This window comes from Spiroplasma poulsonii (assembly GCF_009866525.1).
GTDB lineage: Bacteria > Bacillota_I > Bacilli_A > Mycoplasmatales > Mycoplasmataceae > Spiroplasma > Spiroplasma poulsonii.
Genome location: NZ_CM020866.1, coordinates 1,482,174 through 1,530,450, shown reverse-complemented (window position 1 = coordinate 1,530,450; position 48,277 = coordinate 1,482,174). Strand labels below are relative to the sequence as shown.

The window sequence follows — 48,277 nt, the reverse complement described above, 5'->3', positions numbered from 1 at the left end:
ACGTATGGAATTCAGGGCATATTTGTTGCTAGTAGTAAACCAAAAGTAGATATGAAAATTGATATACCAAGATTAAAAATATCTAAAATGGGATTAGTATTTACAATATTACCTTTAATTACTTTAATAATTTCTTTAATTATCATTTGAATTGATAAATCAAAATGAAAAAAAGACCATTTAAGACATTGTTTAGATTGTCGGATTAATCCGCGTGTTATTCAACCAAGATTAGCAAAACAATGAAATAATTTAGATGGCATAACAGAAGAAATATTTAAAAATATACAAAATGAAAATATTAAAAAACAAAAACAAGAAGAAAATAACAAAGAATTAAATTTAAAATAGACTATATATAGGGGCGGTTGATATTTTTGGGTGGTTATATAGTTTAATTTATAAATTATTTTGTTCTGAAAGGATAGATGGCCACTGTTTGAGTAAGAATAAGAAAGGAATTAAATAAAATGAATGAAACATTAATGATTGCTTTACTTGTGTTAGCGGGTGCGGGTGGAATGGGTAGTCTTGGTATTCTAGGATTATCTGCTAAAAAAATTAAAAAATATAAAGCAGAAATCAGAGAATTAAGAACTGCTGTTATTGCCCACGAAAAACATTTACGAGGACCTGATTATGCAACAGAATTAGCATTAAAAACAGGTCAAATTAAAAATGTTAAAAAACAAGTTAAAGTTAATGATAAAAAACAAGCACAAAAAGATGCCATTAGACAATTAACAAATAATATTTAAAAAAATAACCTTAATTGGTTATTTTTTATTTTTCTTTATTGTGTGTTATATAAAAGTTTATAAGATATTCAATTCGTTGCGAATAAGTATTAAAATTTAATTCATTTCAAACTTGTTCTTCATTTTCATTTAAGTAAACATTTATATTCCGAATTTTACAAGAATAATATTTTCCTGTTTTTTGATTATATGAATGTTTCATAAATTAACTTTCATAATTAGCAATAATAATTGCATCTCGTAAATGATTACTTATTTTTTCATTATTATATTTTCAACTTTTACCATATTGATAAGTTAAATTAACATCTTTTTCATATTTTCATATATAACCATCATTATATTTACTTAAATTTTCCATATTTTTAACAACTGATTTTGTATGTTTTGGTGAAATAGTAGCAATATATCCTTGCGTTTCTAATGAACCTAATAATTTCAATAAATCATCTCTATCTTTTGAGCCATTGGCATTTGTATATAAACAATTTTCTATAAAAATTAAATATTCTAGTTTATGATTATTTGATAATATTTTCCCAAATAGTTTTTCATTTTTCAAATAATTTATAATAAATTCATAATGTTCTTTTCAGCCTTTATTTGTAAATTCTTGTTTATCTATTAATTTATTATTTTTATAAACAACAATAGCCGTAGTACCAGTTCCTGATGGGTCAATACCTATTTTTATCAATTGGCTCATTCTTCATCATTGTTATTATTAACTACTGGTACTACATTTGATATATCTTCTTCTTTAACTACATTATCGTTTATGTACACTATTTCATCATTAGGTGGGGTATTATAATTTAAATTTATATTATTTGATAAAGTTTCATCGTTAATATGCCCATTATTTTGGATGAAAGTAGCATCATTATCAATATAAATCTTTTCATCATTAGTTGTAATAACTGCTTGATCTGATTTATATGCTTGTTGTAATTCAACTGACATAATACCTCATTTTCTTAATAATGATGTTAATACTGTTTTAAGGGCCATTTCATCAAAACTAGCAATATAAAATGATTTATTTTTAGCATAAGTTTTAGAATATTTCATAAAATGATTTTCCATTTGCTCTTTTGTCATATATAAAGTTTTTTCAAAACCATTAACCATTTTAAAATATGCTACATAACCTATAATTGATAATTTTTCTCGTTCATCTTCATTTTGATTTCAATTAAAAGCAGTACCTTTTAAACGATCATAATTTATTAATTCATTTGCTCTAACATCTGATACTGACATATCTAAATATTGGCCACTTCTTTGGGCTAATTGAATATAACCTTTATAACCCATTTGAAATTGGGCTTGATTAATTCATTCTTGGATTTCACGACCATTAATAATTCTTGTTATTTTTGTATTATATGGTACTACATAAGCATAACCGAATTGTTTTTCCATTGGTAAATTTAATAAAACACCTTGATAACAAGCAGTCATAATTGTTTTTGGATCTGCTTTTTGTAATAATTCATTACTATTTGATATTGCAATTATATTACTTTTAAATCTTGCAATTTCATTTTCATTAGAAAATTTACTTTTTATTCAATCAGTTACCTTATCTGTTCTTAAAAATTCTACAATATTTGTCATGTTATTTTTCTCCTTTATTTATTTTAAAATTAATACCTTTAACCCCAATTAAATTAATATCTTTATTACTATCTCATTGATCTTTAATTTCATTTTTAACAATTTGTTCATCAACAGTTAAATAATTTTTAATAAGATTAATAAGTTCTAATTTATCAGCATTTTGTAAAAAATCATCATTAATACCAATAACCTCAATATCTTTAATTAATAATTTTTCTTTCCGAAAATTACTAGTAATAATTTTTAATTCTTGTTCTTGTTTTGCTATACTTTTAATTTCTAAAAATTGCTCTTTTTTATGAGTTTCAATAATTTTATTTTGTTTTTGAAATTGAATATTAATGACACTATTTTTTAAAGAATCATGATTATTCTTAATATTATTTTCTAAATTTAAAATATCTTTTCTAATAAAATTTAATTCATCTTTAAAAGATTTTATTATTTCTAATGGTTCTCTAAAAATATAATCAATTTTTGAAACTACTAATTTTAAATCTTTTAGTGATTGTGATTTATATTCTCCATTTATTAATCAAGCTTGTTGTCGATATATAAATTCTGCTAATTCTTGTCCATTTTCATCAATTCACTTTTTAATTGTTAATGCTTTTAAGCTTAATTCTTTAAAATTATTTCCTTTTAAATAAAACGGATAAGTAATATTTTTAACTTCATTATTTAATTTTAAATCTTCCATAATTAAATTTCCTCTAATTCCATTTCATTAATTAAATTATCAATATATTCATAAGCACTTTCTTCTGAATAACATTCATCTAATGCTAAATTAAATAAATCTTCTTCTGTATAAACATAACCATTTTCATCTTTTCACATAATTATTTATCTCCTTGTCATTTAATATTGCTATCTTCTAAATCAATAATAGTTGTTAATCAATGATTTTCATTTTCAACATTAGCAGTAATCCTCGCTTCTTCTAATGTATAAAAAAAATCTGTTTTAAAAATAGTTGTTTTATCAAACAAATTATTATATTTCATTATTAATACGTATCTTTTATTCATAATTTAATTCCTCCTAATTTTGTTTCCCCAATGCTCAATGTTCATCAGTCATATCTTAAAATGATACTGAATAACTTTTAAACATTAATTCTTGTAATTTGTTTTCTTGATTGCATTTTGAGCAATATCCTCAATATTTTTGTTTAAGACAAATTTTATTTAAATTTTTCATATTTACCTCCTAAATTATTTTTCCTATTTTTTAACTCGCTGGCACTCACTACCAAGTGAAAGTGCCAAAGCGAGAATTAGTTATATAAGTATTGTATTTATCTATTTTATTTACTACGCCATCCGCTTCGCTGTGGGTGAGCGGTGGCGGTATGTTGTTAGTTAAATAATCGACAGTTGTTTTTTGTTTTTGTAGCCAGAGAGTTTTCTCTCTCTTCACCCGCACCATTTCAGGTCAAAGCGTTCAGTTTTTAAAATAAATCTACTTGCACCTTGAAGAGCCTAATGCTGACTTTGTGGTTTTTAAACCGCTGTCACTTCTAAGAAGTAATATCTATCGCAAATTTATTTATAAAGTGACCATCTCTTTTGTTTATTGTGGTTCGATGTTGACCGCGCACTTATCACCACTATCGCTTGTTAAAGCGTCTATTATTTCCGGACTGATTACCGCTGTGCTAGACCGCCTCCTGTGGAATAAAAACACTTAGTTATTTAAAATAACCGTTCCACTCTGCATTAAGTTGTTTTATAAAATCAAAGTTTTAAAAAACCAGTTTTATAATCAAAGATAATTTTTGAATTTTCTAAACGTTTATAAAACCACTCTTGGTTTTTATCTTTTGTATGATTTAATAAATTTTTATGTTTTTCACAAGTTCATAAAACTTTATTTGATAAAAATTCTTTGGTAATGAATGATATTGATTTATAGCAATCAATAACATCACATATTTTTTGTTGTTTATTAATTTCCATTACTTACTCCTTCTTTTATTAAGTTTTTTTATTTATTAACAAACTAATTAACTGAAACAAAGAAAAGACAACACCTTAAATTAGGAGAAAAAACAGGTACACTTTGTAAAAATTTCTAAGATATTTATAAATGTGTAAACAACTTAAAGAGGGTATCAGAAAGTTGTGTAAAAAGTTTCTATTTTAAGAATTTAAGATGCTGTCCTTTCTCTGAATCAATTAATAATTTTGGTTTTACAAATAAAAAAACCATTTTAGTAAATGGTTTAATTTATTATTCTTATTCAATTTCCGAGTTTTTTTCCAAAACCCCAATATTTTTTATACGACCAATTTTTTATTCTTTTTTTATGGAAGTTTTCGTATTATAATTAAGAGGAAAGATTTTGTTATAAAAAATAAAGGAGAATTAGTAATGATTGGAGATTTTTTAGCAAACCGATTAAAAAAATCAATTGAAAAAAATATGAAAAAATCAACCCTAACTAGTGATGCTATTAGTGAAACAATGCGTGAAATTAGGTTAGCATTATTAGAAGCGGATGTTAATAATGAAGTGGTAAAAGATTTTATTAAATCAGTAGAAGCAAAAGCCCGTGGCGAATACATTTTAGATGGTTTGAATTCATCACAAATGATGGTTAAAATCGTTCATGAAGAATTAGTTAATATTTTTGGGAAAACAGCAAAGGAATTATCTTTTGCTTCAAAACCAACAATTGTGATGATGGTCGGATTACAAGGGAGTGGGAAGACAACAACAACTGGTAAAATTGCTAAGTTTGTGGAAAAGAAATATCAAAAAAACCATTGTTGGTGGCTTGTGATATTTATCGTCCCGCTGCAATTGATCAGTTAAAAACAATTGGAAAAAATTTAAATATTGAAGTATTTGAACGGGGAACACAAAACCCTGTTAAAACAGCCCAAGAAGCAATTAAATATGCGAAAGAAAATAAAAATGATGTTATTTTAATTGATACGGCGGGACGTTTACATATTGATGCAGAATTAATGCAAGAATTAAAAGAAATTAAAAATAATATTACCCCTGATGAAATCTTACTTGTCGTTGATGGGATGACGGGACAAGATATTATTAATGTTACAACAGAATTTAATCAGTTGTTAAAATTAACTGGCGTTGTTGTTACTAAGTTAGATGGTGATGCTCGTGGGGGAGCGGCATTATCAATTACGCACCTAACCAAATTACCAATTACCTTTATCGGAACTGGAGAAGGAATGAGTAATTTACAAATTTTCTATCCTGACCGAATGGCAGATCGAATTTTGGGGATGGGAGATGTTCAAACCTTAGTTGAAAAAGCAAAAGATGTTTTAGATGAACGTGATATTAAAAAAACAATGAATCGAATGATGATGGGACAGTTTGATTTACAAGACTTGCTAAATCAAATGCGACAAATCTCAAAAATGGGGAAAATGGGGGGAATTATGAAATTACTACCCGAGATGCCAAAAATGAGTGATGAAAAAATTGCTGATGCAGAACGTAAATTAAAAGCAACAGAAGTCTTGTTATCTTCAATGACAGTTAAAGAACGTCGTGAACCACGGTTGTTGAAACACTTATCACGAAAAAACCGTATTTTAAAAGGTTCAGGACGAACAGAAAAAGAATATAATGAGTTAATTAATCAATTTGAAAAAACAAAAAAACAAGTAGATGAAATTGCCCGTCAAATTAAATCTGGTCGTATGCCAAACATTCCTGGTATGGGTGGTTTAAGTGGAATGGGCTTTAATTAAAATAATATTTCAAAGATTTATTATAAAAAATTGGAACCCAAATGAAAAAAAGTTTAAGTTACAATCTTTAATTGTTCTTAAACTTTTTTTCATTATTTAGTTTTTATTTTGTTTTTTAATTTCTTGGATGGGTTAAGATAAATTGGACAACAATAATGTGGAGTAAGGATTATAATTAAATTAATAAATGGAGGTGTAATTATGGCAAAGAATCATTATACCGATGAATTTAAACAACAAATTGTTAGTCTTTATAAAACAGGTAAAACAGCAAAACAATTGTCCAGTGACTATCAGGTCGGTAAATCAACAGTTTGAAAATGAATTTATGAATTCAATAATTCTGGTTCATTTAAAGCAAAAGATAATCGAAGCCCAGAAGAAAATGAACTAATTCATCTAAGAAAAGAAATTAAACAATTACGAATGGAAAATGATATTTTAAAGCAAGCCACACTGATAATAGGCAAAAAATAGTAATTATTAAAAACAACAAAGAAAAATATGCAATTACTAATTTATGCAAAACACTAAAAGTTCCTAGATCAACGTTTTATTATCAATTGAAATCAAATAATCCTAAATCAAACCATACTATTGATAATGCTGTTATCAGTATTTTCTTAAAAAGTCGTAAAAATTATGGCACAAGAAAAATTAAAGTTATGTTAGCACAACAAAATATTTTATTATCACGAATAAAAATTAGTAAAATAATGCAAAGATATAACTTAATTTCCAATTATACAAAACTTAAATATAAACATCAAAGTAACAAAAACGCTATATACAAATATCATAATTTGTTAAATCAAGAATTTAATAATTATAAACTACATGAAGTTGTTGTCAGTGATTTAACACAAGTTGCTATCAATAGCAAATGATATTATGTGTGCTTTCTAATTGATTTATTTAATCGTGAAGTTATTGGTTATGATGTTAGTTCTCATAAAGATGCCAAATTAGTTGAAAATACTTTTAAAAAGCTTAGTTTTTCTTTAGATAATATTAAAATATTTCATACTGATCAAGGAAGCGAATTTAATAACAATATCATTTACAATCTTTTAGCTAAAAACAATGTTGCAAAATCTTATAGTAAACCAGGCTGTCCTTATGATAATGCTGTTTCTGAATCAACCTATAAAATTTTAAAAACAGAATTAATTAAAAACAGAAAATTTAAAAATATTGAACAATTTAAATTAGAATTATTTGACTATGTTAATTGATACAATAATGTACGAATTCACAGCAAATTAAATTATTTAACACCAATTGAATATAAAAATCTTTACTCTACATAAAATTTGTCCAAAAAACCCTTGCCATTCCATCTTGGTGATATATAGAGATCAACATCATTTCTATAATCGCCAACAACTTGTTTTGATGCAAATGAATAGTATAAACCATTATCAAAACTTTCGCCAAACGTAAACATCACTGCTCATTTTGTCCAAACTTCAGCAGTCCAAGTTAGATCATTATTTCAATTTTGTTCTCCTTTAGGGTTCCCTAATGCTGAATGTAATTTAATGTTAAATAAATCAAGGTCTTCCAAATCATTGGCTTCTTCAGAAACTTTAAAATCCTTTACTAAGAAAGCAATAACACTTTTAAGACCATCTTTGCGGTTTTGTTCTAATACTTTTTTAAATATTTTATTAGGAACTCTTAATTCAACTATTTTCCCAGAAAAAGTACCACCGCGGGCATATTTAATAAATTGAATAATAATTTTTCCTCAACTTGCTAATTTTTTATTAATTGCTCCTTGTGATAAATTCACAGTAATTGTGGCATCTTCGTTATCTTTATTTGTGATATTACCAGATAATCTTAATCCATAGATGTTAAAATAATTTAGACTAATTTTAAATGCCCCTAGATTTAGACCAAGAGTCTCATCAACATTAAAAATGGGACCAACATTTTTTTTGTAAAAATCAACAAAATCATTAGGTTGGACGCTGTCAATGTCATCTCAACCAACACCATTATTCATTTTATCCCCAATTCATTTTTGTAATAAGACATTAACTGGTTTTGTTCTTTCTGTTAAACCATCATAACCTTTATTTTCTAATGTTAATACTCCATTTTGTTCTTTTTCAATTAACGCAGTATCATTGTAAGTAATATTAATATCTTGAAATTTCTTTTGACTTGTAATATAAGTTTTAACAGTAGTTTTGAAAATATCATCTAATGGTTTAGAATCTTTTGTAAAATCTCATATCATTTTATCATATAATGAGGGAGTGTTGCAAATAAACGGTTATTATTTAATTTATTTAAAAACAAGAAACTTTTTTCTTTTATAAAAAAATAATAACACAAAAAAAATAAAAATACAAATAATAATTTCATATTTTTACACACTAAAAAATATTTTAAAAACTAAGATTATATTATTTTAAATTAACTAAAATTAAATTTCATAATTTTTAAATCTAAAATTTTTTTAAATGTTGAAAACGAAAATGTTTTATTCCCATATCCTAAACAAGATTTTACAACTCTTGAAACATCGCTTTCAGCAGATACGCCAATATTTCACTCTTTATTTTGATTTAAAATACCATTTTTTAAATTAATAAAATACCTTAATTTAATTCTTTCATTAGACTTCTTGCGATACCCTTTTTTATTAAAAATATTATTATAAAATATAATTTATGAGGACATAAAAATATGAACAATAATAAATTTAATACTCTTAATGATAGAGAATGGTTAAGATTAACAGGAATAAAAAAATCCACTTTTAATAAAATGTTAGATATTTTAAAAGTTGCTGAAATAGAAAAATTTAAAAAAGGTGGTAAAACTAATAAATTATCATTAGAAAATAGATTATTGATGACTTTATTATATTGACGAGAATATCAGACTTATTTTCATCTTGGTAAAAGTTTTGATATTAGTGAGGCTAATTGTTATCGTAATATTAAGTGAATTGAAGATATTTTAATTAAAAACTCTGATTTTCAACAACTTGCTGGTAAAAAAGCACTAATAAATGATTATTTTAATGATAAAACTATTATTATTGATGCTACCCAAACTCCAATCCAACGCCCAAAAAAAGACAAAAACAATCTTATTCTGGTAAAAAGAAAAAACACACGATCAAAACACAAGTAATTATCGAACAAGAAACCAAAAAAATTATTGCAACAAGTTTTTCGCTCGGAAAAAAACATGATTATGCTTTATTTAAAGAATCAAAAATCCCAATTTTAAAAAATACCAAATTAATAGTTGATAGTGGTTATCAAGGAATACAAAAAAATCACAATAATGTTCTAATACCTACAAAGAAAACAAAGAAAAACCCTTTAAACAAAGAACAAAAGCAATATAATAGACTAGTTTCAAAAATGAGAATTATTATTGAAAATATTTTTGCTATTCTTAAAAAATTTAAAATTATTACAGAAAAATATCGTAATCGAAGAAAAAGATTTGGTTTAAGATTTAATTTAATTGCCTCAATTTATAATTTACAATTATTATATTTAACATAAAATATTTATTTAAAATTAAATAATTTAAATAATAAATTAATTTTTCGTTGTGGAAAAATATTAAATTTTTAAATAAAAAACATAATTAATTAAAATTATATTTTTCTATTAGTATCTTTTTTACAAATATTTGCAATTTTTTAACAAGTAATGCAAGAAGTCTAATGATTTTAAATCAATTTATGATGATTTTAATGTTAATTATACAACTAATTTTACGGACTTAGATAATATTATTTTTACAAAATTAAAAAAAGTTCTGACAGATGATGCGACTTTAAAAGATTTTGTTGATAATATTAAATATAATTCAGCAATTCCATTATTAACTTTATTAACTAGTGCAATTAATGATAAAACAAATGGCGAAGCTGTTGTCAGAGCAGATACAGCGACGTATAATTGAACTGGTGAAGGTTATCAACCAGAGCAAATTACCCCAGAACATTTTGTTCAATTTTATCGTTCATTTGTTAATGTTTTTAATACTGGTCATAATAATTTAAACTTAGCAACTTTTAATATTGATTTAGGAAAAATAATTGTTGCTGGTTTACCATTATCAGGCGCTATTATTAGTGGTGACCATCCGTTAAAAGTCCAAGTTGAAATTACAGAGGAAGGTTTAACAAATAAATTAACCCAATTTGGAAATTTAATAGCTGTTTTTTTTAAATATTTTCAAATTGAATCAAATAAAAATTCAGCGGTGCTTCATCTTAACGATACAACGTTTGCTAAAATTTTAGCTTTATCACAGTATGATTATATAAAGATTTTACACATTTTATCTAATGATTTTAAAGCATCGGATGAAGCAAAGGATTTACCAGGTTTGAATATTTTTTCTTTAGGAGATTTAAGTCAAAATCATAATTTAGAATTGAATGCTGCTAAAACTCGTTTTACTTTAGGGCGATATTGGATTTGAAATTTTGATTTTCATTTTGTAACAAATAATGCAATTTTTATACTGGTTGAACTTCATGAAATTTTGAACTTCAGTTTGAGAAATTTAATATATAATTTTAAGATAATAAAAATAAAGCGAAATTCGCTTTATTTTTTAGATGTTTTCTAAAAAACGAATTACTTCTAATTGAATAATACTTGGTGTTGAAGCACCAGCAGTAACAGCAACAGCGCTTTTGTTTGTTAATCAATCACGGTTAATATCATTTTTATCATTAATACGATATGATTTAATGCCAATTTGTTCTCCCATTTCAACTAATTTTAAAGTGTTACTACTGCGTTCATCACCAACCACTAATAAAAGATCAATATTGGTTGGATCTAAACTTAAAACTGCATTTTGGCGCTCCAATGTCGCGTTACATAAATCATTTTTAAAAGTAATTTCATTCGGAACTAACCTTTTAATTTTTTCAACAATTGCTTCAATATCAATTTTTGATAAGGTGGTTTGGTTAGTAATTAAGATTTTTTTATTTGGATCAAGGTCAAGCAGAATTGCATCAACTTCTTCTTCGGTTGTGACAAGTTTAATGGTGGGACTAATTGCTAACATTGCATTTGTTTCTGGATGAAAGTGTTTTCCGATAAAGATAATTTGATAATCGTCTTTTTGTAAATATTCTTTAATTAAATCTTTCGTTACTGTCACTCATTCACATTCGGTATCAACAAGCGTAATGTTTTTCACTGCCGCAATATCTTTAATTCGATCATCACTGCCATGAGCACTTAAAATGACAACAGCATTATCTGGTAGTGTTTTAATTAATTCTAAGCGGTTGAGTTTAAAGTCATTAACGGGGATGACACCTAAGTTAACAATTTCTTCAATAATATGGCGGTTATGGACTAAGTAACCTAACATATAAATTTCCCGTCCGGCATACTTTACTGCCGCTTCTTTTGCTCATTTAATTGATTTAACAACACCAAGGCAGTATCCGCGTGGTGTTACTTTGACAACTTTCATTTTTTCACCATCCATTTTATCTATTTATATGATAACACAACTAAAAAATGTTAGTCTCATCATTTTAAAATAATCTGTTAAAGGTATTTATTAATTAACTTAAATTTGATATAATTATATAGTCTATTTTAAGGTAAAGAGTATGATTTTCCTTAAAATATTACATTTATCTTAAAATAGTAATACTTTAGGATAAAAATAATTTAATTAAATATATAGCGCTAAAAGCATTATATGAAAGGAGATTGAGTATGACAACTTCAAAAACTGTGAAAACTACTAGCAAGGCATCAACGCCTAAAAAGCTTGTATTAAAAAATGGTGTGGAAGAAAAATGAATATTTATTAAAGAACAAGCAGTAGTAGATTCAACTCCAGCGATGAAAAGATCAATCTATCGTTCAGTTGGAGATGTTTATACTAAAACTGCTGCAGATTATCGTGCCAAAGATGGTTCGGCAATTACAACCGCAATTACTGCAGAAAGATTAATTGCAGAGAGATTAGGAAAATCAACAGCACAGCGAAAAGCGATTGAAGCAAAAAATCATAAAGTGGCAAATGAAAAATTAGAAGCAATTGGAAATGGGAATCCCGCAAAAAAAGCAGCAGCAAAAAGCAAGGGTGCTAAAAAAACAAGTGCAAAAAAAACAACAGGGGGAAAAATGGCATTAAAAAAATAAGAGAAAATAAAGAGAGATAGGAACAATAACTAGTTTTACTAGTTATTGTTTTATTTAAAGTTTTTATTAATATTTTTACTGTTTTATTAAAAAATAGAAAAATAAAATTAAGAATTTTAGATAATTAGGACTATAATAAACTTAAATAAGGGGAAAGAGGTTGAATTATGAAAACATTTGCAAAATGAAGTATTGCTTTAATTTGAACTATTGTTTTACTTATTTTAGTTCTAGCATTAGCTTTTTTAGCTGTTCATTATAATGGTTATTATTGAGAAGGGAAAGAACTACCTATTAATATTAATGATATTAAATCATTTGATGGGAATGGTTATCAATTAATTACTGAATTAGGTCTTGGGGAAGTAATGCGATTAGCATCAAGTGGGACTTTTACTTGAGGGTATTCTAATTATGTTACTGTTAATGGTCAAGCGATAGACTTAATGGAATGATTAAAACAACCAGGAAGTGTTGTAAATGGTATTATTCAGTGACCAGCAGATTATGAACTTGAAATTGAAACAAATTTTGCAACAGTAACGGGAAGTATTGTTGTTGTCTTATTAGTTGCCATTCCAGTTTTAAGTCTTGTTGGTTTTTATGTAACTGCAAAAATGACTAAAGCAATGACTCGCCCTTATTCACTTGAATATTTAGATGTTCGAAAAAATCTTAAAAAAACAAAAACTCATGCTAAAAAAGCATTAACAAAAATGGGGAAAGCTGTTAAAAAAGGAAAAGAACAAGCAACCACGTTAGCGAAAACAAAAGAATATTGAACTAATTCATTAGATCAAGCGCAAGCTGCTTTTAATAAAGAAAAAGAACTTTTTAAAACCAAATATAATAAAAAACCTCCAGCCAAAAAATTAAATATTGCTGTTGGAAAATAGCAGATTAAATAATGAAATTAGCAATAATTTCATTTTTTATTTATGTTATAATTTTGATATTAAGAGGGTGCTGACAATGAGTAATTTTAATAAACTAGGTTTAAAACGCTTTTTAAATTTAGGGTTAGAACAATTAAATTTTACAGAACCAACAATGGTCCAAGAAAAAGTTATTCCATTGTTATTAAAACATCAAAATGTTATTTGTAAAGCCCATACGGGGACGGGTAAAACTTTTGCTTTTTGTTTACCAATTTTAAATAATTTAAATTATGACCAACCAAGCATTCAAGCAATCATTGTGACACCAACGCGGGAGTTAGCAAAACAAATTTATGATAACATTCGTTTTTTTAAAACGTTTCAACCAGCATTACAAGTTAATTGTTTTGTTGGTGGAGAAGATATTAACCGCCAAGTAGAACAGTTAACGCGAAGTCAACCACACATTATGGTTGTGACACCAACACGGTTAAAGGATTTGTTTGATCAGCAAAGTTTAAAATTAGGAAAGTTAACAACATTTATTGTTGATGAATGTGATATGATTTTTAATTTAGGTTTTATTGAAAATGTTGATTATTTGTTAAGCAAGGTTAATTCTAATGTTCAAGTTTCTGTTTTTTCAGCAACAATTCCAGAAGAACTAAAACCATTTTTAATTAAATATTTAAATAATCCGCATTACTTAGATTTAAATGCAAATCAAACAACAAACCAAAATATTACGCATATTTTAATTCCAACGAAGCACCAAGAACGAAGCACTGTTTTATTAAAACTTTTGAATACGTTTGATCCCTATTTATGTTTAATTTTTGTTAATAAAAAAGAAGAAATTAATAAATATTATGATTTATTATTAGAACATAATTATTCGGTAACTCAATTGCATGCTGGGTTAGAACCACGTTTGCGAACTCAAATTGTAAAACGAATTCGGAATTTAGAATATAAATATATTATTGCAAGTGATATTGCTGCGCGTGGAATTGATTTTGTTGGCGTAAGCCATGTTATTTCAATCGACTTACCAACTGACCTCGAATATTATATTCATCGTAGTGGTCGAACCGGACGGGCGAATTATACTGGTTATAGTTATACTTTGTATGATACAAAAAATTTAACGCTAGTTCAACAACTAATTGCAAAGGGAATTACTTTCAAGTATCAAAAATGAAATCAGCAGAACGAATTAGTCGATGTTGATTTAGCAATTAGTAAACCAAAAAAACAAAATTCAGAACAAGTCAATAATGAAATTAACAAAATTATTCATCGTTATAAAACAAAAGAGAATAATAAAAAGGTTAAACCTGGTTATAAAAAGAAACGAAAAGAAGAGATTGCTGCGTTAAAAAAACAAATTCGTCGTGATCATATAAAAGCATCAATTAAAAAAATTAAAAAAGAAAAAGCAAAAGAACGGGGAATGAAATTATTTGATAAAGAATAACAAAGCAAGATTGAAAAATTTAATATAAAAAAGAAACAAAAACCTTTTTTTATTATAATTATTCTATAATTTCTAAAATTAGAAATTATTTATAAAAACAAATAGGAGGAAAAATATGACTCATAATGAGGCAACAAAAACAACAAGCATTAAGAAAAAAACAGATCTAAATAAAAAAATTAGTTCATTTTTTTCAATAAAAATGTTTCGTTATACTTTAATTAAAATGTTAAAATCACCATCAACATATGTTATGTTTGTGTTGGCATTTGTTGTAGGATTAATTATTACTATTTCAATGTCGACAACAATGATGGATAATCCTAGTGGTGAAATATAGTGAGACAGCAAAATCAGTATTTAGTATTTATTCATGAATTTGATATATGTTGTATTTTGGTTTAACATCAATGTTTATTGGATTTAAAGCTGTACAATTGGTGCGTGATGAAATTGATGATGGAACATTATTAATTTTTTCATCAATTCCAATTTTACGAACAAGAATGATTATTGAAAAATGATTAGCACTACAATTTTTGTGTTTAGTATATTCAGTAATAATTTTATTAGTACCACCTTTAATTTCATTAGTAATGGGTCCAAAAGGAGCGGCACTAGGAAAAGTAATTTTAAGTAAAATTAATTTTATGATTTTAACAAGTTTTATTTTACAATTATTTTTGACAACAATTGGAATTTTAATCTCATTAGGATTAAATTCAAAAGGAGTTATTGGAATCTTATTTACAGTTGGTTTTTTAACTGTAATTGGGGCGATGATTCCCTTCATTTATAATTCAACAAAATTTTCTGATAAGTCTTCAGCATATTTAATGCAAACAACGGACTTAGCAAAAAGTCCCGTCAAGTTTAATAATTCTGAACTTATTAAAACATATCATAATATGGTCGTATAAATTATTTTGGGGTCTTAAATTAATATCTTAGAAATTGTGGAATAATATACCACTTACTTATTTAGATTGTATTACTTTTAATTTTATTGTCAATATATTTTTCTATTTTTTTAAATTTTTCCACAAAAAAATACATTTTTATTAAAGTTATTTAATTTCTTAGATAAAACTAATAAAAATATAAGTTTTTTTGTAAATTATTATTTACAAAATTATTAACTGAATAATTAAATTTATTTTCTTCTAACAATTGTTCATTAGTATTAAATAAATTAATTTTATTTTTTAATCCCATCATACTAGCATTTAATTTATTTCTAATAGTTTTTTCACTATAAATAGCTTTTTTAATTATAGTGCCTTTTCAATAATGAGAAATATCACCTTCAATATCACAACCAATATTATTCCATAGTGTTTGGTTTTCAATTCCTTCTTTATTATTTTTAATTAATCTAATAGTTTTATTCAAAAAAATTAATTTAGCATCGCTTATAAAAGATTTACTATCTTCTAAACACTGTAATAATCCCTCATATTTACCATTATAAAAATTATCAACTGCTTTATGATATATTTCTCTATTTTCTTTGTTTTTACTTTGATATGGATATAGTTTTTTAAATCTACTTGTAAGATGAAATTTATCTATTGTATAGTGAATTTTATTTTTAGGAAAATATTGACGCATAAAATTTTTAGTATTTTTAATCCATAATGCACCATCACCTAAAATCATAATTTCAATATTAGGTGTCAATTTGAAATGAGTTTCAATTAAAGTAAATAATTTTATAAGAACTGGTTTTAAATTTGCTTCTTTTTTAAGATAATCTGGAATATTATCCATTTCAAAAACACCTAATTTATTTGCGATTACAGGTCTTTTTACAGTATATTTTTCTTCATCATACCCAGTATGTACAGTACATGCTATCGTATGTTTTTTTATCTTTTTTCTTCCTTGCTTTGTTGAATCTAACATTTTCAAATAAGTACCATCCATTTGAATATATAAAGTGTGTGGAATATCTATTTTTTTATTACTTTTATTAAAGTAATATTCTTCGTCAGTTTTTGCATTTTTCATAATATTAGATACTGTCATTAAACTAATTTTTACATGCTCCATAGTATCTAAAATATCTTTATATCTTTTGTTCTCAGTAATAAATGATAATATTTTTTCTTTAACAGAATTATCTATTCTTTGTCATTTTTCAATTCCTAAAAGTTTATCCAAAGGAAAAATATATTCTTCTTTACCTGTTTCTGGATTAATTTTATAATATCTTCTTCTTTTAAAAGTTATTTTTCCATTTAAAATTACTAATGTTCTTTCAATTTTATCTTTTACTTTATAATCTTTAAATTCTTTTAAAGTTTTATCAATTTTGTAATTTTTAAAAATTCATTCATCATAATCTTCTGAACTTTGTTGAATAATTTCAATACTATGTATATATAATAAATTAATAAAATTATTAAAAAAATTGTTATCAACATTCATCATTTTTTACCCTCTTTCCTTAGTTCTACACATTAACACAAAAATAATAAAAATGCAAAAAAAGATATTATTTTTTATTTATTATGTTATAATTTAAGTGTTAATTATTAGCAAATTAATTTAACTGAAAAAAGTAAAGTAATTTACTTTTTTTTATTTTGATGTAAAATATAGATAATAAAAAAAAGAACCCTGTCAAGTTCTTCTGTACATGTTTTTCTCTACTTATATTTAACCATATAAAAGGAGTAAAAATGAAAGAATTTAATCCAAAAACAGCAAGTTTGGCGACTTTTTATCGTAAAATAGAGCAATTTTGAGAAAATAAATCACCTAATAAACCATATACTTTGAATGATTTAACCAATGAATTCAATCTTTCTCGCAAGTGAAGATATGATACTTATGCGAGCGAAAAGATAGTTCCTTTGCTTGAAAAACAAGTTGATAGAATTGAAAGTGAAATAATTAATTTTATGATGAAATCACCTGATGGTGCTAAATTATATTGACAACGAGCATTTAATTATAAATATTCACTGCAAGAAAAACAGTTAGAACAAGAATTAAACTTAAATAATCAACAGCCAATAATTGTTAATTTACAAACGGATATTAGAGATATTAAAAAAGAAAGTGATAATAATGCTTAATCATTTTACTTATTTGTTAGAAACACCTTATTGGTTATTACAAAATAGTAATGTTGGTAATAAATATCCCTTTGCTAAGAAATATGAGTTAGTTAATGAAATTAATCAAATTGGAACACGATATAGTGGTAAAACTATTTCAAATATTAAAATGTTTGGTGAATTATTAAAAATTAGTTTATTGATTAAAGAACCAATTTGTATCATTGCTAGTATGTATTGGAGTAAAGATTTAAAAGATAGTGTATTTCAAAATATATGAAATATGTTAGATGAAAATAATATTCCTTATACTATTAATTTATCTAATTTTACTTTTACTTTATCAAATGGGAGCAAAATATATTGTAAAGGTTTACATTCACCAAGTCGGAAAGAAAAATTAAAAGCTTTTGCTGATTTGAATAAATATAAATTAGTTATTGATTGAAGAGAAGAATGTGACCAATTTCAACAAAAAGATTTAAGTGATTTAGAGTTTGCTATTCGTGGTTATAAAAATAAAATAACAATTAATACATGTAATCCTGAGAGTTTAAAAAGATATATTGTTGGTTATTGTAATGAATTAATGCCTTTTGATGAACAAATAATGCGTAGTAAATATGAACAAATTAAATATATTGAAAAATGAAATATGAAGATTATTATTCATTATTCTAGTTGAAGACTTAATTATGAATTACCACAAGATAAAGTTAATGAACAATTAAGATTAGAACAATTAGATATTGAAAGAGCAAGAGTATGAAGTTGAGGATTGCCCGGTAATACTAGTGGTTCAATCTTTGCAAGATATATTGATATTATGCAAGCAACAGATATTATTCAACCAACGAAATTATTAGGTGGTGTTGATTTAGCAAACTCTACTAGTCCCAAAGGACATACAACAGCAGCGAGTTTTTGAATATATAATTCATTTGATAAAAAAGCATATAAAGTAGCAGAATATACACACTCAAATGCTACTCAACAATTTAAAGGACCATTAGAACAAGTAAAAGATATTTTAGAATTTTACAACAATCAATTAAATCAATATTTTCATTTAATTCAGCAAGGTATATCAATTAATGTTGATGATAGTGCCTATGCAACATTAGAAAGTTTAAATAGAGAAAAATATAATTATACTTTTGGTCAATACATGAATTTTAAACAAGCACAAAAGCAGAAGTTTAAAATAAAGCATCGTATTGAGGCAATTACAATGTTAATTAATACTAATCAATTAAAATGATTATGAGAAAAATGTCCTGTAAGTAAAACCCAATATGAATTAATTCAATGAGAAGATAAACCAGATGCCAGAGAAGAACGAATGTTAGATTTATATGATGATACATTTGATAGTGATTTTTATGCTTTACACTTTGAATTAGTACCAATGGTTAAACATAATAGTTCAGCAGATTATAAATTATGACAACAAAGGGAGTGATTAACTTAATGAAAAAAGATATTTATGTAATACATGATGAGCGTGTAATAAATGCAAAAAGACCTTATATGTCTGTTTGTGGACAAGTTAAAAAAAGACTTTGTAAAGAATTAAAAAAAGATAATATCGCAATATGTAAATTAAATTTATATAACGAATATATTAAGAAATATCAAAAAGTTAAAGTATGTGTACAAGTTTTAGCAAATGAACCAAATTTATTAACAGTAAATATTATTAATTATGCACTTATCTTAAAATTAAAGGAGAAAAATAACAATGAATAATACTTTCCCTAGTTTACCAAACTTAAATGATATTAATAGTGTTTTAAAATTTTATAATTATGATTGAACTATTAATTTAGCAAATATTATTGCTCGCCATCAAATGCGACTAGTAAATGGTAAAGATATTTTATTTAAGTCTCATCGTAAAGACATTTTAGAAAAATTAAATTGATGATATGAAACTTATAAAATAAAAGAAAAATTAGATAAGAATGAATTAACAGCAAGTTTAATGGGTAAAACTATCTTTGGTTTATTAGAGACTAATGACGGCAATATTTATTTATGAATTAACCCTTTTAACTTTACATCACGAGTAAGTAAAATAAATGAAATTGAACAAGGTGCTGATATTTGATTAAATTATCATCAATCAGATAGTGGTTTTATTTTAAATTTAATTTGTACCAAAGATAAAATAGTTATTAAAGGTTGACCTAAAAATAATGAAGTAGTTGTTGGGCAAAGCAAAACAGAAATTAAAGATAATGTAAGACCTGTATTAATACAAGAATTTAAAAATAAATTAGGTATTGTCCCTTTTTGAGAAATGATTAATGAACCTAATCCATTATTTTTATCAACTTCAACAACATTAAGCCTATGGCCCACTATGGCGAATTGTTATAAATTACAATTTGATTTAGAAGATAGTTTTAATATTAAATCAAAAGAAAGATGAGCAAATCGTACTCATTGATATGGGGTGTTAGATGATGATTTAATGACTGCTTATAACAAAGGCAATAAAAAAGTATTACAAGACGCTTTTGATGATATTTTTATTCAATCAGGTCAATCAGCCGTAGATGGTCAATTATCCCAATCTTTACAAGTAGTACAAGGTACACCAACCTTAGAAACATATACAGAAGACCAAAAAGCAATTATTGAACAAGTATACTTAGCATGTCATTTTTCTAGTCCTTTTGGTGATAAATCAGATAATGACCAAAATAAAACACAGTCATTATTAACTAAAACAAAAGATTTAGAAAAACAAGCATATTTACAAGCATATCGTAAGCAATACTATACTAAAATGTTTGATACAGTTTTAAAATATTATGGTTTATGAGATGGAAATGGTGAAAGACCTTATGGATTTGATTTTATTAGCGCTAGTTTAGTTGACCAAATGCGACAAAATGAATTAATTACTGCTAGATTAGATAATGGCACAATGGAACCCATAAGAGCTATAACTGAATATGATAATATTGATGAATTAGAAGCAACTAAATATTTTGAAAAAATAGAAAAATGACAAGATAAAATGCAAGCCAAAGAAATAGAACATAATAATAAATTAATGGAATATGATGAAACTGGTAATAATCAAAATGCCTTACAAGGTAGAACAGAAATTAAGGAGAATTAAAAAATGAGTAGAATTAACCCCCGTGTTATGGAAGAATTAAGAAGACAAGCCCACGATACTTTAATAGATATCAGAGAAAACATAAAAGATAATCGCCATTGAATGGTATTTCCTTTTAATGTTTATAGTTCATATATCCCTGATACAGAAACTGGGTGAAAACCTAATAATGCAAAGCCTAGTGATTATGGTAGTTATTCGCGCATATTTGATAATATGGAAAGTACTATTGCACAATGACAAGATAGTTTAAAAATAGTACAAAAATATAAAGGTGAAGAAATTAATATCTTAACAATTGATGATTTTAATAAACAACCAGTTGACTCAACAATATGAACCAATAATGAAACACCTTTTGCGATAAAATTAAAAGGTGAAAATATTAATTATTATTGAAAATTAATTGATGGTGAAAACATTTATGATGTTAATAAAATGTTAGAATACTTAAATCAATATAAATTAAGTTATTTTATGAATAATGATAATAGAGCTGATAATTTTTATACAAAAGAAGTTAGGGTTGGTAAATATTGAGATGCTTATATGATTGATGATAGAAGTTCAATTCAATTTGGTGAAGCCAAATTTGAGCAAGTATTTACTCAGCAATCAACTGAAAGACAATATACTTTATTAATTTTAGATGAAGATGCTGATAAATTAAATATTAATGATTATTATAATTTTTATACTGTATTTAATGACCGTGGATTAAATATTGGTGGTGGTGATATTAATTCTGCTCCCCAAGATAGACAATGATTATATCCATCAAATGTTATTAATTATTATTCACCTTATGATGGCAGTTTCTTATGACAAGAAATTACTTTTTCAAGTATTAATGACAAAATTAGTAATAGTGGTTTATCAGTGCGGCAATTTATTCAAACAAGTGCCCCAGGTGAGGGTTATTGTTTTCCTAAAATAACTTATGATGAAAAACTAAATAAAGGTATTGTTGAATTAGATGAGGTTTTATTAAAAGACCCCGGGGTTAGAGCAATGGCAGTTAAATTTTATGGAAATCCGATCTTTTTTGATATGCCTGTTATTGGTCGACCAATTATTAAAGGTCAATTTAATAAAAAAGTTATGAATTCCCGTGATTTATTAATGTATAATATGTATCCTGCTCCTCCTGATAAAATCAATACTTATTCATCACCCGAAGTAAGTTGATATAATGTTCAAGGGATACAACCAACAATGATAACGGGTTATGAAGATTGAAAAAAAGATATGGAAAGTAGATACAACTTTTGAAATCAAAAAAATAGTGAAGGTATTGTAATAACTGATCCTGCAACAACATCAGCATCTAATTCTACTGTTGGTATAAATATTCATAAAGAAGATAATGATTCTAAATTTTATTGGTCTAAAAGTTGAAAAATAACACCACCAAATAAAGTAAAAGTAAATAGTGGTAATGTTGATAATATTATTAGTACACAAGCGTCATCATATTTTAGAAGAAAAGATGAATTTGGTAATACTGTTGGTCAAGTTCAGATTGAATATAATAAAATGGGTGCATGTAATATATGAGATATTTTAAATATGAATAATTTTATTAATCGCCAAATTACAGTATTGCCTTTAAACTATACACAAAAATTAGTATTTAATCCTTTTACGATACCAGGAGGAGTTGGTAAATTCTTAAACTTTATTTCATTTGGTATTTATTATATTGACGAGAATATCAGACTTATTTTCATCTTGGTAAAAGTTTTGATATTAGTGAGGCTAATTGTTATCGTAATATTAAGTGAATTGAAGATATTTTAATTAAAAACTCTGATTTTCAACAACTTGCTGGTAAAAAAGCACTAATAAATGATTATTTTAATGATAAAACTATTATTATTGATGCTACCGAAACTCCAATCCAACGCCCAAAAAAAGACAAAAACAATCTTATTCTGGTAAAAAGAAAAAACACACGATCAAAACACAAGTAATTATCGAACAAGAAACCAAAAAAATTATTGCAACAAGTTTTTCGCTCGGAAAAAAACATGATTATGCTTTATTTAAAGAATCAAAAATCCCAATTTTAAAAAATACCAAATTAATAGTTGATAGTGGTTATCAAGGAATACAAAAAAATCACAATAATGTTCTAATACCTACAAAGAAAACAAAGAAAAACCCTTTAAACAAAGAACAAAAGCAATATAATAGACTAGTTTCAAAAATGAGAATTATTATTGAAAATATTTTTGCTATTCTTAAAAAATTTAAAATTATTACAGAAAAATATCGTAATCGAAGAAAAAGATTTGGTTTAAGATTTAATTTAATTGCCTCAATTTATAATTTACAATTATTATATTTAACATAAAATATTTATTTAAAATTAAATAATTTAAATAATAAATTAATTTTTCGTTGTGGAAAAATATTAAATTTTTAAATAAAAAACATAATTAATTAAAATTATATTTTTCTATTAGTATCTTTTTTACAAATATTTGCAATTTTTTAACAAGTAATGCAAGAAGTCTATTCAATTGGTGTTAAATAATTTAATTTGCTGTGAATTCGTACATTATTGTATCAATTAACATAGTCAAATAATTCTAATTTAAATTGTTCAATATTTTTAAATTTTCTGTTTTTAATTAATTCTGTTTTTAAAATTTTATAGGTTGATTCAGAAACAGCATTATCATAAGGACTGCCTGGTTTACTATAAGATTTTGCAACATTGTTTTTAGCTAAAAGATTGTAAATGATATTGTTATTAAATTCGCTGCCTTGATCAGTATGAAATATTTTAATATTATCTAAAGAAAAACTAAGCTTTTTAAAAGTATTTTCAACTAATTTGGCATCTTTATGAAAACTAACATCATAACCAATAACTTCACGATTAAATAAATCAATTAGAAAGCACACATAATATCATTTGCTATTGATAGCAACTTGTGTTAAATTACTGACAACAACTTCATGTAGTTTATAATTATTAAATTCTTGATTTAACAAATTATGATATTTGTATGTAGCGTTTTTGTTACTTTAATGTTTATATTTAAGTTTTGTATAATTGGAAATTAAGTTATATCTTTGCATTATTTTACTAATTTTTATTCGTGATAATAAAATATTTTGTTGTGCTAACATAACTTTAATTTTTCTTGTGCCATAATTTTTACGACTTTTTAAGAAAATACTGATAACAGCATTATCAATAGTATGGTTTGATTTAGGATTATTTGATTTCAATTGATAATAAAACGTTGATCTAGGAACTTTTAGTGTTTTGCATAAATTAGTAATTGCATATTTTTCTTTGTTGTTTTTAATAATTACTATTTTTTGCCTATTATCAGTGTGGCTTGCTTTAAAATATCATTTTCCATTCGTAATTGTTTAATTTCTTTTCTTAGATGAATTAGTTCATTTTCTTCTGGGCTTCGATTATCTTTTGCTTTAAATGAACCAGAATTATTGAATTCATGAATTCATTTTCAAACTGTTGATTTACCGACCTGATAGTCACTGGACAATTGTTTTGCTGTTTTACCTGTTTTATAAAGACTAACAATTTGTTGTTTAAATTCATCGATATAATGATTCTTTGCCATAATTACACCTCCATTTATTAATTTAATTATAATCCTTACTCCACATTATTGTTGTCCAATTTATCTTAACCCATCCAAAAAAGAAATTAATAAAGTTATGAAAATTATTAATGAGAAACCACGACCGAGTTTGGGCTGATTATCCTCCAAAGAGGTATTTTTACAAAATATTCAGTAATTAAATTATTAATTTTAGATTTTTAACAAAAATCATTTTTTGTGGTGCTGAAATAACTACATAATTTAAAAAAATAGTTGCATTTTTTAATAAAAGATATATTATCAAATTAATAAGGGCTAATTGTCCTACTTGCATCTTTACTTTACATTATAAATAGTTTAGCAAATTAAATACTGAGATTTAAAATTCTTATTCATATTCTTTTATTTTTATTACAATTATTAAATTTAATGATTTTTTGCATTTAATTAAATATTTTATTCTATCTTTTTCTTATAAATATTTGCATTTTTATTAATAAAGTATTATAATGATTGTGTAATTAAAAAAGGAGAAGAAAGAGCACAATTGTGCTCTTTCTTTAATGCCAACAATTTTAATTATGATAGTTTAAGAAAGGATGGTGTTGCATGGCAGAATTTACTAAACAGCAAGCACAGTTAAAAACAGCTTTGGAAAATTATTTATTAAAACAAAATTTAACATTATTTGCAATTAATTACTTACAAGATTTTGGAACTAATGTTGTGCAAATATTAATTGAAGATCAAACAACAGTGCTTGATTTAGATCGGTTAACAATTATTAGTGAAGAAATTAATCATTTAGTTGATGAACTTCATTTGTTTGTAGAAGAATACTTGTTAGAAGTCTCAACACCAGGTGCTGAGCGACCATTACGAAATTGGGGTGAAGTGCAACAACAAGTTAAGCGTTATGTTTATTTTGAATTTATTGAGAAAGTTAATAATTTAACAGCAGTTAGTGGTGAATTAACAGCAGTTGATGAAAAACAAACAATAACGGTTACTTATTTTGTAAAAGGGGCTCGCAAAACCTTACAAACAACTTATCAAAACATTAAATTGGCGCGTTGTGCAGTTAAATTTTAAGAAAGGATATATTATAGTATGATTGATGGTGCAAAACTATTAGTAGCAATTGATGAAATTGTTAATGAAAAACAAATTAGTCGCAATTTAATTTTGGAATCAATTAAAGAAGGAATTAAAAAGGCTTATGAAAAACATTTTGATCCAGAAGCAACAATTATTGTTGATATTGATCAAAAGACAGGTCAAATCAAAGTTGAAAAAGAATTAGCAGTTGTTAAAAAAGTTGAAGATGATTTGTTAGAAATTGGTTTAAAGGAAGCAAAAACAAAATATGGTGAGCAAATTACCGTTGATGATAAAGTTTATGAACCAGTTAATTCAGAAGAATTCTCACGGTTAGCAATTTTTCAAGTTGGTCAAATTATTAAACAACAAATTAAAGAAGCCGAAAAAGATTCAATTTTTGATGAATATATTGCGCAAAAAGGACATTTGATGACAGGAATTGTTATTGCGGCAGAAGAAAAATATTTATTAGTTGAAGTTGAACGAACATTTGCCTACATTTCTCGTCGCAATTTAATTTTTTCTGACAATTATGAAGTTGGACAACAAATTACTTTTTTAGCGGAAGATATTGTTAAATCAAAAAATGCCGGGCAAATTACTGGTTCACGAACAAGTAATGATTTCTTATATAGTTTACTAGAACGTGAAATTCCTGAAATTTTTGAACAGGTAATTGAAGTCAAAGCAATTGCTCGTGACCCTGGTCGCCGTAGTAAAATTGCTGTTTATAGTACGAATGAAAACATTGATCCCATTGGCGCTTGTGTCGGAAGTAGGGGTAGTCGAATTAATAAAGTCACTGCTGAATTACAAGATGAAAAAATTGATATTTGTATTTATGATGACAATAGTCAACAATTTATCATTAATTCCTTATCACCAGTTAAAGTAATTTCAATTACAACTAATGATGGGGGCAAAGAAGCTGATGTTGTCGTTCCTGATGAACAATTGTCATTAGCAATTGGAAAAGGTGGGAGTGCGGCTAAATTAGTAGCGAAGTTAACAAAATGAAAACTAAACATTATGAGTTATAGCGAAGCGTTAACAAACCAAATTGAAATTTTATGAAATGGAAATTTAACAAGTGAAGAATTGACTGCTTTACAAGTTAAGTTAAAAGATAAAATTAAAGGAAAATACTTAACAAACACCTCAGTCCCAACGGTTGAAATGACAGTAAATTTACCAGTTGAAGAATTTGAAATTATTGAAGAACAAATGGCCGAAGAAACAATGATTCTTAATGAAGAAGAATATCAAGTTGATGATTTATCGGAAGCTGCGCCAGAAGTGTTAGCCGAAGAAATTCAAGAAATTGAAAAAAACATTTCTTATTTTGAAAATGAACAATTAGAAAGTCAAGATGAGGATGAAGAAATTAATTATGATGATTACGATGATTATTATAATCAAGATAAATAATTAATTAGGAGGGATACAAATGGTAAACCAGAAACAAACGCCATTGCGAAAATGTGTTGTTTCACAACAAATGTTACCAAAAAAAGAATTGGTACGGATTGTGAAAACGCCAACTGGGGAAATCATCATTGATCCAACGGGAAAAGCAAATGGACGGGGGGCCTATTTGCGACCAACGTTAGAGATTTATGAAAAAGCAAAAAAAAATCACGCATTAGAGTGTGCTTTAAAAGTAAAGTTAACTGACGAGTTTTATGATATGTTATATCATGAAATTAACGAAGGGTGAGATTAAAAATGTTACAGCAGAAAGGTTATAGTTATCTAGGTTTAGCAAAAAAGGCCGGAAAACTAGTAACAGGAGCACTTTTATTAACAGCAATTAAACAACAAAAAATTTTTTTGGTGTTAAATAGTATTGATGGGGGAGCAACCCAAGCAAAAAAATATGAACAAAAATGTTTTTATTATCATATCCCTTATTTTAAATGTCTTGAACCAACATTAACTCAGCAAGCATTAGGAACCGATAATGTTAAAACCCTGGGGATTAGTGATCGTCATCTTGCACAAAGTTTACTTACTTTATTAACAAATCAGGAAGAATAAAAAAGGAGGAGGGACAGATGAATAATCAAAAAAATAACAAGTCAAATAAAAAATCATTAGCAAAAAATCAGCGTCATCGAATTCAATCACAATTAAAAACAGTTGAAGCGCATATTAATGAGGGGGTTTTTGTTTATGCCGAAACATTAACAATTGCTGAATTTGCGGAAAAAATTAGTAAACCCGTTAGTGAAATTATTAAGTACTTTTTTGCAAAAGGGATTATGTTAAATCAAAATACTTATTTAAATGAAGACCAATTAGGGGAATTATGTTTAGAGTTTGGGTTAGATTTTAAACGTGAAAAATCAGTAACACACGAAAACTTAATTGAGAGTTTTGAAGTTAATGATGATGATACATCATTAGAAAAACGACCCCCAATTGTAACAATTATGGGGCATGTTGATCATGGGAAAACAACGTTATTAGATACAATTCGTAATACGAACGTTGTTAGTACTGAACATGGGGGAATCACCCAACACATTGGCGCTTATCAAATTAAGACTAAAAATAATGAAAAAATTACTTTTGTTGATACCCCGGGCCATGAAGCTTTTACCCAAATGCGAGCTCGTGGAAGTGCGGTAACAGATATTGTTGTTTTAGTCGTTGCTGCTGATGATGGTGTAATGTTACAAACGAAAGAAGCCATTGATCATGCCAAAGCAGCGGGAGTGCCGATTATTGTTTTTATTAATAAAATTGACAAAGTCGGAGCAAACTTAGATAATGTTATGATGCAATTATCACAAGAAGATTTAACTCCTGAAGAATGGGGGGGAACAGTTTCTTACGTTAAAGGAAGTGCAAAACAAAACCAAGGGATTGATGAGTTATTAGATACAATTTTACTAATGGCTGATTTAATGGAATTAAAAGCTAATCCAAATCGTTTTGCCTTAGGAACTGTTATTGAATCGCATTTAGATCGTGGGTTAGGACCAGTTGCAACTTTATTAGTTCAATCAGGAACCTTAAATATTAAAGATGCTTTAGTAGCAGGATGTACTTTTGGGTATGTTCGTGATTTATCTGATGAAAGTGGCAAAAAAATTAAGACAGCGGAACCTTCAACACCCGTTATTATTTATGGCTTAAATGAGGTTCCCAATGCGGGAGATCGTTTTATGGTCTTTCGTGATGAAAAATTAGCCCGTGAAATTGCCTTAAAACGAAAAGCAACGGTTACTATTAATAAGCGTTATAAAAATCAAGTTTTTTCGTTGGAAAGTTTATCTGAACAAATTAAAGATGGACAATTAAAACAAATTAATATTATTTTAAAAGCAGACACCCAAGGAACAGTTGAAGCAGTTAAATCAAGTTTACAAAAAATTAATATTGTGGGAGTTAAAATTAATGTTTTACGAGCAACTGTTGGGGCGATTTCCGAAAGTGATGTTACTTTAGGATTAGCAAGTCAAGCCTTTATTGTTGGTTTTAATGTTCGTCCAACTTCGCATGTGCGTAAAAAAGTCGAAGATGAAGGAGTGGAAATTCGTTTGCATACCATCATTTATAAGTTAACCGAAGAAATTATTGCCGCAGCTGAAGGAATGTTAGATCCTGAAATGGTTGAAGAAGTCTTAGGGCAAGCAGAAGTTCGTCAAATCTTCCATCATTCTGATATTGGGACAATTGCTGGTTGTCATGTCACAGATGGAGTAATTCCACGTAAATCACGAGTACGTATTTTACGTGATGGGGTTATTGTTTATGATGGTGAATTAGCCTCATTAAAATATGTTAAAGATGATATTAAAGAAGCAAAAGTTGGTGCTGAATGTGGGTTAACAATTAAGAATTATAATGATTTAAAAGAACAAGATGTGATTGAAGCATATATTGAGAAAGCTGTTACTAAGTAGCAGTTTTTTTGGGTTGTTTTATGTTATTTTTGGTTGTTTTTGGTTACAAAGGATTTATAATAAGGATGGTGAGATGATGTTAAAAGAACAACGATGAGAAAAAATTTTAGCTTGTTTAGATGAACAACACTTAGTACTTGTTAATGATTTAATTACAAAATTACAGTTATCACCGACAACCTTATGTCGGGATTTAACAGAAATGGAACAACAAGGGTTATTAAAGCGTGTTCATGGTGGGGTTAAACTGCAAAAAGTCCGTGAATTTCGGTTAGAAGAACAATTAAACGAAAAGATTCAGCACCATGCTGAAGCAAAATATTTAATTGCGCAACAAGCAGTTAAAAAAATCAAACCAAAAATGTGGCTTTATTTAGATGCTGGTTCATCAACATTAGCGTTAATTAAGTTAATGCGACCAGATGATGACTTAGTTATTATTACAAATTCCATTTTTCATGTCAAATTACTAGCCTTAGCAGGGTTTAATAATGTTTATGTTTTAGGTGGTAAGTATAAGCACCAAACAGGGGCTTTAATTGGATGAGAAGCAGTTAGCACCTTGCAAAAGTATCACCTTGATTGTGCTTTCTTAGGGGTTAATGGGATTAGCGGTGCGAATTTATATACAACTGATCCTGAAAAAGCAATGATTAAAGCGGAGGTTATTAAATGTGTAAGCAAAAGTTATGTTCTAGCTGACAAGTCAAAATTTAACGCCAAATCATCAGTAAAATTTGCTTCACAGTCAGAAGTTGAAATTATTACAAATTAAGAGAAAGGAAGCAGTAGCAATAATTATGAAGATAATTGATTATTTTACCAAAACAACAACCTTCTTAAAAACGGCAGTTAAGGATCAAACGGCGGTTTTTGAAACCCTTAGCAGGAGCGTTAGAAAATAGTAAAATTGTCACTGATAAAGGACAATTAATTAATGCGTTAGAAAAACGTGAAACATAAGGTCCAACCGGAGTTGGTGATGTTTTAGCAATTCCCCATTGTTCAAGTAGTAGTGTTACAAAACCAGCAATTGCAATTATGACCCTTAAAAAGGCGGTTAATTGACAAAGCTTAGATCAAAAACCAGTCGATGTTATTTTTATGATTACAACCCCAGAAAAAGGGGGCGAACAACATTTACAAGCACTAGCGCAGCTTGCTAGTTTTTTAGGAAAAATTGAAGTTGTTGTTAAAATTCGGGCTGCAAAAAGTTTTGCTGATATTATTGCCGCTTTTGTTGAACCAGCAGCAGAAAATAAAACAGAACCAAATTCTAATGGTTATTATGATGTTGTTGGGATTACAGCTTGTCCAACCGGAATTGCGCATACTTTTATGGCAAAAGAAAAAATGGAAGAAGCAGCAAAAGCAATGGGGTTAACAATTAAAGTGGAGACTCAAGGCCGTGGTGGTAATGAAAATGTTTTAACCGCCACGGATATTGCAAACGCAAAAGCAGTTATCCTTTGCATTGATAAAAAAATTACTGGGATGGACCGAATGAATGGTGTTTCATATTTGGAAACAAGTACAAAAGATGTTATTTATCATGGTTAAGAGGTTATAAATGATGCTCTTGTTGGAAAACGCTTAACTGTTGGAAAAGTTAGTAAAAGTGGCGCTGATGAAGTTGGAGAATTAAGTTTAAAAAAATTCAAAGATGTTACTAAAAACCTGCTGGGGGGGTATCGCGAATGTTACCCTTTGTTGTTGCCGGGGGAATTATTTTAGGAATTTGATTTCTATTAGATTCGGGTAATACTGGGGGTAATTTTGGAATAACCCGAGATATTGCCGCTTGATTTTCGGGTTTAGGAAAAGTTATTTTTGGGATGATGGTCCCAATTTTGGGGGCTTATGTTTGTTACTCGATTGTTGGTCCCCAAGGATTATTACCAGGGATGACCGCGGGGTTAATTGCAAATGCGCCAGGAATGTTATATGATAGTTCAACTAAAACAGGATGAGCTAACACATGGGGGCGTTTATTCCCCGATTCAATCTCTAACTTTAATTCGGGATTTTTTGGGGCCTTAATTGGAGGATATCTTGTTGCCTTTGTTGTTTATGGGTGCCAAAAAGGATTTGCTCGTTTTCATCCATCAGTACGGGGGGTTCGTGACATTGTTTTAATTCCCGTATTAACCGCATTAGCAGCTGGTGTTTTAATGTTTGGCCTTAATATTCCCTTAGGTTACTTAAACTATGGCCTAGGAGAAGGGTTAAAAGCAATTGCGGATTATAATTTAAGTGCTTTAATTGGAATCATTATTGGGTTAATGATGGCCGCCGATATGGTATGACCAATTAATAAAGCCGCTTATGTCTTTGGGACACTAACAATTGATGCAACCCAAAATGTTTATGCCGGAATTCGTTCAACCAATGGGGGAACCGTCTTTATGGCCGCCGCAATGTTAACAGGAATGGTACCACCATTAGCATTAGCATTATGTACGAGAATGTTTAAAAAATATTGAACTAAAAAAGATGTCGAACAAGGAAATACCAACTGATTCTTAGCAGCTTGCTTTATTACAGAAGGCGCTATTCCATTTGCTGCATCAGATCCAAAACGAACAATTCCATCAATTATGGTTGGAAGTGCTGTTTCTGGGGCAATTGTGAGTGGGTTTGGAGTAACTTTAGCAGCACCGCACGGTGGACTCTCTTTGTCTTTCCGTTATTACAAATTCAAGACAATGGTAAAAACTGGTTTACAATTAGTAACCATGGTGCTTCAATTGGGGTGGCAGTTTTAATTTCTGTTGTTGCCTTAATTATTGGTAGCTTTATTAGTGCTTTACTTCTTGGTTTTTGAAGAATGCATGCCTTAAAAGCGAAAAAAATTACGTTAGCAAGTTAAATTTATTAGTAGAAACCCAATAATTTGGGTTTTTATAATAGACTTCTTGCGATACCCCTTTTTATTAAAATATTATTATAAAATATAATTTATGAGGACATAAAAATATGAACAATAATAAATTTAATACTCTTAATGATAGAGAATGGTTAAGATTAACAGGAATAAAAAAATCCACTTTTAATAAAATGTTAGATATTTTAAAAGTTGCTGAAATAGAAAAATTTAAAAAAGGTGGTAAAACTAATAAATTATCATTAGAAAATAGATTATTGATGACTTTATTATATTGAAGAGAATATCAGACTTATTTTCATCTTGGTAAAAGTTTTGATATTAGTGAGGCTAATTGTTATCGTAATATTAAGTGAATTGAAGATATTTTAATTAAAAACTCTGATTTTCAACAACTTGCTGGTAAAAAAGCACTAATAAATGATTATTTTAATGATAAAACTATTATTATTGATGCTACCGAAACTCCAATCCAACGCCCAAAAAAAGACAAAAACAATCTTATTCTGGTAAAAAGAAAAAACACACGATCAAAACACAAGTAATTATCGAACAAGAAACCAAAAAAATTATTGCAACAAGTTTTTCGCTCGGAAAAAAACATGATTATGCTTTATTTAAAGAATCAAAAATCCCAATTTTAAAAAATACCAAATTAATAGTTGATAGTGGTTATCAAGGAATACAAAAAAATCACAATAATGTTCTAATACCTACAAAGAAAACAAAGAAAAACCCTTTAAACAAAGAACAAAAGCAATATAATAGACTAGTTTCAAAAATGAGAATTATTATTGAAAATATTTTTGCTATTCTTAAAAAATTTAAAATTATTACAGAAAAATATCGTAATCGAAGAAAAAGATTTGGTTTAAGATTTAATTTAATTGCCTCAATTTATAATTTACAATTATTATATTTAACATAAAATATTTATTTAAAATTAAATAATTTAAATAATAAATTAATTTTTCGTTGTGGAAAAATATTAAATTTTTAAATAAAAAACATAATTAATTAAAATTATATTTTTCTATTAGTATCTTTTTTACAAATATTTGCAATTTTTTAACAAGTAATGCAAGAAGTCTAATATATAAAAATGTTGTAATATATGAAGCAATCGTAAAGAAAACAGGAACAACTATAAAAATTATTGAAGTTCCTAATTTTCAGTTAGGCGAAACAAATAAAGCAGTTGGGGAATATGATGTCATTGGTGGTAAAGGAATTAATGTTGCTGTTATGTTACAACACTTAGGTTATCCAACAACGGCGTTAGGATTTTTGGGTCGTGATAACAAGGAAATGTTTGAACATTATTTAACAGAGCAACAAGTGCCGACTTATTTTCATGAAGTTAGTGGTAAAACCCGTACGAATATGAAAATTAAAAGTTTAGAAACTAAGCAAGAAACAGAATTAAATGGGGTTGCTTTTGCAATAACAGATGCCGATGTTACCACAATTTTAACCTTAATTAAAGCAAAAGTAACAAAAAATGATTGTTTAATTATTTCTGGTTCATTACCACAGCATTGTGATCATAATCTTTATCAAATCATTAGTACTTATTGTTATGACCATCAAATCTCATTTGTTGTTGATGCAACAAAAGATGCATTATTATCAACTTTAGCAACAAAACCATTTTTAATTAAACCAAATTTAGCGGAATTAAATGAATTGTTTGGAACAAATTACGACTTTAAGCAAGTAACAGCAATTGTTGCACTAGGCCAAAAGCTTCGTGCGCAAGGTGCGCAAAATGTTTTAATTAGTAGTGGCAAAGATGGGAGTATTTTAATAACAAAACATGATGTTTACTTAGCAAATACAGCAACAGGACAGTTAGTTAATTCAGTTGGAACTGGTGATTCAATGGTTGCTGGTTTTGTTGGTACTTATTTAGCAACAAAGGATTATCAAGCGGCATTGTTAATGGGAATTTGTGCGGGTTCAGCAACTGCTTTTAGTCCGGGGATTGCTTCTCGTGAATTGGTTGAAAGTTTAAAACCACAAATTACAATTACAATTTTTAAATAAAAAAAATGATATTTTTTAAAATATCATTTTTTTTATTTTATGTATATATCGCTATGACTATGTTACGTTACTTATTGTACTTACAATTCTATCAATCAGTGTACCAAAAAATTGGCAGACAGTTTGGGAAAAACTATTTTTCCCATCTTAATTATATTGTCTTTTTTTGTGATAGGCAATTATTTAATTATTTTTTTATAAAAGTGGTAAAGTTTGGTAAATTGCTATTTTTTTCTTTATAAATTATAAATTGTCCTAAAAATAAGCTTCGCTAAGATTTAATGGTAGAATAAAAAAGAGTTTAATTACAATTGTTAAAGGAAAAAATTATGGCAGAAGTTATTTTAGAAGTAAAGGCGGTCAGTAAAAAATATCATCAAAAATATGTTTTAAAAGATATTAATTTTACAATTCACCAACATGAAAAAATTGGCTTAATTGGTGCTAATGGAAGTGGAAAAACAACCTTAAGTGAGATTATTGCTGGGGTAAGAAAACCTAGTAGTGGTGAAATTATTTATCATCAAGAGGTAACAATTGGAATCCAATTTCAAAACTCACAGTATCCGCCGAGGTTAACACAATTGGATATGATTAAATATTACTGTGATACTTTTAAATTAAATCTAACCGCCAGTGAAATTAAAGAGCTATTAAAAACTTATCAATTAACAACTGTAATGAAAAAGAATATTGCTAAATTACCGGGTGGTCAACAACAACGATTAAATATTTTATTATCCGTTATCCACCAACCCCAATTAGTAATTTTAGATGAAGTTTCAACGGGGTTAGATATTGCCGTTAAAGAAGTTATTTTTTAGTTTTTAGAACAAAACATTATTACTAACCAGTGAGCAATGGTTTTAGTTTCACATAATATGGAAGAAATTGAATGGTTTTGTGATCGCATCATTTATTTAGCTGCTGGTGAAATTAAAGCCGATTTACCAGTTACAAAAGTTGTTAAAAAATATGGCAGTGTTTTTAATTATACAAAAGAAATGTTTGAAATTGAGCAAAATAAAAACTCTTTAAATTAAGAGTTTTTATTTTTTTATTGCGCCTTTGTTGTACTCCTCAGTAATTGCGTTTGCCGCCTTGATTTTTTCTTCTAAATTTGGATGAATTTTTAATAAGCTTCGAAAAATAATATCCGAGATTAAAATTTGCACAATTTTAGAAGATAAAGCGGGAAAACGCTCATTTTCTTTGGTATGAACTTCAAAGAGAATTTTATGTTTAATTTTATACAATTGGTCAGCATTATGATTGTTAGTAATAAGTGCTACATTAATCCCAAGTTTATTTGCTAAATTAATAACATTAATAATTTCGTTGGTTTTTCCTGATTTACTAAAAATGATAATTAAATCATCCTCATCGACGTTTTGCATTGTCACCATTAAAGAATGAATATTTTCTGTTGTAAAACAGTTGTATCCAATCATATTTAAGTTACTATGTAAAACACGACAGGCGAGGAAGGAACTGCCAATACCAAAAGCAAAAATTCGCTTTTTGATAACAATATCATTGATTAGACGATCTAAAGCGTCTAAGTCAATATTGTCGATTGTTTCATGAATACTATAAGAATAATAGACACGCATATTGTTAGCAATATCTTTTAAATTCATGGTTTCATTAGTTTCATAATTTTTGTTTAAAAAATTTAATCGTTCATAAATATGCATTTGCAATTCTTTGATATTTCTAAAACCTAAATGTTTTGCCATCCGTGTAATAGTTGATTCACTAACATAATAAGCCTTGGCTAATTCAGAGATGGTTTTACTAGTAAACAATAAAGGATTTTTAATAATTTGTTCAATTACTGATAGTTCAGTATCGGTTAAGTTAGTTTTATCATATGTTAATAAGGATAACATAGAAACTCCTTTCTTTATGATTGCCATGAAAATTATTTTCATAATATCAACTATTTCTATTTTACAACATATTAGATAAATTATAAAGTAGAAAATGATTTGCAAGTTTAATTAAAATATATAAATTATAAATTTTTAAAGAAAAATATTCTATAATAAAAATATAAAATAATAAAAATTCTATGGACAAGTCTGGTTATGATAAAATTATTTTAGTAGAAAAGAGTAACATATCCAAAATGATTTTAAGTTTATCACCACAGAATATTACATATTTGGCAATTGTACTTTTTGGTATGATTATTGGAACAATATTATTAATTGTTTGAATTATCCAAAAAAGGCGATTAGCAAATAGTGGCGATTATTATGCTAAAAATAATACAGAATTAGATTTGTGGACTTATATTAAGCGGAATATTGCTTTATACGGAGCATTTTTTTGCTATGTTATTGGAATATCGGGCTTTTTCTTATTAGTTTTATAGAAAGTAATATTATTTTAGAAATTATTTTAAAAGGAGAAAGTTAAAAATGAGTGAACAAGCAAAACTTAAGCCATTTGTCTCACGAGCATGATGAAAACAGTCAAATCAGAGGACAATGGCAACGCTGAGCAAATTAAGTAAAGCGTTCTTGTTACCGATTGCATTGTTACCGATTGCCGGAATTTTCTTAGGAGTTGGAGCAACAATTTCATCAAAAGTTGACCCCGCTTCAGCAGCATGATATTTTGGTAATTTTTTAAATAAAATGGGGGATATTGCTTTTGGTAATTTACCAGTTTTATTCTGTATTTCAGTGGCAATGGCTTATACAGAAGATGCCGGGGTTGCAGCTTTAACATCGGTTGTTGGGTTTTTAGTTTTTAATGCCATTCAGTTGTCATTATTAAACGAAGCATTTGCCCACATTCAATATGTTGTTGATATTGAGGGGGTTGCTAATCCAATTAAAGGATTAACGGTTGATGGTTTAAAATCAGCCAGTCCAACCTTATTGACGGCTGATGAGTTATTAAATTATATGCGTAATAGTGAGATTTATCAACGATTATTTGATAATCCAAATGCAAAAATTGTGATTGTTAGCTCAGCACGAGTAAGTGATCAGTTTAATTTGTTATTTTATACTGGTCAAACTTGAGCGGTACAAAGTAAATTATTAACTACTAATTTAGGGGTTAATTCATTAAACGCCGGTGTTTTTGGTGGGATTTTTGTGGGGGCGATTGCAGCATTTTCCTTTAATCGTTTTCATAAAACACAATTACCTTCAGCACTTAGTTTTTTTAGTGGAACTAAATTAGTGCCAATTATTATGTTTTTAGCGGTAATTCCGTTAGCATTTATTTTTATGATTATTTGACCTTTAATTGGAACAGGCTTAGCTTGATTTGGAAATAACTCCGGAAAATTACCTGTTGGGTTAGATTCGTTAATTTTTGAAATTTTTGAACGTTCATTAGTACCATTTGGTCTACACCACGTTTTTTATTCACCATTATGGTGAACACAAGCGGGGGGGAGTATGGCTGATTTAATTGCTAATGTTTTGAAAGACCCGTTAAGTTATATGGCTTTCTTAAAAGATCTACAAGCTGCTGGTTATATTGATGCTAGTGTTGATGTGGCAAAAATTAGTGCTGCTGATGCAATCGTTGCTGTTAACAGTTGAGTATCATCATTAAATGCTTCAACAATTTCAGCAGTTGGAGATCAAACGATTATGTATAAAATTATTGCTGATCCAAAGATTACCTTTACAATGGTAGAACATATGGGCTTAAATCTTGGCCGATTCCAATCTGGAAAATTCCCATTTATGATGTTTGGATTACCAGCTGCCGCGGCGGCAATGTGGTTTAGTGTTCCAAAACAAAATCGTAAACAAGTGATGGGGATTTACTTTTCAGCAGCCTTTACTTGTTTCTTAACAGGAATTACAGAACCAATTGAATTTACCTTCTTATTTGTTGCACCGTGATTATTCTATGGGGTTCATATGCCATTATGTGCAATTTCATTTATGTTAATGGGATTATTACATGTTCATACTTCGATGACGGTGTCAGGAGGATTTATTGACTTTATTGTCTTTGGAATCATTCCATTTGTTGGTGGTAAAGGAACAAACTTCTACTGAATTTTAGTTGTTGTAATCCCATATATTGCAATTTACTTTGCGGCCTTTTACTTCTGTATTAAATACGGAAAAGTTGGCATTCATGGTCGTGATGGTAGTGCAAAACTATACACAAAAGCTGATTTTAAGGCAAAACAAGGTGGTAGTGAAGCTAGTGCTGTGCCAGCGAAAGGCGATGCGGCCAAACGTGAAAAAGCCCGCAAAATTATTGAATTTTTAGGTGGACCAAATAATATTACTGCTGTTGATTCATGTGCGTCACGCTTACGAGTGACAGTTGTTGATAGTAGCGTTGTTGATCAGAACGGGATTAAATCCTTAGGGGGAAGTACCGGGATGATTGTTCGTGGTAAGTCAGTGCAAATTGTCTATGGTGGTGAACAAGAAGTTATTAAACCATATATGCGCGAATTATTAGCGGCAATGCGAAAGGAACAAGCAGCAGCAATTCCAAATGGACAAAGTCCAAAAACTAAATAAATTTTAAAAAACATTAATAATTTTAATTAATGTTTTTTTTGTCTATTTTATCAAATCCAATTTTATGATAAAATTATATTATATAAAAGTGGAGTGGAACATAATGACATCAATTTTTGAATATCCAAAACAGGAACTACAATCAGATTTAGTGGCTCATGGTTTTAAAAAATATTTAGCAGAGCAAATCTTTGATTGAATATATGTTAAAAACATATATTCTTTTGATGAAATGACAAATATTTCAAAGCCAGATCGCATCAAATTACAAGAACATTATACAATTGAACCGTTAAAAATTGCGGTGCAGCAGCAATCAAAAGATGGCACCGTTAAATTTTTATTTGAATTAGCGGATGGTTATAAAATTGAAACGGTATTAATGCCACAAAGTTATGGTAATTCGGTTTGTGTTACCACCCAAGTTGGCTGTAATATGGCCTGTACCTTTTGTGCTTCAGGCTTATTAAAAAAACCCGAAATTTATCAACAGCGGAAATTGTTCAACAAGTAATGATGGTTAATCGTTATTTAGCAGCAACAGGAGAACGTGTTAGTCACATTGTTGTAATGGGGATTGGTGAGCCATTAGATAACTTTGAAAATGTTATTAATTTCGTTAACATTATTAATGATTCAAAAGGTTATCAAATTGGGGTGCGTCATATTACAATTTCAACTTGTGGTTTAATTCCGAAAATTATACAATTTGCTGATTTAAAAACACAAGTAAACTTAGCAATTTCATTACATGCGCCAAATAATACAATTCGAAATCAATTGATGCCAATTAATAAAGCATATCCGGTTGAAAAATTAATGGATGTTGTTCGATATTATATTGAACAAACTAATCGTCGGGTTACATTTGAATATATTTTAATTGAAGATGTTAATGATAGTCGTGAAACAGCCTTAGAATTAGCAAAATTAATTCGGGGAATGAATGCTTATGTTAATTTAATTCCCTACAATACTGTTGCTGAAAATGGTTATCAACGGAGTACTAAAATTAACCAGTTTTTTGAAACATTACAACAGCAAAAAATTAATTGTATTGTTCGTCGTGAATTTGGGCACGATATTGATGCTGCTTGTGGGCAGTTACGTGCCAAAAATGAAGGGATTATTAGAAAATAATTATGCAAATACGCTTTGGATACAAGACAGATATTGGGGCTTACCGGAGTAGTAATCAAGACTACTTTGATTTTGCAAACAACAGCTTTAATAATTATATTGCGATTGTTTGCGATGGAATGGGAGGTCATCAACACGGAGAAGTGGCTAGTAAAATGGCTGTTGATAGTTTAGTTGCTCATTTTAAACGAACAAATTTTAATAATTTAACAGATGAAGAAATTAATAAATGATTTCGCCAAACAATCTTATCAATTCAAGAAGAAATGGTTGCTTATGCTCAAATTTATCCTGATACAAGTGATATGGGGACAACTGTTGTAGCAGCTCTTATTGCAAATGAAAAAGTATATGTTATTAACATTGGTGATTCCCGGTTGTATAAATTACATTATGATAAAATTTATCAAATTACAACAGATCAAAATATGGAAAATTCAACTGAATATCGTGAAAAGCAAGAACTAGAGTTTCAAGGACAATATAAAAAACAGTATAACATGCATACTTTTTGAAAAGTTTTAACAAGTGCTTTAGGACCAACAAAAACCTTAAAGATTGATACATATGTTATTGAAGATATTAAAGGACAGTATTTATTAACAACAGATGGGATTCATGATTATGTTGATGAAAGTGATATTATTGATAGTTTAAAATCAGCAAATAAATTAAATGATAAAGTTAAAATTTTAATTGACCGCGCCTTAGAAAATTTATCAACGGATAATTTAACTGGGATTATTTTTGAAATAACAGATTAAACTCTGTTATTTTTTTCTTCTGTTCGTTTTTATGTTATTATGTTTACAAGTTGAAGATAATTCAAAATAAGGGTGCGGAAGATGGAACAAATTACAGTTGGAACTATGTTATATAATCGTTATCAGATTTTAGCTAAAATTGCCGACGGGGGAATGGCTGAAGTTTTTGAAGGATATGATACGTTATTAAAACGATATGTTGCAATTAAAATTATGACTTTATCGTTATCAAAAAATAAGGAAGCTGTTGATCGTTTTAATAAGGAATATAATTCTATTGCTCAATTTTCACATAAAAATGTTGTTAAGGTTTATGGGTCTTTTGAAGCTTATGATCGTAATTGTTTAGTGTTAGAACTAGTAAAAGGTTATACTTTAAAAGATCGGTTGTTAACGCTAGGACCTTGTACTGTGAAAGAGCTGTTATATTTTTTTGATGAAATTAATTTAGCAATTACTGAAGCGCACCAAAATGATATTATTCACCGTGATATTAAACCAGAAAACATCTTAATTTCATATGATGGCAAAATTAAAGTTTCTGATTTTGGGGTGGCAATTTTAGAAAACAGTGAAGATTTAGAATCAGGTAAAATTATTGGAACATCAAAATATATGGCTCCCGAAATTGTCCAGTCTAGACCAGCGAGCCGGCGAAGCGATATTTATGCGTTAGGAATTATGTTGTATGAATTAGCAGTTGGAATGGCCCCCTTTGTTGGTAAAAACCCAACTTTTGTGGCAGTTAAACATGTCAAAGAATTACCATTACGTCCTCGGTCGATTAACCCCGCGTTACCACAAAGTTTAGAAAATGTAATTTTAAAGGCAATTGCTAAAGACCCGACCGAACGGTTTCAAACGGTTGCTGAATTTAACGCTAGTTTGCAAGCTGTTGAAAATTCTGAGCATCAATATGATAAACCATTAAAATTACGTAATTACCTTGAAGTTAAAGGTAAACGTGGGAAAGTTCATAATCGTTATTATTCTTATCCGTGGTTTTTACAAATTAAGGTTGTTTTTTGATTAATTTTTCTAATTGTTGCTTTTTTAACAGCAATGATATGCCTTTGCTTGTTATTACCGAGGTAAAATTATATGCATCAAACAGGAATGATTGTTCAAATTATTAGTGAGTTCTGTTATGTTAAAAATAATAAGGATCACCAAATTTATGTTTGTAAAGCAAAAGGAATTTTTCGGCACCAAGAAATTAATCCGGTTGTTGGTGACTATGTTCAGTTTGAAAAACAAGATGACAAGCAAGGAATTATTTATCAAATTGCGCCGCGTAAAAATGAGTTATACCGCCCACGAATTGCCAATGTTGATCAAGTTATTATTATTACAGCAATGGTTGAACCAACCTTTAATTCATATTTATTAAATAAATATTTAGCGTTTATTGAATATAAAGAGATAAAACCAGTGATTGTTTTTACAAAAAAAGACTTAATAACAACTGATGAGCTTTATCAAAAATATTTTAATTGGTATTCCCAGTTAGGCTATGAAGTTTATTTTATTAGTAATAAAATTGATGATAAAGCAACTTGACAACAATTTGAACAAATTTTTCAAAATAAAATTTCGGTTTTTACTGGTCAAACAGGGAGTGGTAAATCATCAACATTAAATACATTATTACAAGATGAGGTTATTAAAACCCAAGAAATTTCAAAAGCATTAGGGCGAGGAAAACATACAACAACAACGAGTGCTTTATATGAATTGTTAGATGGAATGATTGCTGATACGCCTGGTTTTTCAACTTTTGATTTAAGAGATTATCAAAAAGCATCATTAGCAAGAGCATATAATCTTTTTGCCCAGTATGCCAATGAATGCAAGTTTCGAACTTGTTTGCACTTACATGAACCACATTGTAAAATAAAAGCATTAGTCCAAGATAAAGTAATTCCACTCTTTTTTTACAATGATTATGTGCGAATTATGCAAGAACAATAGAAAGAGGTTATAATGAAAAAATATTTTGTTGCTCCGAGTGTTTTAAGTGCTAATTATTTAGCTTTAAAAGATGATTTAACAGCCATTACAAGAGCGGGAGCGGAATGAATTCATTTTGATGTAATGGATGGGGATTTTGTTCCGAACCTAACGTTTGGACCAAAAATTTTAGCAGATATTAGAAGTGAAAGTAATTTACATCTTGACTGTCATTTAATGGTTAAGATTAAAAATAGGAGTGTTGAAAGTTATTTAGTTCCCTTTGTTAAAGCTGGGGCTTCATCAATCACCTTACATTATGAAGCTTTGACCCCAGAACAACTAACAGAATTTTTAGCATTACGAACAAAATTGAAAATAAAAATAGGATTAGCGCTTAAGCCAGCAACACCATTAATAGTAGTTTTACCATATCTTGCGCAATTAGATTTAGTATTAATTATGACTGTTGAACCTGGTTTTGGGGGGCAAAAGTTTCTTCCTGCGGCAGCAAAGAAAATTAAAGAGTTACGAGGATATCTTGATCAGCATCAGTATCCAACTTTAATTGAAGTTGATGGGGGGATTAATGAACAAACAGGATTAATTTGTAAGAACTATGGGGTTGATGTCTTAGTAGCGGGAAGTTATTTATTTGACCACCCTGATTTAGCGGAACGTTTACAAGGATTATTAGCTAATGAAACCAACTAAAGTGTTAATTGTTTGTTCAGAAACGAACTTAGATTTAAACCAATACCACGATTATTACAAAATTGGCGTTGAACGGGGATGCTTAGATTTAATTAGAACTTTTAATCAGATTGATTTAGTGTGTTGTGATCAAGACAGTTTACAAGATGATGAATTAGCACTTATTACTAGCAAGGCCAAAGTAGTGTTAGAAATTTCGCAAGTTAAAGATTATATTGATGGTGAAATTGCGATTCAAGAAGCATTAAAGCTCCAACCAATTGAAATTATTTTAATTGCCCAAGGTCATCGTTTTGATATGCAATTAAGTTGTCTTAACTTTATTTATCGTTATAATGTTATTTTTATTAATGATCATACTTATGCTTATTTATTGCAACCGGGAATGAATGAGGTTATTAGAAAACCAGAATATCGTTATTTTTCATTATTTGCGTTACAAACAGCGGCGGTAACAATTACTAATTTAAAATATAATGTTGAGGATTTACCATTAGTTGGCTTATCTGCTAATGCAATTAGCAATGAATTTGTTAGTGCCACTGGTAATGTTAATGTTTTATCCGGACAAGTTGTTGCAATTTATAGTAAATAAAAAATCGGTAAATATTACCGATTATTTTTTTGTTTTAAAATTGGTACCCATGATCGGGCTTGAACCGATACGAATTTCTTCGGTAGATTTTGAGTCTACTGCGTCTGCCAATTCCGCCACATGGGCATTTAGATACCAGTTTAATTTTATCGTATTTTATAAAAAAAGTAAGGATAAATTTTAAAATTTATCCTTACTTTTTTTCATTATTTTTCAAATATTTCCTGGTTTTTGTTATTGTGCAATTTGCCCTTTGCGTTTTAATGTTTTTAAAGTTCTTGTTGCTACTCGTAATGTTTTAACTTTACCATCAACAACAATGCGAACTTTTTGTAAATTAACATTTCATTTACGACGAGTTGCATTTAACGCATGTGAACGCTTATTACCTGATAAAGCACCTTTGCCAGTAATTTCACATTTTCTTGCCATGATTTCACTCCTTTATATCTACATACTATAAAATAATAGCGAATTTTAACTTTAAAAGCAAGAAAAAAATGATTTTTTATTAATTTTTTATATTTTAGATTTTTTAAATTAAACCCAAAAATATTTGGTATTTTTCTTGTTATAATACTAGTAGATATCAAACGTAACTATGAATTGAAACTATAATAACAAATCAAAATCAAAATTAAAATCTGAGGTGATATAGATGAAAAAAACTAGTGTTTTTTAGCGCTGGGTAGTATCTTATTAATTATTATTGGGATTAGTATGTTTGTTACAGAAGAAGGATTGTTTGCAACATCAGTCTTTTTTCTCCTTGGTGGTGTTACTGGTATTGTTGTTTTTTGGTTTATCTTTTATTTTGGTTGAAGTGAACCTAAAAATACTAGTTCGCGTGATTCAAAGCAAATTATTATTACTAAGAAAAAATTGCTAAATCAAGAACTTCAAAATAAAAATTATTATTGAGAAATAGCAGATAAACTAAATGCTTTTTGTATTTATACAATTTATTATTTTTAAAAAAATATCGATAAAATTGAAGAACAATTAATTCAACGAGCAAGTAAAATGAACAATTTTAATCCTAGTAAAGAAGAACAAAAATCTTGAAAATTTAATTTATTAATTATTCAAAATTTATTACCAGATAGTAAATTGCCCGATGATGTGTTAATTGTTTTTGAATGAATTCAAAAAAATCAAACTCGAATTGATATTACTTTATTGGGTGTTGATAAAAATAGCAAACGAAATATTATGACAATTGAAATAAAAAATTGATCAGCTCGTTCAACAGCATGGAATATTTATTGAGAAAAAGATCAAAATTGTAATCGCAACCCTCATCCTTACCATAAAGCAGAAAAACAATATCTTGCAATTAACGAGCTTTTACGGCAAAGAGGGTTAGATAGTATTATTAATTTAAAATCATGTGCATATTTACCGTTATACGATTATCCAAGAAAGCATCAGCGTCCTTTTAATAAAAATGATGAGTTAATTTTTAATGCGGAAATTATTAATAAACTTAATAAAAATGAAGGGATTTATCAGGATATTAAATTAATCTTACAAAATAATCGCAATGCCTTAATTGATAAAATTCAGACTATGTTTGAAAATGGTCAAGGTAAGATGGTTGTGAAATTACTGGTAGATTAAAAATTAACTATTTTTGGAAAGGATTATATGTAGTTAATGCATTAAAAGCATTAATTTAAACAAACATTTGTAATAATAATTATATTACAGCGGTATTAAATAAAATAATAATTTATTTAAATTAATGGCAGTCTTTATTGTTGCTAAAAAGTGTTTAGAAAGGATTAAGGTTGGAATATATAAAATCTATTTCATAAGGAGGGATAATTATGAAAAGTAAAGGAATTAAAATTAAAGATTTTCTATATTTATTATTAGCAGAAAATTATAAAATTCAAAGAAATTTACAAATTGAAAATAAAGATGTTTTTGGAATGACAAATTTACAAATTCAAAAATTAACATATGTTTATTCAAGGTTTATTTATGGCTAAATTTCAGGAAAAAATAATAGATGAAAAATTTAAAGCATGAAAATATGGCTCCGTTTTAGAAGAAATGTATTATTTCTTAAAAGAATACGGAAAGTCATATGTTGGAAAAGATAATTTTAAGGATTTTACAACAGAAAAAATTGCTGAAATTGAAAAAAGTTTTACTAAAGAGCAATTAAAATTTATTGAAAAAGTTTTTATATATTTTAATAAATATAGTGCGCTTGAATTAGTAACAATCTCGCATGTTGAAGGTCCGTGAAAAGAAACTAATTATGGTGAAGAAATTAGTGATGATGCAATATTAAGTTATTTTCACGAAAAACTAAAACAAATTGAACAGTTAATTTAATAAATAACGAAGCCAGGATGTTATGGTCAATAAAATAGATGAATTAGATAAAAAGGTTTTTTTCAATTTTACATATATTAATAAATCAAAAAAGTAAATGATGATTTTCTAAATGAAATTAAAAAAATTTGTAATTATTCTATACGAAGTTTAAAACAAGGTTCAAGACAAACTTGTTATTATTCAACTATTCAAACTAATAATTGTGGGTTGCCGAAAACCCTACCATTGGAATTAATAGAGTATGTTAAAATTCATTTTAATAAAACAATTTCACAAAATATTAAAAAATATGATTATTTTAGGGTGGGGGGAAAACAACGAATATATGGTATCTTAGTTAAAAATGTTTTTTTTGCTATAATTTTTGATTTTAATAAGACTTATCAGAAGTAAAAGAAGTAGTTAAATTTGTTATTTTACGACAATTATCTCTTTTTAAGATGATTTTTAGTCTAAATATCATCGATCTATGAATCTTTTATTTTTGGATTATTGTGGCTGATAAGGTGCTAATTAGCCTTATTTTGTAGTAAAATTATACTATGTGGGAGAAAATCTTATAATTGAGATGACAGTAAAAAAATCAAGTGACCAAGGCAAGGTAGCAATCATTATTCGTTTACACAAACTTTATCATTTGAAAATACAATTGGTGGCAAACGCGATCAAAAAGCGTTAAACCATAGTATTGCTCATTCAATAGCTTCTTTAAGAGTACAAAATGGTTTTTCTTGAGAGGATGTTAATGAATGTATCAAAATTAAAGATCTTTCAGCAAAACAAAGCATTGATACAAAAGACTTTGTGTTAAAAAACAAAGAATTAATATTAGCAGAGGAAAAAACATTAGACGGCCTTGTTAGTGCTAGTCATATGTTGACTAATTTAGATGATTTTTTTAAATAATAGTAGAGAAAGAAAACGAAAATTAATAATTTTAATTAAGAAAATATAATAAATTTATTGCTTTATTGTATTTTCTCGCTATAATTATTAATGTTAAGTTTAGTGGTGATTTTTATGATTGAAAAAGTTAATGTAACTGAAATAGCAGCTTTAGTTTATGCCGCAGTGACGACCGTTCCTGGTGTTGCTGGTTTTGCTAAGGCTAATGAAGCAGAAAGTAGCGAAGAAAATGTTACAATGCTACTTAAAGATTACTCACAATCAATTAAATTGAGACAAGATGGTCGTAATTTTTATATTGATATTTTTCTAATCTTACTTGAAGGAGTAAATATTAAAGATATTGCTCGAGAAATACAAATTAGAATTAAGTATGAATTAGAAAGATTGGATGTTTACTCAAAAGATATTCTGATTTACGTTAATGTAAATATTCAAGATTTATTAATTTAACAAATTTATTAACAACGAGATATTAGCACAATGCAAGATTTACAATTATATCACTTAAGAGAATTAAAAAAGGAAAAAGTAATTAAATGAAAAATGTAAAGGTGATAGAAATGGAATTTAATGCAAAATCTTTTAAAGATTCACTAATCAGCGGGTATAACAATTTATATAACTTTTATCCAGAAATTGATAAATTAAATGTTTTTCCAGTTCCCGATGGTGATACAGGAACAAATATGAATTTAACAATGACAAATGCCGTTAAGGAGATTAATGACCTTGATTCAGAGTCAATTAGTAAAATTGCTGATGTTTTTGCCCGAGGATTAATTATGGGAGCACGGGGGAATTCTGGTGTTATTTTGTCACAGATTTTCCGTGGTTTTGCTAACGGTCTAAAAGAGTTTGATGAATTAAATTTTGTTTCAGTTAAAGCAGGAATCTCAGAAGCAAAAGAAGTAGCTTATAAAGCTGTGATGAAACCTGTTGAAGGGACAATTTTAACTGTTATTCGTGAAACAGCTG

56 protein-coding genes, 1 tRNA gene and 4 pseudogenes (1 of these 61 running past the window's edge) are annotated in these 48,277 nt (G+C 27.7%); 45 read left to right on the top strand and 16 right to left on the bottom strand.

Annotation, left to right across the window (positions count from 1 at the left end):
• Together MSROBK_RS08695 and MSROBK_RS08690 are read left to right on the top strand one after the other, a co-directional pair.
• The coding region (locus MSROBK_RS08695) for a hypothetical protein (protein WP_159373257.1) at positions 1-351 on the top strand (351 nt) is incomplete at its 5' end.
• Positions 352-428: 77 nt separating this feature from the next.
• Entirely contained in the window at positions 429-758 is a 330-nt protein-coding gene (locus MSROBK_RS08690; protein WP_133165051.1) for a hypothetical protein, read from the top strand.
• A gap of 205 nt (positions 759-963) precedes the next feature.
• On the opposite strand, the gene MSROBK_RS08685 is transcribed toward MSROBK_RS08690, so the two are convergent.
• From MSROBK_RS08685 to MSROBK_RS08660, 6 genes are all read right to left on the bottom strand, one after another.
• Positions 964-1,464 carry a hypothetical protein gene (locus tag MSROBK_RS08685; RefSeq protein ID WP_133165035.1) on the bottom strand — a complete coding sequence of 167 codons (501 nt, stop codon included), beginning with the start codon at positions 1,462-1,464 and terminating at the stop codon, positions 964-966.
• Complete coding sequence (locus tag MSROBK_RS08680; protein WP_052443498.1) at positions 1,449-2,378, bottom strand: recombinase RecT; 930 nt, start codon at positions 2,376-2,378, stop codon at positions 1,449-1,451. Before MSROBK_RS08680 ends, MSROBK_RS08685 begins: the two co-directional genes overlap by 16 nt.
• Before the next feature lies 1 nt (position 2,379).
• Positions 2,380-3,081 carry a hypothetical protein gene (locus tag MSROBK_RS08675; protein WP_040092600.1) on the bottom strand — a complete coding sequence of 234 codons (702 nt, stop codon included), beginning with the start codon at positions 3,079-3,081 and terminating at the stop codon, positions 2,380-2,382.
• A gap of 2 nt (positions 3,082-3,083) precedes the next feature.
• Entirely contained in the window at positions 3,084-3,221 is a 138-nt protein-coding gene (locus tag MSROBK_RS08670) for a hypothetical protein (protein WP_157944213.1), read from the bottom strand.
• 2 nt (positions 3,222-3,223) lie between these two features.
• On the bottom strand, positions 3,224-3,412 hold the full coding sequence (locus tag MSROBK_RS08665; RefSeq protein ID WP_133165036.1) for a hypothetical protein: 189 nt from the start codon (positions 3,410-3,412) through the stop codon (positions 3,224-3,226).
• Positions 3,413-4,102: 690 nt separating this feature from the next.
• Complete coding sequence (locus tag MSROBK_RS08660) at positions 4,103-4,342, bottom strand: hypothetical protein (protein WP_040092486.1); 240 nt, start codon at positions 4,340-4,342, stop codon at positions 4,103-4,105.
• Positions 4,343-4,757: 415 nt separating this feature from the next.
• Between MSROBK_RS08660 and ffh the strand changes: the two are divergent.
• From ffh to MSROBK_RS08645, 3 genes and pseudogenes are all read left to right on the top strand, one after another.
• Positions 4,758-6,115, top strand: a pseudogene (ffh, locus tag MSROBK_RS12180) (signal recognition particle protein).
• Positions 6,116-6,316: 201 nt separating this feature from the next.
• A complete protein-coding gene (locus MSROBK_RS08650) occupies positions 6,317-6,592 on the top strand; it encodes an IS3 family transposase (protein WP_040092565.1) in 276 nt (91 codons plus the stop codon).
• On the top strand, positions 6,535-7,425 hold the full coding sequence (locus MSROBK_RS08645) for an IS3 family transposase (RefSeq protein ID WP_206780832.1): 891 nt from the start codon (positions 6,535-6,537) through the stop codon (positions 7,423-7,425). The genes MSROBK_RS08650 and MSROBK_RS08645 overlap by 58 nt, the downstream gene beginning before the upstream one ends.
• Here MSROBK_RS08645 and MSROBK_RS08640 read toward each other — a convergent pair.
• Complete coding sequence (locus tag MSROBK_RS08640; protein WP_105629007.1) at positions 7,413-8,363, bottom strand: hypothetical protein; 951 nt, start codon at positions 8,361-8,363, stop codon at positions 7,413-7,415. The genes MSROBK_RS08645 and MSROBK_RS08640 overlap by 13 nt on opposite strands.
• Positions 8,364-8,815: 452 nt before the next feature.
• Between MSROBK_RS08640 and MSROBK_RS14115 the strand changes: the two genes are divergently transcribed.
• Together MSROBK_RS14115 and MSROBK_RS14110 are read left to right on the top strand one after the other, a co-directional pair.
• Entirely contained in the window at positions 8,816-9,268 is a 453-nt protein-coding gene (locus tag MSROBK_RS14115) for a transposase family protein (RefSeq protein WP_416375441.1), read from the top strand.
• Entirely contained in the window at positions 9,253-9,651 is a 399-nt protein-coding gene (locus tag MSROBK_RS14110; RefSeq protein WP_242441474.1) for a transposase family protein, read from the top strand. The genes MSROBK_RS14115 and MSROBK_RS14110 overlap by 16 nt, the downstream gene beginning before the upstream one ends.
• A 1,066-nt stretch (positions 9,652-10,717) precedes the next feature.
• Here the strand turns inward: MSROBK_RS14110 and ispH are convergent.
• Complete coding sequence (gene ispH, locus MSROBK_RS08630) at positions 10,718-11,599, bottom strand: 4-hydroxy-3-methylbut-2-enyl diphosphate reductase (protein WP_105629055.1); 882 nt, start codon at positions 11,597-11,599, stop codon at positions 10,718-10,720.
• A 251-nt stretch (positions 11,600-11,850) separates the two neighbouring features.
• Between ispH and MSROBK_RS08625 the strand changes: the two genes are divergently transcribed.
• The 5 genes from MSROBK_RS08625 to MSROBK_RS08610 all read left to right on the top strand — a co-directional run bounded on the left by MSROBK_RS08625 (position 11,851) and on the right by MSROBK_RS08610 (position 15,557).
• On the top strand, positions 11,851-12,282 hold the full coding sequence (locus tag MSROBK_RS08625) for a hypothetical protein (RefSeq protein WP_052443534.1): 432 nt from the start codon (positions 11,851-11,853) through the stop codon (positions 12,280-12,282).
• Between the two features lie 167 nt (positions 12,283-12,449).
• Entirely contained in the window at positions 12,450-13,178 is a 729-nt protein-coding gene (locus tag MSROBK_RS08620; RefSeq protein ID WP_040094032.1) for a hypothetical protein, read from the top strand.
• A 76-nt stretch (positions 13,179-13,254) separates the two neighbouring features.
• Positions 13,255-14,637: a DEAD/DEAH box helicase gene (locus tag MSROBK_RS08615; RefSeq protein WP_040094029.1), complete on the top strand. Its 1,383-nt coding sequence runs from the start codon at positions 13,255-13,257 to the stop codon at positions 14,635-14,637.
• Between the two features lie 115 nt (positions 14,638-14,752).
• Complete coding sequence (locus MSROBK_RS11825) at positions 14,753-14,977, top strand: hypothetical protein (protein ID WP_198049250.1); 225 nt, start codon at positions 14,753-14,755, stop codon at positions 14,975-14,977.
• Complete coding sequence (locus tag MSROBK_RS08610) at positions 14,964-15,557, top strand: hypothetical protein (protein ID WP_227991224.1); 594 nt, start codon at positions 14,964-14,966, stop codon at positions 15,555-15,557. The genes MSROBK_RS11825 and MSROBK_RS08610 overlap by 14 nt, the downstream gene beginning before the upstream one ends.
• 169 nt (positions 15,558-15,726) lie before the next feature.
• On the opposite strand, the gene MSROBK_RS08605 is transcribed toward MSROBK_RS08610, so the two are convergent.
• Positions 15,727-17,070, bottom strand: a complete 1,344-nt coding sequence (locus MSROBK_RS08605) for an Mbov_0401 family ICE element transposase-like protein (RefSeq protein WP_084218041.1) — start codon at positions 17,068-17,070, stop codon at positions 15,727-15,729.
• Between the two features lie 251 nt (positions 17,071-17,321).
• Here MSROBK_RS08605 and MSROBK_RS08600 point away from each other — a divergent pair, with 251 nt between their 5' ends.
• From MSROBK_RS08600 to MSROBK_RS08575, 6 genes and pseudogenes are all read left to right on the top strand, one after another.
• Entirely contained in the window at positions 17,322-17,720 is a 399-nt protein-coding gene (locus MSROBK_RS08600) for a hypothetical protein (RefSeq protein WP_040092461.1), read from the top strand.
• Complete coding sequence (locus MSROBK_RS08595) at positions 17,713-19,173, top strand: PBSX family phage terminase large subunit (protein WP_040094023.1); 1,461 nt, start codon at positions 17,713-17,715, stop codon at positions 19,171-19,173. Before MSROBK_RS08600 ends, MSROBK_RS08595 begins: the two co-directional genes overlap by 8 nt.
• Entirely contained in the window at positions 19,173-19,451 is a 279-nt protein-coding gene (locus tag MSROBK_RS08590; RefSeq protein WP_040092467.1) for a hypothetical protein, read from the top strand. Before MSROBK_RS08595 ends, MSROBK_RS08590 begins: the two co-directional genes overlap by 1 nt.
• The gene (locus MSROBK_RS08585; protein WP_040094021.1) at positions 19,444-20,835 is read left to right on the top strand and encodes a hypothetical protein; all 1,392 of its coding nucleotides are present in this window, start codon (positions 19,444-19,446) and stop codon (positions 20,833-20,835) included. The genes MSROBK_RS08590 and MSROBK_RS08585 overlap by 8 nt, the downstream gene beginning before the upstream one ends.
• Positions 20,836-20,838: 3 nt before the next feature.
• Positions 20,839-22,635: a hypothetical protein gene (locus MSROBK_RS08580; RefSeq protein ID WP_040094019.1), complete on the top strand. Its 1,797-nt coding sequence runs from the start codon at positions 20,839-20,841 to the stop codon at positions 22,633-22,635.
• A gap of 112 nt (positions 22,636-22,747) precedes the next feature.
• A pseudogene (locus MSROBK_RS08575) lies at positions 22,748-23,191 on the top strand (transposase family protein); the annotation flags it as partial.
• Between the two features lie 161 nt (positions 23,192-23,352).
• Here MSROBK_RS08575 and MSROBK_RS08570 read toward each other — a convergent pair.
• From MSROBK_RS08570 to MSROBK_RS08560, 3 genes are all read right to left on the bottom strand, one after another.
• A complete protein-coding gene (locus MSROBK_RS08570) occupies positions 23,353-23,838 on the bottom strand; it encodes an IS3 family transposase (RefSeq protein WP_084218039.1) in 486 nt (161 codons plus the stop codon).
• A gap of 33 nt (positions 23,839-23,871) precedes the next feature.
• On the bottom strand, positions 23,872-24,078 hold the full coding sequence (locus MSROBK_RS08565) for an IS3 family transposase (RefSeq protein ID WP_084218027.1): 207 nt from the start codon (positions 24,076-24,078) through the stop codon (positions 23,872-23,874).
• 86 nt (positions 24,079-24,164) lie between these two features.
• Positions 24,165-24,440, bottom strand: a complete 276-nt coding sequence (locus MSROBK_RS08560) for an IS3 family transposase (protein ID WP_040094017.1) — start codon at positions 24,438-24,440, stop codon at positions 24,165-24,167.
• A 73-nt stretch (positions 24,441-24,513) separates the two neighbouring features.
• On the opposite strand from MSROBK_RS08560, the pseudogene MSROBK_RS14105 reads away from it, so the two are divergent.
• The 11 genes and pseudogenes from MSROBK_RS14105 to MSROBK_RS14095 all read left to right on the top strand — a co-directional run.
• Positions 24,514-24,618 (top strand): annotated as a pseudogene (locus MSROBK_RS14105) (IS30 family transposase); the annotation flags it as partial.
• A 413-nt stretch (positions 24,619-25,031) separates the two neighbouring features.
• Positions 25,032-25,514 carry an LSm family protein gene (locus MSROBK_RS08555; RefSeq protein WP_040094015.1) on the top strand — a complete coding sequence of 161 codons (483 nt, stop codon included), beginning with the start codon at positions 25,032-25,034 and terminating at the stop codon, positions 25,512-25,514.
• Positions 25,515-25,532: 18 nt separating this feature from the next.
• Positions 25,533-26,951 (top strand): transcription termination factor NusA, encoded by a 1,419-nt coding sequence (gene nusA / locus MSROBK_RS08550; protein ID WP_040094013.1) that lies wholly within the window; start codon positions 25,533-25,535, stop codon positions 26,949-26,951.
• 19 nt (positions 26,952-26,970) lie between these two features.
• On the top strand, positions 26,971-27,246 hold the full coding sequence (gene rnpM, locus MSROBK_RS08545; RefSeq protein ID WP_040094010.1) for an RNase P modulator RnpM: 276 nt from the start codon (positions 26,971-26,973) through the stop codon (positions 27,244-27,246).
• 2 nt (positions 27,247-27,248) lie between these two features.
• A complete protein-coding gene (locus MSROBK_RS08540; protein ID WP_052443533.1) occupies positions 27,249-27,560 on the top strand; it encodes a L7Ae/L30e/S12e/Gadd45 family ribosomal protein in 312 nt (103 codons plus the stop codon).
• A gap of 17 nt (positions 27,561-27,577) precedes the next feature.
• On the top strand, positions 27,578-29,434 hold the full coding sequence (gene infB, locus MSROBK_RS08535) for a translation initiation factor IF-2 (RefSeq protein ID WP_040094008.1): 1,857 nt from the start codon (positions 27,578-27,580) through the stop codon (positions 29,432-29,434).
• 73 nt (positions 29,435-29,507) lie between these two features.
• Complete coding sequence (locus MSROBK_RS08530) at positions 29,508-30,209, top strand: DeoR/GlpR family DNA-binding transcription regulator (RefSeq protein ID WP_227991223.1); 702 nt, start codon at positions 29,508-29,510, stop codon at positions 30,207-30,209.
• A gap of 212 nt (positions 30,210-30,421) precedes the next feature.
• Positions 30,422-30,994 carry a fructose PTS transporter subunit IIB gene (locus MSROBK_RS11820; RefSeq protein ID WP_227991568.1) on the top strand — a complete coding sequence of 191 codons (573 nt, stop codon included), beginning with the start codon at positions 30,422-30,424 and terminating at the stop codon, positions 30,992-30,994.
• A gap of 137 nt (positions 30,995-31,131) precedes the next feature.
• Positions 31,132-32,199, top strand: a complete 1,068-nt coding sequence (locus MSROBK_RS11815; RefSeq protein WP_227991222.1) for a fructose-specific PTS transporter subunit EIIC — start codon at positions 31,132-31,134, stop codon at positions 32,197-32,199.
• Between the two features lie 211 nt (positions 32,200-32,410).
• On the top strand, positions 32,411-32,863 hold the full coding sequence (locus MSROBK_RS14100) for an IS5 family transposase (protein WP_040092446.1): 453 nt from the start codon (positions 32,411-32,413) through the stop codon (positions 32,861-32,863).
• Complete coding sequence (locus MSROBK_RS14095; protein WP_242441474.1) at positions 32,848-33,246, top strand: transposase family protein; 399 nt, start codon at positions 32,848-32,850, stop codon at positions 33,244-33,246. The genes MSROBK_RS14100 and MSROBK_RS14095 overlap by 16 nt, the downstream gene beginning before the upstream one ends.
• Before the next feature lie 85 nt (positions 33,247-33,331).
• Here the strand turns inward: MSROBK_RS14095 and MSROBK_RS08515 are convergent, their stop codons facing one another.
• On the bottom strand, positions 33,332-33,535 hold the full coding sequence (locus MSROBK_RS08515) for a hypothetical protein (protein WP_133165076.1): 204 nt from the start codon (positions 33,533-33,535) through the stop codon (positions 33,332-33,334).
• On the opposite strand from MSROBK_RS08515, the gene MSROBK_RS08510 reads away from it, so the two are divergent.
• The 3 genes from MSROBK_RS08510 to MSROBK_RS11810 all read left to right on the top strand — a co-directional run bounded on the left by MSROBK_RS08510 (position 33,441) and on the right by MSROBK_RS11810 (position 35,407).
• Positions 33,441-34,364, top strand: coding sequence for a 1-phosphofructokinase (locus MSROBK_RS08510; RefSeq protein ID WP_040094004.1), 924 nt, complete (start codon positions 33,441-33,443; stop codon positions 34,362-34,364). The two genes, MSROBK_RS08515 and MSROBK_RS08510, sit on opposite strands and share 95 nt — an antisense overlap.
• 329 nt (positions 34,365-34,693) lie before the next feature.
• Positions 34,694-35,188, top strand: a complete 495-nt coding sequence (locus MSROBK_RS08505) for an ATP-binding cassette domain-containing protein (protein WP_227991221.1) — start codon at positions 34,694-34,696, stop codon at positions 35,186-35,188.
• Between the two features lie 36 nt (positions 35,189-35,224).
• Positions 35,225-35,407: a hypothetical protein gene (locus MSROBK_RS11810; RefSeq protein WP_227991219.1), complete on the top strand. Its 183-nt coding sequence runs from the start codon at positions 35,225-35,227 to the stop codon at positions 35,405-35,407.
• A gap of 6 nt (positions 35,408-35,413) precedes the next feature.
• Here the strand turns inward: MSROBK_RS11810 and MSROBK_RS08500 are convergent, their stop codons facing one another.
• Positions 35,414-36,256, bottom strand: coding sequence for a MurR/RpiR family transcriptional regulator (locus tag MSROBK_RS08500; protein ID WP_040094001.1), 843 nt, complete (start codon positions 36,254-36,256; stop codon positions 35,414-35,416).
• 534 nt (positions 36,257-36,790) lie between these two features.
• Between MSROBK_RS08500 and MSROBK_RS08490 the strand changes: the two genes are divergently transcribed.
• From MSROBK_RS08490 to MSROBK_RS08460, 7 genes and pseudogenes are all read left to right on the top strand, one after another.
• Positions 36,791-38,881: a PTS transporter subunit EIIC gene (locus tag MSROBK_RS08490; protein WP_052443532.1), complete on the top strand. Its 2,091-nt coding sequence runs from the start codon at positions 36,791-36,793 to the stop codon at positions 38,879-38,881.
• A 103-nt stretch (positions 38,882-38,984) separates the two neighbouring features.
• Positions 38,985-40,021: pseudogene (gene rlmN, locus MSROBK_RS12400) on the top strand (dual-specificity RNA methyltransferase RlmN).
• Positions 40,022-40,023: 2 nt separating this feature from the next.
• Positions 40,024-40,785: a PP2C family protein-serine/threonine phosphatase gene (locus MSROBK_RS08480; protein ID WP_040093996.1), complete on the top strand. Its 762-nt coding sequence runs from the start codon at positions 40,024-40,026 to the stop codon at positions 40,783-40,785.
• Between the two features lie 81 nt (positions 40,786-40,866).
• The gene (locus tag MSROBK_RS08475; RefSeq protein ID WP_040093994.1) at positions 40,867-41,880 is read left to right on the top strand and encodes a serine/threonine protein kinase; all 1,014 of its coding nucleotides are present in this window, start codon (positions 40,867-40,869) and stop codon (positions 41,878-41,880) included.
• 6 nt (positions 41,881-41,886) lie between these two features.
• Positions 41,887-42,756 (top strand): ribosome small subunit-dependent GTPase A, encoded by an 870-nt coding sequence (gene rsgA / locus MSROBK_RS08470; protein ID WP_040093992.1) that lies wholly within the window; start codon positions 41,887-41,889, stop codon positions 42,754-42,756.
• Positions 42,757-42,768: 12 nt separating this feature from the next.
• A complete protein-coding gene (gene rpe / locus MSROBK_RS08465) occupies positions 42,769-43,449 on the top strand; it encodes a ribulose-phosphate 3-epimerase (RefSeq protein WP_040093990.1) in 681 nt (226 codons plus the stop codon).
• Complete coding sequence (locus MSROBK_RS08460; protein WP_040093988.1) at positions 43,436-44,044, top strand: thiamine diphosphokinase; 609 nt, start codon at positions 43,436-43,438, stop codon at positions 44,042-44,044. Before rpe ends, MSROBK_RS08460 begins: the two co-directional genes overlap by 14 nt.
• A 41-nt stretch (positions 44,045-44,085) precedes the next feature.
• Here MSROBK_RS08460 and MSROBK_RS08455 read toward each other — a convergent pair.
• A tRNA-Leu gene (locus MSROBK_RS08455) sits at positions 44,086-44,170 on the bottom strand.
• Between the two features lie 108 nt (positions 44,171-44,278).
• Positions 44,279-44,476: a 50S ribosomal protein L28 gene (gene rpmB, locus MSROBK_RS08450; protein ID WP_040093986.1), complete on the bottom strand. Its 198-nt coding sequence runs from the start codon at positions 44,474-44,476 to the stop codon at positions 44,279-44,281.
• A gap of 288 nt (positions 44,477-44,764) precedes the next feature.
• Between rpmB and MSROBK_RS08445 the strand changes: the two genes are divergently transcribed.
• The 6 genes from MSROBK_RS08445 to MSROBK_RS08415 all read left to right on the top strand — a co-directional run.
• Positions 44,765-45,019: a hypothetical protein gene (locus tag MSROBK_RS08445; RefSeq protein WP_040093984.1), complete on the top strand. Its 255-nt coding sequence runs from the start codon at positions 44,765-44,767 to the stop codon at positions 45,017-45,019.
• A 48-nt stretch (positions 45,020-45,067) separates the two neighbouring features.
• Positions 45,068-45,664, top strand: coding sequence for a hypothetical protein (locus MSROBK_RS08440; protein WP_040093982.1), 597 nt, complete (start codon positions 45,068-45,070; stop codon positions 45,662-45,664).
• A 209-nt stretch (positions 45,665-45,873) separates the two neighbouring features.
• The gene (locus tag MSROBK_RS08435) at positions 45,874-46,038 is read left to right on the top strand and encodes a hypothetical protein (RefSeq protein ID WP_157944248.1); all 165 of its coding nucleotides are present in this window, start codon (positions 45,874-45,876) and stop codon (positions 46,036-46,038) included.
• Positions 46,031-46,390 carry a Panacea domain-containing protein gene (locus tag MSROBK_RS08430; RefSeq protein ID WP_157944247.1) on the top strand — a complete coding sequence of 120 codons (360 nt, stop codon included), beginning with the start codon at positions 46,031-46,033 and terminating at the stop codon, positions 46,388-46,390. Before MSROBK_RS08435 ends, MSROBK_RS08430 begins: the two co-directional genes overlap by 8 nt.
• Positions 46,391-47,413: 1,023 nt before the next feature.
• Positions 47,414-47,752, top strand: coding sequence for an Asp23/Gls24 family envelope stress response protein (locus MSROBK_RS08420; RefSeq protein WP_040093978.1), 339 nt, complete (start codon positions 47,414-47,416; stop codon positions 47,750-47,752).
• Positions 47,753-47,862: 110 nt separating this feature from the next.
• On the top strand, positions 47,863-48,277 hold the start of the coding sequence (locus tag MSROBK_RS08415; RefSeq protein ID WP_040093977.1) for a DAK2 domain-containing protein. It continues 1,205 nt past the right edge of the window; 415 of the gene's 1,620 nt are visible here — the first part of the coding sequence; its start codon is at positions 47,863-47,865; the stop codon falls past the right edge of the window.